Below are 56,460 nucleotides of genomic sequence, written 5' to 3' on the forward strand. Positions count from 1 at the left end.
GGCGTGCGCTGGACAGGGGGATCTTGTGAATTGCCCGCAATACCTTGAGCTTTGCAGCGTAGATGGGGTTGCGGTCAATCTCATCAGGGCTGTGATTGAGCTGGTGGAAAGAGTTCGCTAGCGCACGGGCTTCATCGGCCTCGTCCTTGTCCAGGTACCCGAACTCGTCGATAAGCTCTGGGCGCGCGTACAGCGGATTGACATAGCGGCGCGTGGTGGGCAGGTACGGCGAGTCTTCTACCGGAGGCAGTGGCTCTGCGGCGTGCAACGGATTGATGAGGACGAAATCAGAGCCCGCGTGCTCTGCACTGACCTGTGCCAAGTCGCCGAGGGTAGCGAAATCGCCAATACCCCAGCTGCGGCTGGAGCGTACCGAGTACAGCTGTGCCATGACACCATGCGCAGGATTCTGCACGTACTTGTCGGCAGTGGCGAGACGGTTGGGGGTTACGGCCACATCGCACTCAGCGACGTTGTCATCGTTGACTGCGCGCAAGCGATGCCAACCAAGTGGCAGATCCTCTGGAATTGCGAAGGCGGCTTCACCCATCAACACATCGCCGACCTGGCGTGGCGGTACCAAGTGGTGCACCTGAGCGCAGGGCCATTCTGCGCCGTCCTCCAGTTTCACAGTCACGCTGACATTGCTGCCGTGCGGTACGTGAACCAGAACTCGGTGGAAGATGCCCTGGCGGGTAACTACCACGGGCGGGAGAAGGCGAGACCACTGCGTGTCTGCCCACTCACGACGGGCGTCGTTGATGTCGGCATCGCTGGGATCTGGGCCCAGATCGATGTCGAGAGCAGCGAGAGTTTTTAGCACTGTCTCACGAGAGACGTGCACGAGTTGGCCCTCGGTGGAGTAGTAGGAAACCCCAACTCCGACATCTTTAGCGAGGTCGGCGAGTGGAGAGGAAAGGGGAGGATTGGAAGCTGCCTGTGTCACTCTTTCCATCATGCCAGTTTAGAAAAACTTTGCCAGCAGTAAGGCAAATCACTTCGTTATCGAAATATTTACTGAAATCACAACGGCGCAGGGTTTGATGTTCTAAGTTGATTCCTAACGAAACCAACGACGGACAGAACTACCGAAAGTAGGGGTTTGTAACTCGATGCGTGAATATACTACCGAGGCGAAATACGTCATCGGCGAGGACGAAACGATTATTACCTCGCTGCAGGAGCTGGTGCAGAAGCGCCCGAAGCTGGTGCTTTTCACTCGCCCCAAGAACTTTGAGTGGGTAAATGTCACTGCTCAGGAGTTCTATGACGAGGCAAAGGGCGTCGCTAAGGGGCTAATTGCCAACGGTGTTCAGCCGGGCGACCGCGTAGCGCTGCTCAGTGAGACTCGCTACGAGTGGAACCTGATCAATACCGCTATCTGGATGGCAGGCGCTGCTGTTGTCCCGATTTACGGCTCTTCTTCGTCTGGCCAGATTCGTTGGATTATTGAAAACTCCGGTGCTGTTTTCGCATTTACCGAGTCGCGTGAGCACACCGACCGCATGAAGCCTCTGCTGGTCGAAAAGGGCACCGAGAACCCGGAGGGCGAGTCTCAGCTGCGTCGTGTACTGGAGATTAACGCTTCCGCTACTGACACCATTAGCTACGAAGGCCGTGACATTGACGGCGACGAGGTCGAGCGCCGCATCAAGGACACCAAGGCCGACGACCTGGCAACCGTGATTTACACCTCCGGTACCACTGGTCGTCCGAAGGGCTGCGTGCTCCTGCACAGCAACTGGCTGGCGGAGGCCCGCGCCATCCTCACCAACGAGATTGGCCTGATTGCCCGTCCGGGGAACCGCATTCTGACCTTCCTGCCGTTGGCGCACGTGTTGGCTCACGCAGTGTCCCTGGCTTCGATGATTTCCGGTGCTACCCAGTCTCACTGGGCTGATACCAAGACCGTCACCCTGGAGTTCCAGCGTTCCCGTCCGCACATGATTCTCGGTGTGCCGCGCGTGTTCGAGAAGGTTCGTGACTCCGCCTACGCCTCCGCTAAGGAGAAGGGCGCATTCGGCCTGGCCATGTTCGAGCGTGCTGAGGCCACCGCCATCGAGTACTCCAAGGCACTGGATACTCCGGCAGGTCCGTCGCGTGTCTTGAAGCTGCGTCGCCAGCTCTACGATCGCCTGCTGTTCTCGAAAATTCGCGCAGCTATGGGTGAGGCCGTGCAGTACACCATTTCCGGTGGTTCGGCTCTGTCCTCTGACCTCGGGCACTTCTTCCGTGGTCTCGGTGTGCCTGTCTACGAAGGCTACGGTCTGACTGAGTCCACGGCTGCCGTCACCGTGAACAACCCGAGCGAGCAGATTATTGGTACCGTTGGTCGTCCGGTCGGTGGTTGCTCCGCCGCTATCGCTGATGACGGCGAAGTTCTGCTCCGTGGTCCGGTTGTGTTCGACCGCTACTGGAAGAACGAAGAGGCAACCAAGGAAGCCTTCATCGACGGCGAATGGTTTAAGACTGGTGACCTCGGTGAGCTGACCGAAGAAGGCCACCTGAAGATCACCGGCCGCAAGAAGGACCTCATTGTCACCGCAGGTGGTAAGAATGTCGCGCCGGGTCCGATGGAAGACCGCATGCGTGCGCACCCGCTGGTGTCCCAGGCAGTCGTCATCGGCGATGGTCGTCCGTTCGTCTCCGTGTTGGTCACTCTCGATGAGGAGGCACTGGAGAAGTGGAAGATTGAGCACTCCGTCCCCGAGCACACCTCGATCCGTGAACTCGCTGCCTCCAGCGCAGTTTTGCGCGCCGAGATTCAGGACGCCGTCAACTCCGCTAACGAGCTGGTTTCTCACGCAGAGGCTATTAAGAAGTTCCATATTCTGGACAGTGACTTCACCGAGGAAAGCGGTGAGCTGACCCCGACCATGAAGGTCAAGCGCAACATTGTCATGGACAACTACTCGCGTGACATTGAGGCTCTCTACCAGCGTTAATTCACGGTCTGCCCGCTGTCGATAGAAAACGGCAGCGTGTTGTTACCGCGCTAGCGCCCCTCACCCCATTAAGGTGAGGGGCGCTAGAAATTTTTAAGGAGTTTTCAGTTTTCGAAAGTCGGCAATCGTCAACATTCGTCGGTATTCGAAAGCAGAAAACTGCAATGATGTCACCGACACCGAAGATGTCGTGGGAGGGCGGGCAATGATTAACCACTTCGATGCTCGGCTACGCCTGCGCGAAGTGACCCAAGAGCTCTACGACATTGGTGACGAAGTTGCCGAACACATCGAGCACCTCGCTCAGGCGGTTGCTGATGTAGATCGTGAGCTGGTGGACGAATGTGTCCTCGAGCTCGCTGACATCGTCGACGAGGCCGTTGAGGACTGCCGCCCTCTGATTGGTGAGCTTGATGGCCTACGCCAAGCGTTTACCTCCGGCATTCGCTCGGGGCGCATCGGTACTCTTTCCTCCGCTTCGACACCGCGTCGACACCCGCATCCGGCACCGAAGTCACCGGATGTGCAGTCGCTGTCGCTCATCCCGGCGCCATTGAAGCATCCGGTTGCAGTCCCTACGGTCACGCAGGCAATGATTGCTCGCTCCGATGCCGTGGCCTCCTACCTGGAGGAACTCGCCGACTGGGTTTCCGCCGAAAACATCCGAGGCGTGGAAAAGCTCGGTAGTGTGGTGCTTCCGCAGCTTTACGCACAGTCTGGCCGCCGAGCACTGTCCGCTGCCGCCGCTTGGTGTGTTGCTGTTCCCGAGACTCATCCGGCAGTTGCCAATGCGCTGCGCGGCCGTAGGCCTCCAGAGTTCCTGATGGAACGTGCCCGCATCGATGAAATTGTCCGCCGCGTCAAGCAACGTCGAGCCAAGGAGCATGCGTGAGCGAAGCCTCCGCACACACCGATTCCTTCGGTGTCTACTTACACGTCCCTTTCTGCGCCACCCGTTGTGGCTACTGTGACTTCAACACCTATACGCCAGGTCAGCTGGGCAGTGGTGCAACGCAGGGAGATTACCTCGATGCCATCGTGGCCGAGCTTGGGATGGCCGTCGTAAAGCACCCCGAACTCGCGCGTGGCGCCGATACCGTGTTTATCGGCGGTGGTACGCCGTCGATGTTGGGGGCGAGTGGTCTTCGTCGTCTGCTCGACGGTGTGCGCAACAGCTTTGGGCTTGCCGACGATGCCGAGGTCACCACCGAGTCGAATCCCGAGTCGACCTCCCCGGAGTTTTTCGAAGGCCTGGCCGAGGCAGGGTTTACCCGTGTGAGCTTGGGCATGCAGTCGGCCGTGCCGCATGTGCTTACCACTCTGGATCGTACGCACACGCCGGGGCGTCCCGCGGCGGCAGTGGCGGAGGCACGCGCTGCCGGTTTTGAGCACATCAACCTCGACGTTATTTATGGCACGCCAGGGGAGTCGATGTCGGACCTCGATACGACGCTGGAGGCGGTACTGGCCACCGATGTCGACCATGTTTCGGCGTACTCGCTGATCGTCGAACCGGGTACTGCGATGGCGCGAAAGGTGCGTCGCGGTGAACTGCCCATGCCTGACGACGACGATCTCGCCGACCGCTACGAGCGCATCGATGCCGCACTGAGTCAAGCCGGTTTCTCCTGGTACGAGGTGTCCAACTGGGCGAAGCCGGGCGGCCAGTGTCGCCACAATATGCTCTACTGGCGCGATGGAAATTGGTGGGGTGCGGGCCCCGGTGCACATTCGCACCTGGATGGCACGAGGTTTTACAACGTCAAGCATCCGGCTCGCTACGCGGCGACCATTTCCGGCGGAGAGTTGCCGATTAAGGATTCAGAAAGGCTTACGGCCGAGGATCGGCACACTGAGAAGATTATGCTGGGCCTCCGTCTGGCCGAGGGCATCGATGCCAATCTGCTCGGTGAGAATGAGCTGGGTAAGGCACGTCGGCAAGCGGAAGCGGGCATGGTGGAGTTTGTTTCCGTCGATGGCGGCCAGCGGATTCAGCTGACCAATCGCGGTCGTTTGCTGGCCGACGCAATAATTGTTGACATCCTTAGTTAAACTATCCGCATGTCATCTCAGACGGATAAGCGCAGGCAGGAAGTTCTTCGGGCAATTGTCTCGGATTACGTAGCTTCCCAGGAGCCCGTTGGCTCGAAGGCTCTGGTGGAGCGCCACAATCTGGGTGTGTCCTCGGCGACCATTAGAAATGACATGGCGGTGCTGGAGGCTGAAGGTTATATCCAGCAGGAACATGCATCGTCCGGGCGTATCCCGACTGAGAAGGGCTACCGCCTTTTTGTGGACAATCTTTCGCAGATTAAGCCGCTGTCCCGGGCCGAGCGCCGAGCTATCCTCGAGTTCCTCGAAGGCGGCGTCGATCTGGAGGACGTGCTGCGCCGCAGTGTGCAGCTGCTGGCCCAGCTAACTCGTCAGGTCGCAGTGGTGCAGGTGCCGACGCTGGAGGTCTCCCGCGTCCGGCACTGCGAGGTCGTACAGCTCGCCGACGCGCGATTGTTGCTGGTAGTCATCACTGACACCGGGCGCGTGGAGCAGCGCAATGTTGAGCTGCCAGCACCGATGGATCCCGATCTCGTGCCGCTCTTGCGTGAGCATTTCAACCGCGCAATGTCGGGGCACACGCTTGCCGACGCGTCGATTGCGATCTCCGATCTTGCGGCTAACGCCCCGCGTGATTTGCGGGATGTGCTTATTCGCTGCTCGACGGTGCTGGTGGAGTCGTTGATTGAGAAGCCGAATGACAGACTCATCCTGGCCGGGGCATCGAATTTGACCCGTGGTAATATGGCCGGTCGCTTACCTTCTACGTTGCCCATGGTTCTTGAAGCTCTCGAAGAACAGGTGGTCGTGCTGAAACTGCTGTCGGCCGCGCAGGATTTGCACCACGTTCGCGTTTCCATCGGTGAGGAAAACGAGGACGAGGAGCTGCGCGCTACCTCAGTTGTTTCAACTGGCTATGGCACCGGCACCGAAATTTTGGGTGGCATGGGCGTAGTTGGCCCCACATTTATGGATTATCCGGGAACAATTTCCTCGGTTGCTGCTGTTGCACAGTACGTTGGCCGGGTATTGAAAGGAAGTAGCTAAAGTTGGCACGCGACTATTACGGCATCCTCGGAGTGGAGAAGGACGCTACGGACGCTGAGATTAAGAAGGCGTACCGAAAGCTGGCGCTCAAGTACCACCCAGACCGTAATCCGGGTGATGAAGAAGCTGCGGAGAAGTTCCGTGAGGCATCTGAGGCGAACGAGGTCCTGCTGGATCCTGAAAAGCGCCGGATTGTGGATATGGGAGGAGATCCTCTCAATCCGCAGGGCGGTATGCCAGGCGGTGGCTTCGGCGGTTTCGGCGGCGGCGGAGTCGGCGATATCTTCGAAGCATTCTTCGGCGGTGCGGGCGGTACCCGCCAGCGCCGCTCGCGTGTACAGCCAGGTGCAGATGCGCTGCTGCGTATTTCGCTGGGCCTCGATGAGGCATTCACCGGTGTCCGCAAGCCCATCACGGTGGACACCGCGGTGCTGTGTGAGCAGTGCGAGGGAACTGGCTCGAAGTCCAAATCCAAGCCGAAGATGTGTACCAGCTGTGATGGCACTGGCGAGATTCAGCAGGTCCAGCGTTCCTTCCTGGGCAATGTGATGACCTCGCGGCCGTGCCCGACTTGTGAGGGCACCGGCGAGATCATCCCCGATCCGTGTAACAACTGTGGCGGTGACGGTCGCGTGCGCGCTCGCCGTGACCTGACCGTGAATGTCCCAGCAGGTATCTCTGATGGGATGCGTATTCGTATGGCCGGTCAGGGCGAGGTCGGTCCGGGCGGTGGCCCGGCGGGTGATCTCTACGTGGAAGTTGCCATGGACCCACACCCGGTATTCGAGCGCGAGGGTGATGACCTGCACTTTAACGTTCAGGTTCCAATGGCCGATGCTGCACTTGGCACCGAGTTTGAGGTCGACGACCTGCTCGGCGAGCCAATGACCATCAAGGTTGATTCGGGCACCCAGCCGGCAGAGCAGATTCGTCTGTCGGGCAAGGGCATGCCGCATCTGCGCGGCGAGGGCAACGGTGACGTGGTTGCCCACGTCGATGTCACGGTGCCGACGAAGCTGGACCGCAAGTCCCGTGAACTGTTGGAGAAGCTCCGCGACCACCGCGATGATGATGCCAAGGTGGCTAATTCCAGCGAGCGACACGGATTCTTCTCCCGTTTCCGTCGCCGTTGAACACGCCATCCCCCCATAGCCCCACAGTGAGTGTGAAGCACGCATGAGTTTGCCCGTATTCCTCGGTGATTTCGCCGAGCTGCCGCACCCGGAGGAAATCATTCGGATCCTCGGGCCTGAGGCAAAGCACATCAGCGTTCGCAGGTTGAAGGAAGGCTCGGAGATTCTCCTGGCCAATGGCGCGGACATGGTGGTGCGGGCACAGCTTATGCATGTTGACCCGCGCGAGGTTCACGTCCGCGTAATCGCTGCCGAGAAGCGTGCACGTCCAACGCCGCACGTCACGGTAGTGCAGGCGTTGCCGAAGTCGGATCGTGCCGAGCTCGCTGTTGACTTGATGACCGAGGCTGGGGTTGACGAGATTATCCCGTGGGCGGCAGTGAACTGTGTGGCCCGTTGGCAGGGTGCAGCAAAGGTCACCAAGGCGCGCGCAAAGTGGCAGTCGGCTGCGCGCGAGGCAGCCAAGCAGGCTCGTCGTGCATGGATTCCGCCGGTCGCTGACCTGCATAGCTCCGCCGATATTGAGCAACTCATCCAGGAAACCACGTCAGCAGGTGGTGTGGCAGCAGTTTTGCACGAGGAGGAAACAGCTCCGTTCGTGGACTTCGCCGCGCAGGCAGCAAACGCTGACAAGGTTCTTTTCATCGTCGGCCCAGAAGGGGGAGTCAGCCCTGGGGAACTCGAGGCCTTCCGCGCCGCAGGTGCTAGCTCGGTAGTACTCGGCCCGACAGTTCTCCGCAGCGCCCTCGCGGGAGCTGCTGCTCTTTGCGCACTGGGCCCGTTGACAAAGCGCTGGGGCGGCGCACCCACGCCTGGTCAGTAGGATAGACGCATAATGACAAAGTATTCAGTAACTGCTCGTACCACTGCCGTCGTCGAGCTCGATGACAATCTCGCGCCGATTGTGGTCGGTCATGCGGATCAGAACCTACGTCTGCTGGAATCTCTGCTGGCAGCGGATATTCATGTCCGCGGCGGAGTTGTGACAATCAAGGGTGCTCCGGCGGATGTTTCGTTGGCTGTCCGCGCGTTCAAGGAGCTAGAGGCAATGGCCCGTCGTGGGCACGAGCTCTCCCCGGAGTCGGTGCGGCACGCGGTGGGCATTGTGGATCGCGGGGAGAAGTCCGCCAGCGAGGTGCTCGGTGGCGGCATCGTGACACATCGTGGCAAGACCGTGCGTCCCAAGACCGAGGGACAAAAGAACTACGTCGATGCCATCGACCGCTATAACGTTGTTTTCGGTATCGGCCCAGCCGGTACGGGCAAGACCTTCTTGGCCATGGCCAAGGCGGTTGCTGCACTGAAGAATAAGCAGGTAGAACGCATTATTCTGACTCGCCCCGCAGTGGAGGCGGGTGAGAACCTGGGCTTCCTGCCGGGTACTCTGCACGAGAAGATTGACCCCTACCTGCGCCCATTGCACGATGCGATGCGCGAAATGCTTGAGCCAGAGCTGATTCCAAAGCTGATGGAAACTGGGGTAGTGGAGGTCGCACCGCTGGCGTACATGCGCGGTCGTACCTTGAACAATGCGTTCATCATTCTCGACGAAGCACAGAACACTACTCCGGCGCAGATGAAAATGTTCCTCACCCGCCTGGGCTTCGGTTCGAAGATGGTCATCACCGGTGACGCCAGCCAGGTCGACCTGCCTCGAGGGCAGAAGTCCGGTCTAGCTGTCGCCCGTGAGGTGCTGCGCAGTGTGCCGGGAATCGCTTTTCCGGCGCTGGCGGCTGCGGATGTGGTGCGCAACCCGCTGGTAACCGCAATTGTCGAGGCCTACGATGACTACGATGCCTATAACGAAGGTATTGAACAGGGCGCCGAGTCCCCACAAAAGCGACAGTCCGCCACAAAGCGATAAAGGACGCTGAAATTACATGAGCATTGAAGTTTTCAACGAGTCCGGTCAGGGCGTCAATGAAGAGTCGCTTATCGACGTTGCCCGTTATGCGCTGGGCCGCCTGGACGTGCATCCGGCAGCTGAGCTGAGCATTCACATTGTCGACTTGAAGACGATTGAAGATCTCCACGTGCGCTGGCTGGACCTGCCGGGGCCGACGGATGTGATGAGCTTCCCGATGGATGAGCTCACTCCCGGCTCTGGTCGCCCCGATGCTGCCAGCCCAGGACCTGCCATGCTTGGCGACATCGTGTTGTGCCCCGAGTTCGCTGCGGGCCAGGCTGAGCGCGCAGGCCACCCTCTGAGCCACGAGCTGGTGCTGCTCACCGTGCATGGTGTGCTGCACCTGTTGGGCTATGACCACGTCACTGCTGAGGAAGAGCGCCAGATGTTCTCCCTGCAGAATGGTCTGTTGGCGGACTGGTACGACGACATCGATCGTCGTGGTGTCAGTTTTTCCGAAAAACCGATTAACCCCAATGCGTTCCCGGAACGTTCTAACGAGCGATGATCACTTTGATAATTGTCGCCGTTGTGGCGATGATCTGCGCTGGCGGACTTAACACAGTCGAAACTGCGGTCGCAGGCATTTCCCGTGCACGCGTGGCTGAGCTGCAGCGTGACGAGGTCGCGGGTGCTAATGCGCTTCTCAAGGTCGTAGAAAATCGCGCTCGGCACGTCAATGTGCTGGTGATTTTGCGGACGCTGTGCGAGTCAATCGGTGCAGTGACGCTGGCGGCGGTCTGTCTCAAGCTTTTCGAGCCGGAACGCTGGGCCATTGTGGCTGCAGTGGTGTTGTTGGCTCTGTTCACCTTCCTGGTCCTCGGGGTGTTTTCCCGCACGATGGGTCGGAAGAATCCGTACTCGATTTCCCTCGCCACCGCGGTCGTTCTGAGTTTTATGGCCAAGGTGTTGGGGCCACTGGAAAAGTTGCTGATTTGGTTCGGCAACATCATCACCCCTGGTGGTGGCTTCCGCGATGGCCCGTTCGCCACTGAAGTCGAGTTGCGCGAGATGGTCGATATCGCCCAGGAGCGCGGCATTGTGGAGCACGATGAGCGCCGCATGATTCAGTCTGTGTTCGATCTCGCGGAAACGTCGGCACGCGTTGTTATGGTTCCGCGCCCAGAGATGGTGTGGATTGAGGCGGATAAGCACTGTGGTCAGGCAGTGGCCCTATGCGTGAAGTCGGGTCACTCGCGACTGCCGGTGATTGGCGAGAGCGTTGAGGACATCGTCGGCGTCATTTACTTGAAGGACATTGTCCAGCAGACGTACTCGCGTACTGATGGTGGCCGCGGTGTTCGCGTCTCCGAAGTCATGCGCGACTGCGTTTTTGTGCCCGATTCCAAGCCACTGGATGACCTGCTCGATGAAATGCAGCGCACCCGCAATCACATCGCCATTCTCATCGACGAATACGGATCGGTCGCCGGTCTTATCTCTATTGAGGACATCCTCGAGGAGATTGTCGGTGAGATTGCCGACGAATACGACGAGGCCGAGCAGGCCCCCATCGAACCACTGGGGGATGCCTCCTACCGCGTGCAGGCGCGCCTCAGCTTGGGCGAGCTCATAGAGCTTTACGACGAAGCCCACGGGCGCCAACTCGTCTTCGATGACGAGGTCACCGATGAGGTGGATACGGTCTCCGGTCTGTTGGCATATGAGCTTGGACGTGTGCCACTGCCCGGTTCGTACGTAGAATATGCAGGACTGAAGTTTACCGCCGAGGGCTCGCGTGACCGTCGTGGTCGTATGCGGGTACGCACTGTGGTGGTGGAGCCGACTGCGGAGTTTTACTCCGAGGAAGAAGATACTGATGGGCAATCTTGATGACATGCTGGCCAATGCTGGACTTGGCGGAGATGCTGATGATTACAGTGCGCCGGAGGGCTTTCGCTCTGGGTTCGTTTCCATTGTGGGGCGTCCGAATACCGGTAAGTCCACGCTGACCAATTCCCTGGTGGGCGAGAAGATCGCTATTACCGCTAACCAGCCGGAAACCACGCGTCATCCAGTCCGAGGTGTAGTCCACCGCGAGAACTGTCAGATCGTTGTCGTGGATACGCCAGGTCTGCACAAGCCACGCACGCTGCTCGGTGAGCGCCTGAATGACATGGTTCAGGAGACCTACTCCGATGTGGACTTGGTCGCGATGGTCGTGCCTGCCGACGAGAAAATTGGCCCCGGTGACCGCTGGATTTACGAGAACGTCTCCAAAGGTTGCAAGAACATCATGGGCATTGTGTCCAAGGTGGATAAGGTCTCGCGCGACACCATTATTGAGCGCCTTATCGAGCTGCAGGAGTTGCTCGGTCCGGATGCCGAGCTGGTGCCACTGTCGTCGAAGTCCGGCGAGAACATCAACACGCTGATTGATGTCATGGCTTCCCAGTTGCCGGAGGGACCGCGCCTGTACCCGAAGGGGCACATCACCGATGAGGATCTGCACACCCGGATGGCAGAGCTCATCCGCGAGGCGGCCCTCGGCGGTCTGCGCGATGAGTTGCCGCATTCCGTGGCAGTCCAGATCGATGAGGTGCTGCCAAACCAGGATCGCGAAAGCGTCCTGGATGTCCACGCCGTTATCTATGTCGAGCGTTCGGGGCAGAAGTCCATCCTCATGGGGCGCGACGGTCGACGCATGGGCACCACCATTCACAAAGCTCGTAAGGAACTCATTGCGCTGCTCGGTCAGAATGTTTACCTTGACCTGCGCGTGAAGGTGCTGAAGGACTGGCAGTCGGACCCGAAGCAGCTGGGCAAGTTGGGATTCTAAAAAGTTGGTCGAGCCGTATCGCGACCGTGCGCTGGTCGTACGCCGCTACGACCTCGGCGAAGCCGACCGCATCATCGTCCTTTTCACCCGCGACCACGGCCTAGTCCGCGGTGTCGCCAAAGGCGTGCGCCGCGCGAAGAGCCGCTTCGGCTCCCGCCTCTCACCATTCGTCGACGTGGATGTCAACATCTACCCACGCCGAGGACTGTCCACTATCGCAGGCGCAGATACCGTGCGCACGTGGGCAGCACCGCTTGTCGACGACTATGCGCGCTACACCTGTGCGTGTGCAGTCCTGGACGTCGCCGAACGCATTGTCGGCGAGGAGCAAGTGCCGGCTCCCGAATTGTGGGATCTCACCACCCAATCGCTCGACGACGTTGCGGCCGGTCGCCATCGCCCCGATTTGTTGCTGACCTCCTACATCCTGCGAGCAATGGCGCAGGCAGGTTGGCAGCCAAGCCTCTTTGAATGCGCAGGCTGCGGCAAAGCCGGCCCTCACCACGCGTTTTCTCCCGCACTGGGCGGAGCAGTGTGCACCAACTGCAGGCCACCGGGTGCAGATACTCCGCCGACCGAGGTTCTGCATCTGATGTGGCAGCTTGCTCATGAGCAATGGGCGGGCATCGATACGTCGTCAAGCGAATTCGAGGGACGAATGGCGACGGCGCGTACCCTAACGGCGAAGTACCTGCAGTACTACCTGGGCCGCCGGGTGCCGGCGCTGGAACATGTGGATGCTTTTTGGCAGTAAACGTCAGCGGTGGGGCACAATAGGAAGCGTGTTGAATCCTCCTGTACCGCAGCAATTCGTGCCCAATCACATCGCGCTCGTGATGGACGGCAATGGTAGATGGGCCGAACAGCGTGGGCTCAAACGCACCGAGGGGCACAAGCGTGGTGAGGCCGTGCTGATGGAGTGCGTCGATGCTTGTTTGGAGATGGGCGTCAAGCACCTGTCGGCTTACGCATTTTCCACTGAGAATTGGCGTCGTTCGGTCGATGAGGTCCGATTCCTCATGGGCTTTAATCGCGATGTGCTGCGTCGACGTCGTGATGAGCTGGATTCGAAGAACGTTCGCGTGCGTTGGGCAGGGCGTCGTCCGCGACTGTGGCGCTCGGTGATTAAGGAACTTGAGATTGCCGAGGAACAGACGAAGGACAATGACGCGCTAACTCTGTATATGTGCGTCAACTACGGTGGTCGCGCTGAAATTGTTGATGCTGCTAGAGAGATTGCTCGTCAGGCAGCAGCGGGGGAGCTCAGCGAATATGACTTGACCGAGAAGTCTTTCGCACAGTTCCTGGATGAGCCGACTATGCCGGATGTTGATCTGTTCTTGCGTCCGTCGGGCGAGCAGCGCACGTCCAACTTCTTGATCTGGCAGTCCGCCTATGCGGAGATGGTCTATCAAGACAAGCTTTTCCCGGATTTCGGTCGGGATGACATGCGCGCCGCAGTGGTGGAGTACGCAAAGCGCGACCGTAGGTTCGGCAAGGCCTAGAGCCGATATTTTTTTAGGGGGGGGGAGGGAGCCCGGGCTACTTCTTCTGGCAGTCCCTGCACAGGCCGAAGACCTCAGCAGTGTGCCCGGTCAGATTAAAACCGTGCTCCTCCGCAAGGCTGTGCGCCCACTGCTCGACAGGGCCGCCGGCGACTTCAACGGTGCTGCCGCAATCGGTGCAGACCAGGTGATGATGGTGGTGGTCACCGCACAGCCGGTACAGAGCCTCTCCGGAGGCATTGTGCAGAACATCGACAATGTCCATTTCTGCAAGGGACTGGAGCGTCCGATAGACCGTCGTCAAGCCGACCTTGTCCCCACGTTCCGTCAGCGACTTATGAATGTCAGCAGCGGAGCGAAAATTAGGGGCCTCACTCATAATCGACACGACGGCGCGGCGTTGGCGAGTACTGCGCTGGCCGATGCGGGTTGCGGCCGGCCGCGCGGAGGCTTGTGTTCCGGTGCTAGCGGGGGAGCCCGTACCACGTGGGTTTTCGCCAGAACTAACTTCGTGCATATCTTCGCCAGCCATGTAACCGACACTACCCGGTATCGGTTGGACAAGATGCGCTAGAGTATAGGGGAACTTTTAACTGGCCTGTTGGGGTCAGTACATTTTGCTTTTCATTATGTCGTTCGCCGCACGGAACGGGCTGAATTGTGTGCCCGGAAAAGGCGTGTGGTGTGCGATGCGAAGCCATTTATAAGGAGTGGTCTAGACCGTGGCACCTAAGTCAGTTGTCGATACCGTCGCCAACCTGTGTAAGCGCAGGGGGTTCGTTTACCCGTGTGGTGAAATTTACGGCGGTACCCGCTCGGCATGGGATTACGGTCCCCTGGGTGTGGAGCTGAAGGAAAACATCAAGCGCCAGTGGTGGAAGACCTTCGTCACCGGTCGTAAGGATGTCGTCGGCCTGGATTCCTCCATTATCCTGCCGCGCCAGGTCTGGGAAGCTTCCGGCCACGTCGCTACCTTTACCGACCCGCTGGTGGAGTCCCTGCACACCCACAAGCGTTACCGCGCCGACCACCTGCTGGAGGCCTACGAGGCCAAGCACGGTCACCCGCCGGCCAATGGTTTGGCAGACGTTCCGGACCCGGAGACCGGTCAGCCGGGCAACTGGACCGAGCCGCAGATGTTCTCCGGTCTGATGAAGACCTTCCTCGGCCCGGTCGACAATGAGCAGGGCCTGCACTACATGCGCCCGGAGACCGCTCAGGGTATCTTCGTAAACTTCAAGAACGTTATGACCACGGCTCGTATGAAGCCACCGTTCGGTATCGGCCAGACCGGTAAGGCATTCCGTAACGAGATCACCCCGGGCAACTTCATCTTCCGTACCCGCGAGTTCGAGCAGATGGAGATCGAGTACTTCGTCGCACCGAACGAGGCGGAAGAGAAGTTCGATGAGTGGGTCGACGCCTGCTGGAACTGGTTCATTGACCTGGGCGTTAACCCGGAGAACATGCGTCAGTTCGACGTTCCGAAGGACGAGCGCGCTCACTACTCTGCACGCACAATCGACTTCGAGTACCGTTTCCACTTCCAGGGCAACGAGTGGGGCGAGCTGATGGGTGTCGCCAACCGTACGGACTACGACCTCGGCTGCCACATCGAGCACTCCAAGGAAGACCTGCGTTACCACGACCAGGTCACCGGCGAAAAGTACGTTCCGTACGTCATTGAGCCGTCCTTCGGTCTGACCCGCGCCCTGATGGCCTTCCTGTGTGATGCCTACACCGAGGAAGAGGTGCCGAACGCAAAGGGCGGCACCGACACCCGTACTGTGCTGAAGCTGGACCCGCGTCTGTCGCCGGTTAAGGTTGCTGTTTTGCCGCTGTCGAAGAAGGACACCCTGACTCCGACTGCTGAGGCTGTCGCCGACAAGCTGCGCCAGTACTGGGCCGTCGATTACGACACCTCCGGTGCTATCGGCCGTCGTTACCGTCGCCAGGATGAGATCGGTACTCCGTTCTGTGTCACCGTTGACTTCGATACTCTCGAGGACAACGCTGTGACCGTCCGTGACCGCGACACCATGGAGCAGGAGCGCGTCAAGATTGACGAGCTGGAAGGCTACCTCGCAGCTCGCCTGGTGGGCTGCTAATGGCCGAAGAAGTTTTTTGGGAATCCTATAGTCTCGGCGACGGTTCTCGGGAAAAATCCGAGCAAACCTGGCCGATTCTGAAGGAAAGCACCGAAGTCGGCACGTACATCCGTGATGAGCAGGGCGATCGCCTCAACACCCCGGAAGGGGAGTGGGTCATTGATGCCTCTGCTAATCACCGTGTTTCCGCCACGCTTCCCGACGGCCGCGTGTTCTCGACCGTTGCTGCTGACCGTGACAAGATTTCGCGAGCCAAGCAGCTTTCAGTGACCTTTGGGCCGGAGCGTCCTGAAGGCAAGCTGGTGTGCGAGGGATCGACGAACTACGTCATCGAGAATGCGAAGACCGGCGAGAAGTGGGGCCAGTTTACCGGTGCGTCCCGTGGCGTGCGCCACGCAGAGGTGCAGTTCGACACCGATGAGGGCCGTGCGCTGCCGGAAGAGGAGAAGATCTTCCTGGTCTACAGTGCTCGTCGAGTGCTGGAGTCCCGCATGGTTTCCTCTACCTGGATTCTCACTGTCTGCTTGCTCTTGCTGATTGCCTATATGATTTGGGTGTGGATCGTGTAGCAACTATTGCAGACGGCGTCGTTTACGACGAGTACAAAAAGACCCTGTCCGACGGCTGGAGCTGTCAGGTCGGGGTCTTTCGTGCTTTCTGGATCACCTCGCCACAAGGGCGTGGCTGGCAGGTGAAAGCCCGCTTTTTTAGCACGAACGCGCTAGTGATGACGAATCCGGATGAGGGGGATTCTTTCGTCCTAAACAGAGAAGGACGGGGAATTCGCACGGTCTTCGACATCGAACGGCCAGGCTATGAGCTCGCCCGAATCGTCAGAGAGGACAGCCTAGGCCGAGGGGTATTTGGTGTCTATGCCCAGAAAGGAGACTTCCGGGGGAGTTTCGAAGACTGGCTGATTGCCGCCGCTCTGGCGACGTGGTCTGTGGATGGACCACGCCAGATGCGAATTTAGGCGGGAATCTAGAAGCCCATTGTGCTGCCGGAGCCGCCTGGTCGGCTCGAACCTCCGCCGAAACCGCCGAATCCGCCGATACTGCCACCAAAGCCGCTGTTGTTGCTGAGCATGCTGCCTAGCACCATGCCGGCGACCATCGAACCGTTGCTGCCGCCACCGCGGCGCTGATCCTGGTAGCGGCGGATGTCACGGCGGGCCAAGTCAGCGGCCTCAGCCGCGAGCTTGCGCGCACGACGTGCGTAGGCCAAAGCCTTTCGCGGATCGTCGTTGGCGAAGCCCTGAGCAGAGCCGTAAGCACGCTGCGCCTCTGCGAGGCGAGTGCGAGCCTCAGCGCCAACCACACGGCGGCGGGTAGCAATTAAGTCAGCCGCGGCGCGAATGTGATTGTCGGCATCCTGCATGCTGTGCTGCAAAGTAGCGGTAGCGCGGGCGAACGACGCGGCCTTATCTCGAGCGGAGTCGAGGGCTTCGTCGAGCAGCTCATCGGCATCGGTCAGTGCGGTCCAGGAACTCAGTGGATCCACTTCGGACTTATTGGCTGCCACACCGAGTGCTTCGCGGCCTGCTTCGATGGCTGCATTGAGACGCTCGCGGTTGATGTTGGCGCCTTGCGGTGCCGACATCAGGTGCGAGGCCTCATCGATTTCACCCCGGACCTCGGCGATAAGGGAAGCCAGCCCCGCGACTGCAGCGTGAATATCGCTATCGGCGTGTTCAATGGCCTCCAGAAGACTCTCTGCCTGTGTGAGCGCAAAGTCGGTGGCCGACAGTGCATCAATCAGACCACCTTGCTCACCGGCGGGTAGGTCCGCGATGCGGCGGGCCTCAGTCATTGACTGGTCAGCCTGATTCAGGTGCTCCGTGGCCATGTCGATATTGTCGGTCACAGAGCTGAGCATCTGCTCTTCGTAACGTGCGCGCAGACCGTCGAGAATTTCGCCGGCACGCGGCATACGTGAGCGCAGCTCGACGCTTCGCTGAGTGAGCTTTGAAATGGTCGCTTCAGCATTCATTAACTCCTGGCGGAGTTTCTGGAAGTTTGCGGCCTCGCCGTCGAGCTGGTCATCCGCAACACCACAGGTGGAGATAATCTCCAGCAGGACACTGCGGCGCTCGATTTCGTCGGACACGGAGCCGTCGTCAAGCTGTTGGCGAAGTGCAAACGCACGCTCGAGCGTGGACTGAGAGTGCTTCAGTGCGTTGTCGAAGCTGCGGATGCGTTCGGTGCCGAACTCAGCGCGGGCGAGGTCGAGCTCGGTGCGGGCTTTGCGAATGGACTCATCGGTACTGACAATCTCATCGTGCGCAAGAACATCGAGTGAGCTGGTGCTCAGCGAGTCCAGCGAAGAGACATCCTTGGGGTCGATGTTGCGGCCACGAGCGATCTCCTCCTCATCGCGCTTCTTCTTATTGCGGCGGCCCACGGCCCAGGTGGCGCCACCGACAACGGCGGCACCACCGAGGCCGGCGCCGAGTGCCCACCCACCGGCGGAGCCGCTGCCACCGCCTGCCTCGGCGATGGCAGCTTCACCCGCAGCTGCCCAGTTGTCATCCTCTAACAACTGCCCTTGAGCTGCTCTGTTGATGGCCTCCGCGTTGCGGGGGAAGGAGTCTCCGACGAAAGCGCCGAGGTTTCGGTCTTCCACGGCGACGACCAGGACACCGCGGTTGTCGGCAGCTCCGAGGTGCTCCCAGGCCTGCTGCGCCCACTGTTCGCCCTGAATGCCGTCGAAGCTCTTGATGTAAAACACCGAGAACAGGAGTCGCTTCTCTGTCTTGAGCTGCTGAATCTGCTCCTTCAGACGAGCTTCATCGCCGCCGCTCAGCACACCTGCGAGATCAGCCACCTCGCCCGACACATCCGCCGGTGCCTCGGCGTGCGCCAGGGATGCTGACGGTGCGAGTGCCAGCAGCGAAGCAGGTGCGTGAACCGGTGGCTGTGCCGGTAGTGCGGCAGTAATTAGCGGCATGCTCAGGCCGAGAAAAGCACCCGATGCGGCAAGGTAAAGGGGGCGAAACACGCGATTCCTGTCAGACATATCTACAAGGATACGTAACAATAATTACGTGGCCGGTAAATTTTCGTATTCATCTTTTGAACTCGCTCGTATTGTCGAGGAGTCTCCGAAGCAGTCATTGCTGCCCGGGGTGCAGTCCTTGGAATCTCACCGGGCGGCGTTTGCGCGAGATCGCGCCCGCGTTTTGCACTCCGCAGCGCTGCGCAGACTGGCTGACAAAACCCAGGTCGTGGGGCCAGGAGAGGGTGATACTCCGCGCACGCGCCTGACTCACTCGCTGGAGGTCGCGCAGATTTCCCGTGGAATCGCCAGCGAGTTGGGTGCAGATGAGGATCTCGCAGAGCTGGCCGGCCTGACCCATGACATCGGGCATCCGCCGTATGGCCACAACGGCGAGCGCGCCCTCAACGAGATTGCCGCTGGTTGCGGCGGGTTCGAGGGCAACGCGCAGACGCTGCGTATTCTCACTCGCCTCGAGCCGAAGGTGCTCGATGGTACAGGTGAGCCCTGTGGACTCAATCTCACTCGGGCGGCGCTCGATGCGGCTTGTAAGTACCCGTGGACACCAATCGGTCCCGATGGTCAGCTCCGCCACAAGTACGGGGCCTACCAGGAAGATGCTGCGATCCTGCAGTGGATTCGCCAGGGCGTTCCGCACGGCAAGCAGTGTCTTGAGGCGCAGATCATGGACTGGTCTGACGATGTCGCCTATTCCGTCCACGATGTCGAGGATGGCATCGTCTCTGGCCGCGTTGACCTGGGTGTTCTGTGGGACACGGTGGAACTGGCCGCGCTCGCTGACAAGGGCGCTGCCGCATTTGGTGGCGATCCAGCGGAGCTCGTCGAGGCTGCCGGGCGTCTTGCCAGCTTGCCGGTGGTATCAGCTGCGGCGTCCTATGATGGTTCGCTGCGCTCGCTGGTCGCGCTGAAACGGATGACCTCGGAGCTGGTCGGCCGTTTCGTCACGGCTTCCGTCGCGGGTACGCGTGCTGCCTCCGGGTCGACGCTTCCGCTCGGGCGTTACGACGCGGACCTCGCCGTGCCCAGCTCGATTCTGGCGGAGGTCACCATGCTGAAGACCATCGCCGTGCTGTATGTGATGGATCTTCCGCGTCATATTCGCCGTCAGGAGCGTGAACGCGATCGTCTTTTCCGGGTGGCCGAGTATCTGCAGGAAGGTGCTCCAGGGACGCTTGATCCGATGTTCCAGTGGCTCTATTCCCGGGCGGAGAGTGACCAAGCGCGGCTGCGGGTTATCGTTGATCAGCTAGCGTCGATGACGGAATCGCGTGTAGAGCGGCTTGATCGCCAGATTGCTGGTGTGGCTGCGGCGTGGGGGTAGTTGTCTACTCCTCCGCGTCAGGAATTTCGCAGAAGCTCTCGTAGTGGTCGTCGGTGTAGTACCAGACATCCGGATCGTTTTCGGAACCGCCGCCGACAACGATGCGGCGTGCACCGCGGCTGGAATTGCCCGGGGTGGTCACGGTGTATTCGCGGTAGTAGTCACCGCGCTCCTTCGGCAGGCGTCCCTCGTAGTTGCCGAAGTGCTTGCCGTCGTGCTGCGAATAGATGTGGTCCTGGTCGGTCAGGATGCGGTCGATAACATCGTCGGCCTCCTGCGGCAGGGTATCTACTGCGCAGGTGGCACCCTTTGTGCCGGCCTTGTTGCTGCCCAAGTTGGGGCCAGGTTTAGGGCCTGGTTTCGCGCTGGAGGCAGTGGAATCCTGCGACCCCTGTGAGTTCTCGGATGCCGTAGAGTTCTGGTCTCCGCCATCGAGCCCGAAATAACTACCAGCCAGCACCAGGGCGGCAGCGCCTACACCGCTCGCAATCTTCTTCCACTCAGCCATGGCTAGTATCTTTCCATATCTGTCGCCGCCGGCACGCTTTTGGGTTGAGCGCGGGCGGCTCGTCGGCAAGCGAAACCTCTACGGCGGAGTCGATTGGACGGGTTGGGTAAGGTTATTTTCATGGCTAGGGGAAGAATTCCGGACTCCGACATCGCGGCAATCCGCGAACGGACTCCGATTGAGGAGATCGTTGCAGAATACGTGAACCTCAAACCGGCTGGCGCGGATTCTCTGAAAGGGCTATCGCCTTTTAAAGACGAGCGCACGCCGTCGTTCCACGTACGCCCCAATCATGGCTACTACCACTGCTTTTCCACCGGCAAGGGCGGTGATGTATTCAGCTTCCTCATGGAGATGGAACACCTGTCTTTCCCGGAGGCTGTCGAAGCCTGTGCGGAGAAAATTGGCTTCCACATTAACTATGAGGGCGGCGGCACGGGCCGTCGCGAGGAACCGGGAACTCGCCAGCGTCTCATCGCCGCAAACCGCGAGGCACAGAAGTTCTACCGCGAACAGTTCTCCACTCCAGCGGCAGCGCCCGCGCGCGAGTTTCTGGAAAACCGCGGCTTCACCGCCGAGCACGCGGCCCAGTTCGGCTGTGGCTACTCGCCGGCCGGCTGGGACACTCTAACCAAGCACCTGCAGCGCCTGGGCTTTAGCTTCGAGGAGTTGGACAAGGCGGGTCTTTCCAAGATGGGGCGCATGGGGCCGATCGATCGTTTTCACCGTCGTCTCATGTGGCCGATCCGCAATATGTCCGGCGATGTCATCGGTTTTGGTGCCCGCAAGCTTTTCGACGATGACAATCTGGGCAAGTACATGAACACGCCCGAGACCATGCTGTACAAGAAGTCCAAGGTCCTTTTCGGCTTGGATCTGGCAAAGAAGGACATTGCCACTGGTCATCAGGCTGTAATCGTGGAGGGCTACACTGACGTCATGGCCATGCACGCCTCAGGCGTGACCACGGCCGTCGCGTCCTGCGGTACCGCTTTCGGCGAGGAACACCTCCAGCTGCTGCGCCGTCTCATGCTCGACGACAACTTCTTCCGCGGCGAACTCATCTACACCTTCGACGGCGACGAGGCAGGACAGAAGGCCGCCATGCGCGCCTTCGAGGGGGAGCAGAACTTCACCGGCCAGTCCTACGTCGCGGTCGCGCCGGACGGCATGGATCCGTGCGATCTGCGCCAGAAGAAGGGCGAGGCCGCAGTGCGCGATCTCGTTGCTTCACGACGGCCATTGATCGAATTTGTCCTCCGCACACTTCTGGCCGACTATGACCTGACCACCGCTAATGGCAGGGTCTCCGGGCTGCGCCGAGTGGTGCCTGTCCTGGCCCAGCTCAAGGACGCGGCGCTGCGCGATGAGTATGCCCGCGAAGTTGCCGGCTGGATTGGCTGGAATGATGAAGCCGAGCTTGTGCAGCGCGTCCGCGAGGAGGCCAGTCGGCCACAGAATGAAAAGCGCACTCCCTACCAGCGTCGCCAAGAAGAGGCCCGGGCCCGTGAAGAGGCGGAGGAAGCGCGGCGCCGGCGCAACCCGGCACTGCCGTATCCAAACCCGCGGGACCCTGTGCTTTATGCGCAGCGTGAGGCCCTCAAGCTGGCAATTCAAGAGCCCGCTACCACCGGCCCGGTATTCGATGCGCTCGCACCTGAGACCTTTGGGCATCCGACATACCGAGCGGTATTCGACGCCATCATGGCTGCCGGGGGCGCCTGTGGGGAGGCGGCCACACAGCCACATAGCTGGGCGACCGCAATTATGGATCAGGCGCGGGAGGACGTCGTCAAGCATCTCGTGACTGAGCTGGGCGTGGAGCAAATCGCCGTCGATGCAGAGACGCTGCGCCCGTATGCGCAGGCGATTCTGGCGCGGTTGCAGGAGGTGTGGGTCGGTGACCAAATTGCACAGCTGAAGGCGATGCTCTCGCGAATGCGGCCCTCAGATGACGAAACCGCCTACAACTCGCTGTTCGCGGACCTGCTCGCGATGGAGCAGTACCGCCGCGAACTGCAAGCAGAGGCGGTCAAGGTCGTGTTTGAGTAGCTAGCGACTAGTAGGGCGGCTAGTAGCCGCGGCGAATCCACTCTTCCAAGTGCGGAGCCTCGCGGCCAATCGTCGTGTGATCGCCATGACCCGTGCGGACAGTCGTTTCCGCAGGCAGAGTCAGCAGGTTGTCGCGGATGGAGTTAATAATCGTGTCGAAATCCGAGTAGGATCGACCGGTCGCTCCAGGACCGCCGGAAAACAGCGTGTCACCCGAGAACAGCTCCGCGGCCTCCGGCACGTACAGACAGCACGAGCCAGGGGAGTGGCCCGGAGTGTTAATAATGACAACCTCCATGCCCGCAATCTCCAGGCGCTGACCGTGTGCGAGGTCCTCGTGCGCCAGGTTCGGCCAGGACTGCTCCCACAGCATCTGGTCGCCCGGGTGGACCAGCAGGGGAGCGTCGAGCTTTTCCTGCAGCTCAGGTGCCACAGTGATGTGGTCGTTGTGTGCGTGGGTGCACACGATGGCCTTTACCTTGCGGCCATCCACCGCATCAATAATCGGCTGCGCCTCATGCGCCGCATCGATGACAATGACCTCACGGTCATCGCCGAGCACCCATACGTTGTTGTCTACGTCCCACGTGCCACCGTCGAGCGAGAACGTGCCCGACGTGAGAACGTGGTCGACCCTCAAATCCTTGTTCACAGCGTCACCACCGATCGCAGTACCTTACCGGCCTTCATAGTTTCGAAAGCCTCATCAACATCCTCAATGCCAATGCGCTCCGTTACGAAGCCCTCCAACGGCAGGCGGTTTTGCAACGACAGATCTACCAGCATCGGGAAGTCCCGCTCCGGCAGGCAGTCGCCGTACCAGGACGACTTCAGCGCACCACCGCGGCTAAACACATCCGCCAGCGGGATGTCCAGCTCCATCGTCGGCGCCGGAACACCGACCAGCACAACACGTCCAGCCAGGTCACGGGCGTAGAACGCCTGCTTGTAAGTTTCCGGACGGCCGACCGCATCAATCACGACGTCAGCACCGAAACCGTCGGTCAGCTCACGCACTCGCTTAACGACGGGATCCTCTTCCCCGGTGCCCTTATCGCTCTTAGCCAGCTCCGCAGAGTTAATGGTCTCGGTCGCGCCGAATTCGCGGGCGGTATCCAACTTCTCGTCCGAGATGTCGATGGCAATAATCTTGCTAGCGCCGGCCAGCTTGGCACCGGCGATAGCGGCCGTACCAACGCCACCGCAGCCGATGACGGCTACCGATTCACCGCGCTTGACCTCGCCGGTGTTAATAGCCGCACCGATGCCGGCCATGACACCGCAGCCCAGCAGGCCCGCAACGGCCGGATCGGCTGCCGAATCGACCTTGGTGCACTGGCCCTCGTGGACGAGGGTGGCATCCGCAAAAGCGCCGATTCCCAGTGCTGGGGTGAGGACGGTGCCGTCGGCAAGCGTCATGGGCTTGGAGGCGTTGAAAGTGCTAAAGCAGTACTGTGGCTCACCGCGCTTGCAGGCGCGGCACTCGCCACAGACGGCGCGCCAATTGAGGACAACGAAATCGCCGACGGCAACATGCGTGACCTCTTCGCCAATCTCGGAGACCACGCCTGCGGCCTCGTGGCCGAGGAAGAACGGGTACTCGTCGGTGATATCGCCGTCGCGGTAAGCCAGGTCTGTATGGCAGACGCCGCAGGCCTGGATGTCGACAATGACATCGTTCGGGCCCGGGGACGGGATGTGGATATCAGTAAGTTCTACAGGTGCGCCTTTTTCGCGGGCGATAACGCCGCGCACAACGCGTGCGGTTTGCTCGGTGTTTTCGGTTCCGTTGGTTTGTTCAGACATAAGCCCCATCATATGAACGCGGTATGAAAAGTGCATGATGGAAAGCGTTTTCAGTACTGGTAGGAGCTTTGTGGGCGCTGTGTGAGGTTGCGTGGATTGTGTGGATTGCACGGATTGTGTGGATTGCGTGGATCATGTGGATTGCACGGATTGTGTGGTTTCAAGAACTCACAACAATGTCATGGCCGATGGGTATGAGATGCCTAAATTAACCTTTGACCTGGCGATTTGTGAGTTTCAGGGGGTCTGGGTAAAGTATCTATCCGTCGCAAGGAACGGCGTGGCCGAAGTATGGGTTAGCTGGTTCTTGGCGGTGAGTATTCCTCCATAGCTCAATGGCAGAGCATTCGACTGTTAATCGAAGGGTTGCTGGTTCGAGTCCAGCTGGAGGAGCCATTAAGCCAGGTCAGAGGGTTTTTCTCTGGCCTGGTTTTTCGTTTAAGAAGACGAAGAAGACAAAAAACAGACAGAAAATAATCCAAGCCCTAGGAAAGTCGGAAAAGTGTAACGCTGTCTCGGCGTGCTCTAATCCATATGCTCGATTATTCTAAAGATGTCTCAAAGGTTGTTCTTGCTAGCCGAACAATATTGGGCAAAGACCTCACTGGCTACCGGTGACGCTTACCTCCCTCGCGTCACGGCAGTGAGGTTTTACTTTTATCCAATACAGGATGTTGAGAGAAATTTTCCTAGCGGATGGACTTCGTGCACTCGTGGGGCTTACCCTCGTTGACCTGCGCAAAACCCCTGTTCGCAAATCGATTCTAAGCGGTTAAATGACAGGAGCACGTACCCTAACACCCCTTAATCGCTTACAAGGCGTTCTAGCGCATCGCCCAAAATGGCCAATAGTTAGTCAGCTGGATCTACAGCACGTAAACCCACATACCGGCCACTTGCGCCATACCGAGCACGTTCCCGCTTCTCGTCCGCTTCGTCAGCTGCAGCGTACTGGATACGCAAACGGGCACGGTCTTCAGCCGTCGAACCAAACTTCGCAGTGCGAAGTCTAAGTTCTCCAGCAAGCTTTATCTCACCAGACCAGAACGCTCCGTGAATCGCGGCGGTGTCCATAAGTTCCGACCAGTCCGACGCGCGGAAACCTGCCGCTAATGGATCGCGTGACCAACGGCGCCACCACTCCAGGGTAATTTCCGGCCACGGCTCACCACCTGGCATCGCGTCCGGTAACGCGGGCTGGGGAACTGGATTGGCTTCAATCACGCGGGTTGGAAAAGGGTCTTTGTTTCGTCGTGCTCGTAAGTGAGCTGGCTTAGGAGGTCGACCACGGCCACCCATAAGAAATCACCTGTCCTTCATTGTGAAGCTGTCAAAAGTTGTTCTGATAAATCTCTGGCGCGTGTAACGCTCAATGCCAGCGCGTCGAGTACCGGCAGACTCGGCCACGGGGCGGAAAAAGACATGAAGACCACGGCCACTAACCGACCGTTCAACGAACAGAATCGGCTCCGTCATAGCGTTGACGTAATCGCTTGCCCACGGCGCCACGACGTCCCCGTCGAAGCAATTGTCAATGTCGATACATCCGAGACCGCTACCAAGCATGACTCCAAAGCCGTCTCCAGCCGTTGACGCCTGAACTTCAGCAAACGTCGACCAGGTTCCGGGATTAGTGGAAGACGCGGGAGATCCACACGGCATGATTGGTCGCTTGCCCTCAGCCCGAACCCAGCGGCGCTCACTGCGAAACTCACTCAATGGTTGCCGAGCTTTCCTAGCTCGATGAGCTCGCTGCCTACAGGTAGCCGAGCAGAACCTCGGCGTGATGCCACGGCGATTAGTGGCATCAAACTCCTGTCCACACTGCTCGCATATCACCTTCATGCCTCTAATCTTACCCTAAAATGTCACGACTTAATAGTGTGACCAGCAGAAATAGAGGGTAAAGAAAGAACGGTCACCACAGACAAGACAAACTCCCCAACCCACCAAAACACCCCAACCAACCCCCAAACACCCACCACAACACCACACAAACACCCAAAACCACCACAACAACCCGAAACGTGGAATTCGTACCCAGCCCTAGCGCCTACGCCTTGGGGGGCTTCGGCTGGCCGTGGGGTGGGGGATAGCTCCCAGGGTCTGCTTTGTCGGATGTTTGTCCGTGGATGCTGTTCCATGCTGGGTTGGTTTGTCCTGGCGCGGGTCTTGTGGTGGTGCCCCAGCGGGTTAGTGGTGCTGGGGCTTCAGGGGGGGGGGGCTTAGTTGTCTTCGAGTCGCTTCTTGATTTCCCACATGGTGAATGGCTTCAGGTTGCCGACTCGGATTAGTGGAGGGTTTTCTGAAGGTCGTGTGATATCGCGGGTGATTTGGGTTTTCAGGACATTCCAGTCGGCGGGGATGCCTAGGCGGTCTAGTAGGCCGTTGTGGGTCTCGAGGTGGGTCTTGTCTAGGGGTAGGCCGTCTCGGTCGAAGTCGGTGGTGTCCTTGTGGGCGGTGGCGATCAGGTAGGTGGGCTTGTACTTGAGTCGGCCATGATTGAAGACTAGGCCGTCAATGAACTTGTGGGCTTCACGGGCTGCTCGGATCTGGTTCAGCGTGCGTCGTGCGTGCTGTGTGTCTCCAAGTTCTCCGTCTTCACGCCAAAAGAAGTCCGTTCGCTTGTTCGTTTTTCCGTCTTGTCGTTCTTGGTCTTCGTTGTTGATTGTTCCAATCACTGTGAAGAAGTCCATTCCGAAGATGCCTTGCTTTGGTGTGATCTCTCCTAGGAATAGGTCAATCGTCTTCTTCAGTTCTTTGCCTTCGACGAACTCTTGGTAAGTCTTCAGCTCCTTTGGTGTTGCTACTGCTGCGACTGTTGAAGGATCAGGGTCGGCGGTGCCCCACTTGTCGGCCACCTGCTGCGCTACGTTGTTGTAGTGGTGCCAGTGGGCTTGCACGTCAGCGAGTGCTTGGTCGACGCCACCGTCGTTCTTCCATTCGGTTGCGACCTGGTAGACGGCTTGCTCGGTCTGTCGCAGGCCGTCTTCCATGTAGCTGATGACGCCTTGGTGCTTGTTGTAGGCTTCAGCTTCTTTGGTGAGTGTCTGGAGGTCGAGGGCACGGTTAGAGGTAAGAAGGTCAGTGGCGGCCGTGGGGAGGTTGTAGGTCTCGGCCAGGGTGCTCTTCAGTGCCTGGATGCGGTCAAGGAGCCGGGTTAGCGGCTCGAGGGTGGTGTCGGTGGCTCCGGCGTTGTGGGCGGCGGTAACGAATCGCCTTATCTCCATTGGCTGCATTAGTGCTTCCTTTCCATGTAGTTGAGAAGTTGTTGCTTGCTCCAGACCCACACCCCGGCTCGCTTGATAGCCCCGGTATCCTTGGCTAGGCGTCGTGCTTGCCGTGTTGATACTCCGAGTAGTTGGGCTGCTTGCCGGGTGCTGATTGGGTCTGTGACTACTCGTGGGTAGTGTCGCAAAGGTGCTTGTGGTCGGACGTCCGTGTGTCCGGCTAAGGCCAGGGCTCCGATGTCGGAGATGATCTGGTCATGGGTGGGGGTTAGTCGGTATCCGTTGCGGCGCATCGTGTGCTTGCCGTGCTGCAGGAGTTCGTAGGCGGCTCTGAGTTCGGCGGGGTCAGAGAGAATGACACCACTGGTTAGTTTCATGCTGCCGTCCCCTTGTGGCGTGTAGGTTCGTCAATCCACATTCCTGCCCAGATTCCTTGCCGGTGGTCTTTGGGGAGTGTTCCTGCCGTGGTTGTGCATTCTGTGAGGACAGGGCATTGACGGCAGATTGAGCGGGCTTGGTGGTGGCGGGCTTCGCGCTGCTCCTTCGATTCGCCGTTGACGTCGCTGTCGAACAATGGTGAGTATCCAGCGCATGCGGCTCCGGCTAGTGATGCGTCACGGATAGGCAGGAGTCTTTTGGGGAGCTGTTTGGCGGACGGGAACTTATTCACAGTTGGTATCTCCCCGCTCTTCGAGAATGTCCGCGATCCCGTTCGTGAGTTTCACGGCATTGGCCGGGGGGGGGACTGATATGGCGGTCTTGGCTCCCAGGAACTGAATGAAAATGTTGCCGGGGCGCTTAAGGTCTGGCTTGACGAGCACCTGCAGACGCTCGCCATTGACGCGGTGAGCGGTGACTCGGAATTGGCTCATTGTTAGAAGATTCCTATCTTTAGCGTGTGAATATCTGTGGCGAGTTAAAGTGCTCAGGAACCGGTTCCCGTAGTTCGCGCTGGTCATAAGGTTTTTGGTCGGTTCCGTACCGGTTCACAAATGGTTCGCGGTTCCCGAAAAGCACTGTTTTTCAGTTTCTAGGCGGCCGTCTTCACGAACTGCCGAAAATCATTGATAGGTTTAACCCCAACGAGGTAGCGGCGGCGTGGAGCGTCCTTGTCGTAATTCCCGTTCTCATCCAGATTGGTGTTCTTGTATTGAATTTCCGGGTAGGCGGCGGTGAGATCTTGCGCCAGGGACTCACGGTTCTTGCTTGCGCGGCCTTCAGCTTCAGCCCACGTATGGTAGTGCTTCAGAACCTTCGACATCTCCATGAAGTCGGACGCCTTGCCGGTGACCTCAAAGCAATTGCCCTCGTCGACGAACACCTGCAGCGGGTTCGACAGCTCGCTGAAGGTGGTCTCAAAGTCGGCGCCACTTGCCGGTTCGGTGAACGTGCCCTGTTTCTGAAGCTGCTCGTAACCGGCCAGAGCCCAGTTGAAGATTCCCGGCAGCTCGGCCGTGAGCTTGTCCTTTAGATGCGGATCTTGCTCGTCCGGCTTGAAGGTGCGAATCATCTTGATAGTCAGGAACCTGGTTTGAATGGCGCCACTGGAGTCCGGCAGACGTGGCACCTCATTGGAGACCAGCACAAGACGAGTGTTTAGTCGGCCGGTCCAGTAGTCCCGGTTTTTCCGGTTGACCGAAACAGTGTCGTTTGCGACTAGGTTCAGGAGTCGCTCGGTGGCCATGCTGTTAACCTTCGCGTTCCCGCGCGCGTCCTCCAGCACGGTGACGGACTTGCCGATGAGTGAGGACAGCCCAAAATCGCTTGCCAGGTCGCGCAGCGTCGTGGTGGCAACATTGTCTGTTCCGACGAGCTGCTGGAGCATGTAGGAGATCGTGCCCTTGCCGCCGCGCTTAGCGCCGATGAGCGCAAGGAGCTTGTGGCGCGTCGTGTCACCTGTGACCAGGACACCGGCGTACTGCTGAAGTGCTTCGATGCCTGCAGGGTCGTGACCAAGAACTTCGTTTAGGAACTTCGTCCAGCGGGGACATTCTGCGTTCTTGTCGTAGGCGAATGGCAGTGACCATGTGGTGAACAGGCTCGGGTCGTGGTCTTCGAGCTGTTTGGTCTCGAGATTCAGCAACCCGTTTTCCGTAGCGATCATGGAGGTTTCTGGAGTGTTCCTGGTTCCTTCCATGCGGAACGGTGGGGTAGCAGTATCGTCTCGCTCGGTCAGAATTGCCAGCGGTTCGAGAACATCTGTGACCTTCGCGCGGTTTGGTGACCAGTGAGCCGGTAGTCCCTTGCCGTTGATGTAGATGCACTGCTCCAGTCGTTCATAGACCGGTCGGCGGACTCCTAGTTTGTTGGTGTACTCCTGCCAGCAGGTGCCGGTGTAGCGCCAGAATGCGCCACGCCAGTACACAAGAAGCGGCTGTTCTCCTGGTGCCGTGAAGCAATCAAAGATAAGGCTTCGTGCCACGCTCATAGGCTGCGTTGGTGCCGGGTAGACATTCCAGTTCTCCGGCTCTTCGAGCAGTCCTTCCTTGATTCGTTCCACAACATTCATGGAGTTGAAAGTGTTGGTCATGCTGCGACCTCCCCGGCAGCTCGGCGGGCGCTATTAATCGTCCGCATGATCTCCGGCTCCGGCAGGCCAGCGCACGCGGCGGCCGAAGCTAATTCTTCGTCAATGTTCAAACCGCGCCGGAATGCAATAAATGCGGATCTGTTCAGTGCATCATTGCGGGTTCCTGGCGCGGCGTTTGCTACGTCCTGGATTAGTTCAGCTGCTCGTCCTTCCTTGTCGATTAATGGTGTTGGTATGCGTGCCGGTCGTGCCGGTGGCCGGAAAACTGCGCGGTGTAGATGCGCCGGCAGTACCGGAAGATTCTCTGGAAGTTGGAACTCTTGCACCACGTATTCGCGGCCAGTTTTCGGGTGGATACTGCCTGGCATAACCAGGTAGCCCCTCCTGGTTTTTATGTCGATGCCTTCTCCGGCGGTTTTGTTCACGGCGGACTTATGTGGCAGTTGGAACCACACGTGCAGGCCACCCGATCCGGTGCGTGTGATAAAAGTCTTCGGCAGGCTCTTACCTCGGTTGAGGTTGCGCCATGTTGTATCACCACCGTGGCGGGGGTCGATGTCGAGCACGACAACGTTTGCGGCGGGTCGGGCTCCAATGTTGGCGCTTGGCCAGCGTGTCCACCATGATTCAATCTGTGATTGGTCGGCGGTGGCGTCCTTGTGTCCGTGGCGGGTTAGTGGTGCTTTTCCTTTGAGGGGAAATACTTCAAATCCCCAACTAGCCCACGTCGCGGCATCTGCGTATTGCTGTGACAAAACGCAATCCTCCTAGTATCGAAAATCTCCAATTGCGTCACACTGTTTCCTTGCTTTCTCCAAGCGAGCTCGGGTATTAAATTGTTCAGCCAGCCATAGTTGGAAAACTCCTTGTGGGGTTTCCGCTCCCGGTCGGAGAATCGAACTCCGTCAATGAACCGTTCCGGGATGCCGTGATGTTTCGTCACGGACTTTTGTCACACCTGCGTTTTAGGCCGCTATTGGGGTAGGGCGGTGGTGTGGAAAATCGCTGCAATCTAGGCGCTCCAGGAGGTCTGTCATGTCGAAGACGAGTTCCTTGTCGGCCTGCTCGAGCAGCTGGTCGCAAATAATGGAGGTCACTTTTTGACCTCCCAACGGTCGGCCATGTCGAGCGCCATATCTGCCGGAATGAGGAACTTCGGCCAGTGGCCTTTCATCTCTTTTTCGAGTTGCTTCATGTCCCGGCAAGCTGGGCAAGGGTAGTACTCGACGGACAGCGGTACGCCGTTGCTATCAACCTTCACGGGAGTTACCCACTGGCGGGCAATGAAGTGGCCACATGCGGCGTGGTCGCCTGCCTCGGTCCGGCGGACGATGCTGTGAGCAGCTCGGCGGCGTGGCCTTTTCGATTTAACATCCGCGCGTTGCTCGGAATTGTGTTCGAATTTTGTGGTATTCTGGTTTTGCATCGGTTAAGACTCCTAGTTCTGATGCGTCCTGGCTTCGGAATGAGAACGGCGCCTTGCAGATCCGGTACTGTAGGGCGCTTTTCTTATGCCTACCCTTCCAAGGCGGCTTCGGCCTGCTGAATGAAAAACTCCAGATCCTCCCACACTGGATCTACAGCGCTAATTGCGCTAAGAACTCGGCTACGCAGCGGATAGTCCTGATTGAAGCTAGAAGCGTTAACCACGTCCCAATGTTCCGGGTACGCGTAGGTGCTTGCCCCAAAACTTGTCATGGCTTCGGCAACCTCCTTCAGTGCCTGGATATCGTCACGTGAGAGCGGCGCCTTTGGAAGGGTGGTGTTGTAGTCATTTAGCCACTCTGCAATGTCCTTTTTGGCGAACTCTTCAGCCGTGAGGTTCTTGCAGCGCATGAAATGAACAAAGTCTTCAGCCATGGCGCGGTCAGTGAACCCGCAGGCTTGCCCCTCGATGTTTACCTCGTATCGGTAAACGGCGAAGTCGTACTCGGTGAAGTGCGAGAACTGATGGGTCAGGGAAATGTCCACAAGCTTCTTCATTGTGTTGGCTCCTTAGTTGTCGCGCTGCTCGGCTGCAGCTAGGAATTCGGCATAGGCGACACGGAAATCAAGAAGGGCTCCGGCCACCTTTTCGTCAGAGTTGGGGTTTAGACCAGCTTCGGCGGCCTTCAGAACCGCAAGCCCAAGGGTGTATCCACAATCACGCTGAAACTGTGCAAGTTCCTGTAAATCGGGCTGATGTGACATGGCTTCTCCTTAAGCTGCCTTGGGAAAACGTGGTGTGGCGATCAAGGTCAAGGTTGTTTCCAGAGGTTCGGAACCGTAGGGAGTTATCTCGGAAACGGTTCCCTGGATAATCACCCGAACCTCTCCAGTCGGGTCGGTGTCCACACTTTCGACCGTGAAGTCACGACGTGATCCATTGGCGTGATTCCAGAAATTCACGGTTCCGTCGACGAGTTCCTGCAATGTCCGGTTTGAGCCGGTTTCGACCACAAGCGGCTTCGAGTGCTTAACCGAGTGTGTTCCGGTAATTCGGTGTGAAGACGTGTTGACGGTCGACAGGATGCTGTCGGGCTGCGGGGCACTGTCCTTGTCGGGAATTTCCCCGTTAATCATTCGCAGGTCTATGACGTCGACCAGGGAACTACGGATGTTGTAGTAGTCATCCCGGCTGATGTTGGTGGGGTTGATTGGCTGGCCGTCGACTTCGGAGTCTTTGCGGCTGATTGCCAGGTGGGTGAGGTGGCGGACTGGTTCTAGTGCGGCGCCGGTTGCGTCCGCAATGTCCTTGGCAAGTCCTTCGTATGTTAGTGGCATCGGTTTTCTCCTGTTTATGCGGCGTCGGCCGGTAGTTCGTCCAGTCCGAGGAAGTCCAGGAGTGGGCGGGCGGGGATGATGTAGCGGCCGCCAATCTGATGCGCTGGTGTTGGGAAGTTTCCGTCTCGGATTGCGCGGTAGACACTTGACTGCGACATGCCGAGTAACGCGGCGGCGGTAGGAACTGTGACTGTAGAGGTCATAACTTGGCTCTCCTAGGTGGTAGTCTTGTTAGCAATTAACAGAAACAAACGAACAGTGGTGTTCATTGCTAACAAGTCAATATTGACATGATGACGATAGAAGTGACAAGTCAATATTGACAAACTAGGGTGTGGTGTTTGTCACATGTCTTCAAACTCGGTTGATAGGACTCTTGCTAGAAACCTTCTCTATCTGCGCGAATCGCGTGGAATGAGTCGAAAAGAACTAGCAGAAAGGGCGGCTATTCACGGTGCAGAATTTTCCGAAACGGCAATCAGACGCGCGGAAGATGCAAAACGGCCAATAAGGGCATCGGAGCTTTTTGCCCTAAGCCAGGTGTTTGACGTCGAGGTGAGTAACCTAATGCTCGTCGATATGACCGGACAACACCCGATAGTCCAAGCAGCTGCGCGCCTAAAAGAAACCGAGCAGCACCTTGAGGAGAATCTTCATACGCTAAGTTCAACCATCCCGCAGCTGGCGGAGGCTGTGCATGATCTTGAAGAAGCTGTAGTCGCTTTTGCAGAAGCGAATCACCTAATCGCAGAAGCCCCTCCAGCGGGGATGACCGGGCTCAAGCTTCCGAATGGAAGAATTTCTCTGCCTAATAACCATGTTGAGCGGGTGCTAGATCTGCTGGAAACCGTTCAGCCAATCGAGGAAGCGGCAATGGACCTCTATACGGACAATAACGCTGTCTTTGTGCATTATTCCTGGCACTCTTTTTCGGCTGAAGCTCTAAAACTCATGGGCGGCGGCTCGAATTAGGCCATGGGCGTCAGCGTCGACAGCAACGGTTCCGCTGGTTCCTTGGTTCATATGAACCGTACAAAAACCTATCGTGACCTCTAGGAACCACAAGAACCGGTTCTTACTAACTTTAATCTCTAGGGGAGATAACACTCATGGGGAGAGGTAGACCAGCTACCCCACCTGGCACACACGGCAAGGTCGACATCTGGCAAGAATCACCTGGCAAGTGGAAAGCCTTCACTCGGCTACGCCTTCACAGCGGACGGACAGTAACCGTTCGCGCAACGTCAACCGGCAAAGGTAAGGTCAGCAACCTCCTGGAAGAACGATGCAAGGAGCGGCTGGGAACATTCACGGCGGGAACACTCCGGCCGGAATCAAAGCTGAAAGACCTCCTTACAACATGGTTGGAACAGCACGATGTTTCCGAACGGTCGAAACGAATCTACGCGACCACCATGGATAACCACATCATTCCGGCCATTGGCGAGCTCCGGCTGAATGAGCTCAACCCCCAGGTTCTGCAGGTGTTCATTAACGAGAAGGCGCCAGGCATCGCTCCGACCTGCCGGGCGGTGCTATCGAGCGCGCTGGACTACGCGGTGCGAATTGGCGTCCTGGAAATAACTCCGTGGCGGGCTATCGTCCTGCCGAAAGGTGAGGTCACGGAAGTTGAAGTTCTCACAGGGGATGAACAGAAGGCCTATATCGCTGCTGTGAAGCGGTGGTGTGCTGGCTTCAATGTTGACCAGCCGAAAGATGCCAAGAAACCAGCTGGCAGGAGAGGGCGCGGTGGCGGGGCGGATAAGGTCATTCGGATTATCGCCGGTTCTGGACTGCGAACATCTGAAGCGCTAGGTCTACGTATCCAGGATGTTGATCCGAAGAATCGCAGAATAACGGTGTGTGGACAATCAACGTCAGACGGCAGTCGAACCAAAGTTTTGAAGAATGAGACTAGCCGTTTTTCGCATAGGGTTATCAGCATCACTCAAGATGCTGCCGATGCGATTCAGGAGCAGTTGGATCATGAGCTGGTGCAGTTTTGGGGAGAGCCATTGTTTCCGTCTCGGAGTGGAACTTATCGGACGGCCAATAATCTCAACCGTGATCTGCGTGATGCCACAGTGCGCTTACGTGAGGAACTGAAGCGTGACATTGTGCCAAAGAATTTCCGTTCGACTATTGGCTCGTACATCCGTGACCGGCATGGCGTCGACGCGGCACAGTTGCATCTTGGTCACTCAACTAACCAGGTAACCCAGCAGTATTACCTAGGTGCTCCAGAGGTTGTTGATGATTATCTGGGTGGCTCGAAGTGATATTCGTGGCGGTGTCTTGCGTCCTTGATGAGGTGTAACGCTGGATTACGGAGACAAAAAACAGACAGAAAATAATCAAAATCAATGATTTTTAAGACGCTGGCTAAAAGTAGTTGAACGTTCTACCTGCAGTTTTGACGATGATTGATGTTAAACATAACTGAAAATAGGGACGTTTAGCATCGAAGGGTTGCTGGTTCGAGTCCAGCTGGAGGAGCAATTAGGCCAGGTCAGGGAGTTTTTCTCTGGCCTGGTTTTTTATTCGCAGTGTTAATCCACTAAAACAATCATTAAATATTCGGGCCAAAGGACAAAATTCGTGTCTTTCCCCGACGCGCCCCGGCTGGTTATTGAGGGGTTGGGCCGTGGGAGTGAGCGGTCTATTTTCTATTCCGCCACTTATGGCCAAGTTTCGGGGTCTTGTCGATGGTGTCGGTGACTTGTCGATGGTTTTTCGGCACTTATGCGCACGGTATTGGCTGGGTCTCTCACATGTCGATGAGGTATTCACTTATGGCCACGCTCCAGCGCATCGATAGGTGAATACCTTGGCCACAAGTCGCTGGAGTCTTGGGCCAGAGCGCTGGAGCCGAAAGCTTGCCACTTACTCGCCACTTATGCGGGGGTTCTAGAATCCCAATAGCGCAATGACAAGTGAAGAGGAGCCATCACGGCATCGCGGCAGCACGCCACGTATGGCTCGAAGATGACGTATGGCTCGACAGTAACGTTTGGCTCTGTATACGCGACCATATGTACACATTGGCGCAACAGGTCACTTTTGGGCCATAGGCGGACAGTTAAGCCATAAATGGACAGGCGCATAGGAGGCGATGGAGCACTTTTTTTGGGGGGCACAAAGCTGCCCGAGCTAGCCAGTACCTGAGTACATAGAGACGTGGGCGCTATGAGTTCCCCAGCCGAAGCCGCAGGTGGCGCGGTTGGGCTGGGGCGCGGGGACCGTCGTAAAGCTAAAGGTTAGACCTGATCTAGGAGGTCCCAGAGTGTCGAACTGTGGATAATCTGCAGGTCGTGGGCTTCGGGCGCGACGTTGACGTGGCCAGGCATGAGCGTCACGGACGAATGCGTGTGACCGTGAACGATGCCGGTCCAACGATTAGCGTGCGGAGCCCAGCGGACGGCATTCTTGGACGCGGTCCGATCCATCAGCGCGGGGTAGTGGTTGACGAGATAGGCCTTCTTGCCCTGTTTAATCTGGAGATTCAGGCTGATGAGGTCAAAGACGTTCTGGTAGGCGCCCATCCATTCCATCTGCACCGCAGGCTGGAACTTGGGGTGAATCTGATCGTGGTTACCAGGAGTCAGAATCATGGTGAGGTTGCACGCTGACTTGACCTCGGCCAGCTTCTCCAGCGCGTAGGTATCTTCGTGAACCGAAATATGGGGGTAAGTAAAGAAAAGCGTGTCTGGTCGGTGTGTCGTCGGTGGGCACCTTTTCCATTTAGTCCCAATGCGAGTTACTGACCACGTTTATGACTGGTGACGTTGGGTCGATCTGAGTTACTGACTGCGTTTATGACAAAAATGGCCCGAAAAATGGCTTGAAAGTGTCATAAGCTCGCACAGTTTCACATTTGCAGCCCGTAAATTTTCGGGTTGTCAGTTTTGCTACTTAACCCACTCTATGCTCGGAGGGTTTTGCGCCTGTGAGCGTAACTCGATTCTCCGTTGGAGGGGGAGAGAGTCGGTCACGCTGCAGGTTCTCTCACGTAACCTGGGACGCATGAGGCTCGACAATATAACCCGCCCCTTGCTGGCGTCCTTTTTCGCCGCGGTCGCGTGGAGCGTTTTAGGTGGGCTCATCTTGCCGGAGCCCAACCTCGCCTACGACGAAGGAATTGCGTCGTGGATTGTGTCCATGCTGGTCTCAGTAATGCTGGTCGGAGCAATAGCCGTTTTCGCCGGTGATGGGTCGTTGGCTCGGGGGATGGCCAGCGCGCGGAGCATTGTCGCAGCAGCTACCGGCGCAGGAATTGCCGCGCTTGGCGATCTGGCATTCCTATTTCTCACCACGCCGCCCGATGGCCAGGACGGCCTAGCCGTCGCCTATGTCGTGTTCTTCTACATCCCGCTACTATTTCTTGGCGGATGGGCCGCCAGTGCCGCGATTAATCGGATGCGTAGGTGGCGCCGGAAAGCGAAGAAAGAAAGAGAGACCTAGCTGGCGGCCGTGAGCTAGGCCTCTAAATTTGGAGTCGCCAGCGCCTGGTGCGTCCGGTTAAGGCCGACCATTGCAACCTGCCGGGTGCGGAGGGCGTTTTTTCGGGGGGCAGAGGCAGTTGTCGACACCTTCATCGGACGTGAATCGGAATCGACAAACCGCCTAGCCCCAAGTGGGCGGATTCTTAGAACAGGCCAGTCGGGTTCTCGTCGTAAGAGACGAGCATGCACTTGGTCTCCTGGTAGTGCTCGAGCATCATCAAGTGATTCTCGCGGCCGATACCGGACTGCTTGTAACCGCCGAAGGCTGCGTGAGCAGGGTAGCTGTGGTAGTTATTCACCCACACACGGCCAGCCTGGATGCCGCGGGCAGCGCGGTAGGCGTTATTCTGGTTGCGGCTCCACACGCCGGCGCCAAGACCGTAGATAGTGTCGTTGGCAATCTCGAGAGCCTCATCCAGAGTCTTGAAGGTTGTCACGGCCAGGACCGGGCCGAAAATCTCCTCGCGGAAGAAACGCATCGAGTTGTTGCCCCTAAAGATTGTCGGCTCGACGTAGTAGCCTCCCTCCAGCCCTTCGAGCTTGGCGACGTTGCCGCCGGTGAGAACCTCCGCGCCCTCCTTCGGCCCGGACTCCAAGTAGCCGGAGATTTTGTCCAGCTGCTCCTGGGAGGCCTGGGCGCCCATCTGTACCGACGTATCCAGCGGGTTGCCGGTCTTAATCTGCTTAACGCGCTCGACCGCGAGCTTCAGGAACTCATCAGCGATGTCTTCGTGGACCAGGGCTCGCGACGGGCAGGTGCAGACCTCGCCCTGGTTCAACGCGAACATGGCCAGGCCCTCAATGCACTTCTCGCGGAACGCATCGTCGGCGTCCATGACGTCGGGGAAGAAGATGGACGGGGACTTGCCGCCGAGCTCCAGCGTGATCGGAATAATCTTGTCGGACACTGCCTTGTTGATTAGCTGGCCCACGGCAGTCGATCCGGTGAACGCAATTTTGGAGATCCGGTCGCTTGCGGTCAGCGCAGCACCGGCCTCGGTGCCGAGGCCATTGACGATGTTGAGAACGCCGTCCGGAAGCAAATCGGCGATAATCTCGGTGAGCATGAGAATCGACGCGGGGGTCTGCTCTGCTGGCTTGAGCACGATGCAGTTGCCGGCGGCGAGGGCCGGGGCGATCTTCCATGCGGCCATCAGGAGGGGGAAGTTCCACGGGATAATCTGGCCGACGACGCCGAGTGGCTCGTGGAAGTGGTAGGCGACCGTGTTGTCGTCAATCTGTGAGATGCGCCCCTCCTGCGTGCGGGTGGCCCCGGCGAAGTAGCGGAAGTGGTCGATTGCGAGCGGGATGTCAGCGGCGAGGGTCTCGCGAATGGCCTTGCCGTTCTCCCAGGTCTCGGCGACGGCAATCTTCTCAAGGTTTTCCTCCAGACGGTCCGCGATGCGGTGGAGGATCAGCGCCCGCTCGGCCGCAGGAACCGAGGCCCAGGAGTCCTTCGCCTTGTGCGCGGCGTCGAGAGCGAGCTCAATGTCTTTCTCGTTAGACCGCGGAACCCGGCAGAAAACCTCGCCCGTAACCGGGGTGGAGTTGTCCATGTATTGCCCGTCTACTGGAGGTGTCCACTTACCATCGATGAAATTTTCGTACTGCTCCTTGTACGTGAAGATTGCATCGGGGGTGCCGGGGTTGGCGTAAACAGTCATGTAGACACGTCCTTTCTATAGGGAAACAACAAACGTATGAGCCAACTTTAAATTGTGACTCGTGTCATAATCAACACTTATTTTTTCATCGCTTTTGCGAGAGATGCGATTGCTGCCGACCCTAAATCTGCCCCGACGTCGCCGTGAGAAATTCCAAAATTGCCCGCACACGGCGGTTTTCCTCGCCGGGCTCCAGATGCAGCTTCATAAAGATGTTGGACACGTGTTTCGCCACCGCCGCCCCGGAAAGCACGAGGTCATCGGCAATCTGCTTATTGGACTTGCCGCGTGCCATCAGCTCGAGCACTTCGCGTTCGCGCGCCGTTAAACTGGCTAGCCCCGATTTGCCGGACTGCATCAATGCCGTCGCCACATCAGGGTCAATCACCACGCCACCACCGGCGACGACTTCGAGCGAGCCCAAGAAGTCCAACACCTGGCCAACGCGGTCTTTGAGCAGATACCCGGTCCCGCCACTCGAGCTGCTGCCACTCGAGCCAACCCCAGCACTACCTCCAGCACCGCTCGACGAGAACAACTCGCGCGCATACGCCGGCGCCACATACTGCGACAGCACCATCACATTCAGCTGCGGATAACGCTCGCGCAACTCGACCGCCGCCCGCAGGCCGTCATCGCTCATCTTTGGAGGCATGCGCACATCGGTTATCACTAAATCTGGCAGCTCGCCCGTGTCATCAAAACGGTCATCGATGTCCGCCACCAGGCCGTGGGCAGTGTCGACCATCGCAATCACTTCATGTCCACGCTTTTCGACGAGCCCCGCGACCCCCTCCCGCAGGAGTGCCGAGTCATCCGCAATGACAATTTTCATTTCTTCTCCGCACCTTTCATTTCCACGTTTTCCATTTCTCCAATACCTGATTCCCAGCGGTTCAACATCAAAGGAATTCTGGCTATTACCTGCGTTGGCCCACCTTCGGGAGAGTGCATGGTCATCGCACCGTCGAAAGTGGCTAGACGCTCTTTCATACCCCGCAAACCGCGCCCCAATTTTGCGCCGCCAGGGCCTTGGTCCGTAATTGAAATATTCAGTGTTTGATCCGAGGTGAGCAGCACAGAAACAGGAGCGTTCGGTGCATATTTCGCCGCATTAGTCAGCACTTCTGCACAGAAAAAATACGCCGCGGCGAGCACACTTTCTTCCAATTCAGGCAGGGGATAGGGAGTGTGCACAACAACGTGAGGGCCGTATCCTTCAGCAATCTCTTCAACAGCCGCTTGCAGACCGCGATCGCGCAACACCTGCGGGTGAATTCCGTGGACTGTTCGCCGCAAAGCACGTAATCCATCATCCAAATGGCCGCGAGTTTCCGCGAGAAGCTGCATTAGTTCCTCATTGTCAGTATTGGATGCTTCCAATTCTGCAAGTCCCAATTTCATTGAAGCCGCAACAATGTATTGCTGAGCTCCGTCGTGGAGGTCATTTTCAATGCGGCGACGTTCAATCTCGAAGGCTTCGGCAATTGTTCGTCGTGAAGCGGTAAGTTCGGCGATGCGAGCGGCGGCGGATTCCTCGTAGCTGCGTTTATGCGCTTTTTCGCGGCGGTTCGCGCCGATATATTTGCGGAAATAATCCTTCAGCTCCATAGTTTCCTATGGTACGAAAGCTCTGTCTGCGGAGGAATTAATTTCCGGCATAGTAGACCTAGCACTACCGCAAAAGGAAAGTGGGCACGGTGTTGAAATCGCCTCCGTGCGAGTGAAATGAGTGCCATGACAGACAACAACAGCCCAAGAAACGCACGACTTTGTATTCGTGACATCACTAAGTCCTACAATTCCGCTCCCGTTCTCACCGGCATTTCGCTGACCATTGAGCCCGGCGAAACCGTTGCAGTCATGGGACCGTCAGGTTCTGGTAAGTCCACGCTGCTGCACTGCATGTCCGGCGTGTTGCTGCCGGACGACGGCGACGTCATCTTCGGTGACACAAAGATCAATTCGCTTTCTGACGCCGACCGCTCCGCCCTCCGCCTGCACGACTTCGGCTTCGTTTTCCAAGATGGCCAGCTCCTTCCCGAGCTGACTGCCAGGGAAAACGTTGCTCTGCCAATGATTCTGCAGGGCAAGAAGCGCTCGAAGTCACTCGCGCTTGCCGACGATGTCCTCAACCGCCTGGGGCTCAAGGACCTCACGCGCCGTCGCCCAGGACAGATGTCCGGCGGTCAAGCACAACGTGTGGCAATTGCCCGCGCGATGGCCGGCGAGCCAGGTGTCATCTTCGCCGATGAGCCGACTGGCGCGCTGGACCAGTCCACAGGCCATGAGGTCATGCAGCAGCTCACCGCGTTGGTGGAGCAGACTGGCACGACATTGGTGATGGTCACGCACGATGTGAAGGTGGCCGACTGGTGTCGTCGACGTGTGGAGATCCGCGATGGCCTGATTCACGACGACCGCATGCTGGCAGGAGCGGAGGTTACAAAGTGAGCACCGTAACTGAAGCAACAAAACCCCAGAGAATTCCTACCGGCGCACTAGCGGACTTGAGCACGCGGCTGCAGCGCGCCGGGCGTGAATCCCATTCGGGAAACGGCTGGCTGTCCGCATTGTCCGTGGTGGCCATGACCGTGAGTACCTGGTTGGCGTTGGTCGTCGTCGGTGGCACGGCGATGTTTTACCGCCGTTGGCAGGCTGAGCCAAAGCTGCCGCCGAACCCAACACCCGAGGATTACATGAATCAAGGTCAGGGCGAGATGTACCTGCAGCTGGCACTCGTGGCCTGTGTTTTTGTGATTCCGGCAATGGTTTCGCTCGTGGCACAGTCGGCGGTGCTTGGCGCTGCAGGACGTGAGCAGCGATTGGCAACTCTGCGCTTGATTGGTCTGTCTAACGGGGCAGTTACGCGCATGGTGATTATCGAAACCCTCGTATTGGCAGCTGTAGGGCTTGTCGTGGGCACGTTGTTGTCGGTGGCCACTGCGCCATTCTGGGCGATAATCAAGTTCGACAATGACTACCTGGATACCTGGGACATGTTGCTGCCCTGGTGGGGCTACCCGCTGGTCTGGGTTGCCGTGGTGCTCCTCGCACTCTTTGCCGCTGTGGTCGGTTTGCGAAGGGTGATGATTTCACCACTCGGCGTTAGCCGCAAGGAAGTGCCCAAGTCGATGAAGGCTTGGCGCATGATTGTGGCCGTTGTTATCGGTGCGATCGTCCTATACGTGATTGCCAACTCCAATATCGCGGGTGGAACCGTCACTGCCACGCTTGGTGTCGCAGCGATGATGTACCTGATGGTCTGGGCAATTGGCCTGGTGGCGCCTTTCTTTATCCAGCTTGTTGCCCGCATCTCCAGCTTCTTCGGTACTTCAAGTGATTTTGTGGCGACGCGACGAGTCGCGACTAACGCTAAGGAATCGTGGCGTCGAGTAAGTTCCATGGCCTTCCTGTCTCTGCTGCTTGGCTACACAATGATGGTGCCTGGCGAAGACAAGATTGAAGAGGTTGCAGATGTCACATTCGCGCACGATATTGCAACCGGTGTGACTATCACTTTCGTAATCGGTTTCATTCTGTTGCTGGTGTCAACGCTTTTGACTCAGGCCTCAGCCGTCTATGAAGAGGCATCGCTGACAAAGGCGCTGGACTTCATCGGGACGCCAATCAGCTTCCACCGCACGGTCACTTTCAAGCAGACATTCTTTCCCATGCTTGCGACCAGCATCTTCGGCTTTGTTATGGGTGCGCTGTTGGGAGCCACCATGTTCGGCCCGATTGCGAACGAAATCACGTTTGGTCAACGCTCACTTGTTGTTGCGCTGGCGTACCTCGTGGGAGTTGTATCAGTTGGCGCTGTGACCTTGGCGGTTGATCCGCTTCGCCACAAGTTGCTGGGTCGACAGATTCGCCATAACGACTAGTCGCCATTAAAAGGGCAGTGGAGTGGCCGGGCAGTGGTGCTCGGTGCTCGGCCAGTTCCTTAGGGTTCAACTTGAGGATTAGAGCCTGTAACCAACTGTGGTTCATCTGATAACCAAGCATTCATCTCACAACCACGTAATTTCTACCTCTGACTTTTAGCCTGAGGGCATGCGTACCTACGTGCTTGATACCTCGGTCCTGCTGTCCGATCCCCACGCCACCAAGAAGTTCGATGAGCACCAAGTTGTGCTTCCGCTGGTCGTGGTGAGTGAGTTGGAGGCCAAGCGCCACCACCCAGAGCTGGGGTGGTTCGCCCGAGAAGCGCTCCGTTTCCTCGAAGAGCTGCGTTACCGCTACGGCCACCTGGACCGGCCTGTGCCCGCCAATGATCTTGGCGGGTTTATGCATATTGAGCTCAACCACTCCGATCCCTCCATCCTTCCCGCAGGCTTCCGCACCGCCGAAAACGATCACCGCATTCTCGCTTGCGCCCTTAATCTTCAGCACGATGGACATGATGTCGTGCTGGTCACCAAGGACATTCCGCTTCGCGTCAAGGCTGGTGCGGTCGGCTTGCCTGCCGACGATTACCGCGCCCAGGACGTCGTTCTGACTGGGTACTCGGGAATGGTGGAAGTAGACGTCGACCCGGAGGAAATTGATCGTCTCTTCGCCAATGGGTTCCTTGAGCTCGAGCAGATCCAGGATCAGCCGCTGCACTGCGGCGTGCAGCTCAGCGCTGGTAGCCAGTCTGCGCTGGCACGGGTGAGCGCCCCGGGCGTCGTCAAGCTTGTGCGGGGCGATACGGAGGCGTTTGGCCTGAAGGGGCGGTCGGCGGAGCAGCGTGTGGCGCTTGACCTGCTGTTGGATGACTCGGTGGGGATTGTGTCCCTCGGCGGCCGAGCCGGTACGGGTAAGTCGGCGCTTGCGCTGTGCGCGGGACTGGAGTCGGTGCTGGAGCGCGGACTGCATCGCCGGATTGTGGTGTTCCGTCCGCTCTACGCGGTAGGTGGTCAGAACCTTGGCTACCTGCCAGGTAGTGAGGACGAAAAGATGAACCCGTGGGCGCAGGCTGTTTACGACACCCTGGAGGGATTGGTTTCAGACAACGTGATGGATGAGATTGCCTCGCGCGACATGCTGGAGGTACTGCCACTGACACACATTCGCGGTCGTAGCCTGCATGACAGCTTCGTGATTGTCGATGAGGCACAGTCGCTGGAGCGCAACGTACTGCTGACGGTGCTGTCGCGTCTTGGTAGCAATTCCCGAGTCATCCTTACGCACGATGTGGCGCAGCGTGACAACCTGCGCGTCGGCCGCCATGACGGCGTGCAGGCGGTGATTGAAAAACTCAAGGGCAACGAGCTTTTTGCACACATCACGCTGAAGCGCTCGGAGCGCTCGAAGATTGCGGAGCTCGTTACGGGACTACTCGATTAAGAGTAAGCTTGTGAGGCAGATACGTAGGAGCTGTTCCTGCGGTTACTTTCACTCGGATCGTTCGGCACGTACCTGCCGATGAAAGGTTTGTATTCACATGGCTACTGTGACTTTTGTTGATGCCACTCGCATTTACCCTGGTGCGACGAAGCCTTCTGTGGACAAGTTCAACTTGGAAATTGCCGATGGCGAGTTCCTGGTTCTGGTGGGCCCCTCCGGTTGTGGTAAGTCCACAACACTGCGCATGCTTGCCGGTCTGGAAGAGGTCAATGAGGGCAAGATTTTCATTGGAGATCGTGATGTGACCAATGTCTCGCCCAAGGATCGCGATATTGCGATGGTCTTCCAGAACTACGCCCTGTACCCGCATATGACGGTGCGCGAGAACATGGGCTTCGCGCTCAAGATTGCTGGTGTGGACAAGGACGAGATTGACCGTCGTGTCGAAGAAGCTGCGAAGACCCTGGATCTAACTCAGTTCCTGGATCGTAAGCCTAAGGCTCTATCCGGTGGTCAGCGTCAGCGTGTGGCAATGGGGCGTGCGATTGTGCGCAAGCCGCAGGTGTTCCTGATGGACGAGCCGTTGTCGAACCTGGACGCGAAGCTGCGTGTTCAAACCCGTACTCAGATTGCGGCCATGCAGCGTCGGATGGGTGTGACCACCATGTATGTCACCCACGACCAGACTGAGGCGCTGACCATGGGCGACCGCATCGCGGTCATTAACTTCGGTGTTCTGCAGCAGGTCGGTACCCCGCGGGAACTCTACGAAACCCCGGCAAACGAATTCGTCGCGGGCTTCATTGGCTCGCCTGCGATGAACCTGGGCACGTTCAACGTCTCTAATGGTTACGCCACGTTGGGTGAGGCCAAGATTAAGCTGCCGGAAGCCACACTTGCTGCAATCGTGCCGGAGGATCAGAACCAGATTATCGTGGGCTTCCGTCCGGAGGCATTCGACCTGGTCGAGGGGCCGGGCGATGACGTCATTCCGGTGCAGGTTAACTTGGTCGAGGAATTGGGCTCCGATGCATTCATGTATGGAGACCTCGTCGGTGGCGGAGCACTGAGCTCCGGATCTTCCTCTAACCCGGACGAAGAGGAACACGGTCAGGTGGTTATTCGTACCGCCCCGCGCACCGCGCCGAAGTTGGGCTCGGTAGTTTACGGCAAGATTCGTCCGGGCATGCTGCACCTGTTCTCGAAGTCGACTGGTATGCGCCTTCCGGCCTAAACTCTTTCGTTTAGATGAAATGAGTAGCTGGTAGGGCAGTGGGACAGTAAGACAGTTTTAGGAGCCACCGTGTCGGAAACTATGAAAATAGCCGCGACAACGGTGGCTTCAAAGCTTTTGCGCCTTCCTTGGCATATACCTCTGGAACAGTGGCCAGACGATTTGTTGGCCGCCCTACCTCAGGGAATTTCGCGGCACATTGTTCGATTCGTCAACTTGGATGACCGCGTCATTGCAGTGAAAGAAATTGGTGAGTTCACTGCTCATCATGAGTATCGAATGCTGCGTGACCTGGTCAGGCTCGGTGCTCCATCGGTTCGCCCGCTCGCGGTCATTACTGGCCGCAAGGATCCAGATGGCGAACCGTTAACTGCGGCACTCGTCACAGAACATCTCGAGTATTCGCTGCCGTATCGTGCAGTTTTTTCTCAACAGGTCACCCGCGAAACTGTGGTCCGCCTGATTGACTCGCTGGTAGTCCTGCTAGTTCGGTTACATCTCCTTGGTTTTTACTGGGGCGACGTGTCGCTGTCGAACACGTTGTTTCGTCGTGACGCAGACGCTTTCTCCGCCTACCTTGTCGACGCGGAAACGGGAGATTTGCAAGGCACACTCTCAGATTCCCGCAGGCTTTACGACGTTGACGTTGCCCATACCAACATCATCGGAGAGCTCATGGATCTGCAGGCCGGCGGATTCCTCGATCCTGAGTTGGACGTAATTGCGGTGGGTAGGCGCATTATTGAGCGTTATGAGGACCTGTGGCAAGAGCTGACGGGGGAAGAATCTATTGGTGTTGAGGAGCCTTGGCTTGTCGATGAGCGGATTCGCAGGCTCAACGACCTCGGTTTCGATGTTGGCGAGCTGAAAGTCACCAGTGATGGTGGCCGCGTTGTGTTCCGACCACGAGTGGTTGACGCAGGGCATCACCATAGGCAGTTAATGCGACTGACGGGGTTGGATGTTCAAGAACGGCAAGCGAGGCGGATGCTCAATAGTATGCAGACCTTTCGGTTGGCGGAAGGTCTTGAAGGGGTTCCGCTAGAGCAGGTTGCGCACCGATGGCTGCGTGAAGTTTTCGAGGCCACAATCCTGGCTGTGCCCGAGGGGCTGCGTGGAAGGCTGCAGGATGCGCAGGTTTTCCACGAGGTCTTGGAGCATCGCTGGTACATGGCAGAAAAACGCCGTGCGGATGTGCCGCTTCAAGAAGCGGTGCAGAGCTACGTAGACCGAGTGTTGCCCGGGCATCGCGACGAGTCCGTATATCTTCCGGCGAGCGATGAGGTCGAGTAGCTCTCTAGAAGCAGACTGTCGAGCGTACGATTATTTCAAAAGTGACAAGTAAACGACTCGCCAGGATATTATAAAAATATACATTCACGCCAAACAGGGGTGCTTTTGGTGGTCGGGTGGTTGTCGGGTCTGCGTGTGATTGTCGCGGCCAGGTGCTTACTTTGGTGCCGGTAGGCGGCTCTGTTCAGCGAAAACAGCTCGAAAACAGCTCAAATTCTAGGTGTGCTTTCGAGAGCTTTTGCTATTTTTCTCCTTTGCATTTGTTCACAGCTGGCTGAAGGCCAACCTAAATTGGTTTTGGTCAAGTAAGATTTTGGTGAGACCGAATACCCGCGTGGGTGGCGTCGAAGTTCGCATGAAAGGCTACTTCTAGCCGCAGGGCGGGATAATCCAATTAGGCCACGGCTGCTGGCAAATATTCGTCCGAATTGCTCGGAGGATGCCATTGAAGTGGCCTTTCTTCTCAAGGGAGAAAATATAGTGAAGAACTTCAAGCGCCTTTCAGCTCTGTGTGCAGCAGGCCTGATGGCAACCGCTGGTTTGGTTGCGTGCTCGAGTGATGATGCGGTTGCAGATGGTGGTGTCTACTTCCTTAACTTCAAGCCGGAGCAGGATGCCGCATATCAGAAGATTGCGAAGGCATACACTGACAAGACTGGTGTCCAGGTCAAGGTCGTTACTGCTGCTTCGAATTCCTATGAGCAAACTCTGAAGGCCGAGATTGGTAAAAAGGACGCGCCAACACTGTTCCAAGTCAATGGTCCGGCGGGCCTGCGTACTTGGCAGGAATACATGGCAGACATGTCTGACACTGAGATCGCACAAAACCTCAACGAGGGCATCGAGCCGCTGAAGGGCGAGGACGGCAAGGTATACGGCGTCCCGTTTGCAGTCGAGGGGTTTGGCCTGATCTATAACGAAGAGATCATGGACAAGTACTTCGCGCTGCCCGATGCCAAGGCCAAGAGCATCGACGAGATTAAGGCCTTCGGAAAGCTGAAGGAAGTTGCTGAGGACATGCAGGCCAAGAAGGACAAGCTGGGGATTTCCGGCACCTTCGCTTCCACCTCGCTCGCATCCGGTGAGGATTGGCGCTGGCAGACACACTTGGCCAACGGACCGGTTCATTATGAATTCGAGGACCTTGGCACCAAGGAAACCGCTGATGTGAAGTTCAAGTACAACAAGGAGTTCAAGAACCTCTTTGATCTGTACCTGAATAACTCCACTGTCGAAAAGACTCTGGCCCCGTCGAAGGCTGTGTCCGACTCGATGGCGGAATTCGCCCAGGGCAAGGCCGCTATGGTTCAGAATGGCAACTGGGCATGGTCCCAGATCAACGATGTCTCCGGCAACGTGGTCAAGCAGGACAAGATTAAGTTCATGCCTATGTACATGGGCCTGAAGGACGAGGATAAGACCGGCATCTCGGTTGGTACTGAGAACTACCTGACGGTCAACTCCAAGGCTTCGGAGGCTTCCCAAAAGGCAACGAAGGACTTCGTCAATTGGCTGTTCAACACCGATGAGGGCAAGAAGTACGTCGTCGAGGATCTCGGATTCATCGCTCCGTTCCAGAACTTCACTGAAGCCGACACTCCGAATGACCCGCTAGCCAAGGAAGTGGCCGCAGCAATTGAGAACGAGGACCTGACCACCATCCCGTGGGACTTCCAGTACTTCCCGTCGCAGCAGTTCAAGGATGATTTTGGCGCAGCGCTGGCGCAGTACGCTTCCGGAAAGATGCCGTGGGACAAGGTTGTCGAGACTTTCGCCGACAGCTGGAATGCGGAATCTCCGAACAATTAAATACCAGCAAATCAATGGTGATCCATTCCATCGGTGAGTGTGAAGCGAAAGCTTCTCGCGCATGAACAACCGACGGAATGAGTTCATCCAATGGCAAGGCGGAGCTCGGGGCTCGGTGACCTGTTAAACCGGTCTCGAGGCACCAGGCTCCGCCTTTAGCTTTAGGAGCGGTGTTGTAGATGCAAGCAACATTGAAAAAGTATTTCCCAATTTTCGTGCTACCCACGCTGATTGCCTTTGCAATCGCGTTCTTGGTGCCGTTCGTTATCGGTTTCTTCCTATCATTTACTGACTTCACAACCATCACTAATGCGCAGTGGGTTGGTATCGAGAACTACCAGAAGGCCTTTAGTGAGCGCGAGGGCTTCGTCGCTTCCTTCGGATTCACTCTCATGGTGGTTGTTGTTTCCATCATTACTGTGAACTTGTTCGCGTTCTGGATCGCATGGATTCTGACGCGCAAGCTGAAGGGCACGAACTTCTTCCGCACAGTCTTCTTCATGCCGAACCTTATCGGTGGCATCGTGCTCGGTTATACCTGGCAGTCGATGATTAACGCCGTGCTGGCATCGTACGGTACGACGATTGTGTCCGACTGGAAGTTCGGTTACGCCGGTCTGATCATCCTCATCAACTGGCAGCTGGTCGGTTACATGATGATTATCTATATTGCCGGTCTGCAGAATGTCCCACCGGAGCTCATCGAAGCTGCGGAGATTGATGGCGCCGGACGCTGGGAGATTCTGCGGCACGTTACTATCCCGATGGTCATGCCATCGATTACCATTTGCCTCTTCTTGACTCTGTCGAACACTTTCAAACTCTTCGATCAAAACTTGGCCCTGACCAATGGTGCGCCGGGTTCAGAGACAGAAATGGTTGCTCTGAACATCGTCAACACCATGTTCAACCGAATTGGTGTGGAGGGCGTTGGTCAAGCCAAGGCAGTAATATTCGTCGTCGTGGTCGTAGCGATCGCGATGCTGCAGCTGCGTGCTACTCGCAGCAAGGAAGTGGAGGCATAAATGTCTGTCGACGCTGCAATGACCACTGAAACGGCCACCAAGCTCCCCAAGGCCAAGCCCGCTAAGCAGGACGAGTCCAAGGTGGGAGGCGTATCTAAGGTCATCATCTACGCGATTCTGGTGTTTTTGACCGTCGTGTTCTTGGGGCCAATCGCGTTCATTATCTTCAACTCGTTCAAGTCCAAGTTCGCAATTTCAGATAACCCCTTCCAGCTGCCACTAGGTGACATGTGGGTCGGGTTCGAAAACTACGCCGTCGGCCTGATGAAGGAGGGCTTCGGCTGGGCGATCGTGTGGTCCTTTGTCATCACGATCCTCTCGGTTATTGCGATTGTGTTCTTCTCTGCGATGACGGCTTACTACATCACGCGAGTGAAGACGTGGTGGACCTCGCTGCTGTATTACCTGTTTGTGTTCTCGATGGTCATCCCGTTCCAGATGGTGATGTTCCCGACCGTCAAGATCGCCGACATGCTGCATTTGAACAACCCAATCGGCATCGTGGTTCTCTACTTGGGCTTTGGCTCCGGCTTGTCGGTCTTCATGTTTGCCGGCTTCATCAAGTCCATCCCGATTGACATCGAGGAAGCCGCGATGATTGATGGCGCATCTCCGATGCAGAACTACTTCCGCATCGTTTTGCCCATGCTCAAGCCGACTGCAGTGACTGTCGCCATTCTGAACGCTATGTGGGTATGGAACGACTACCTGCTGCCGTACCTGGTCATTGGCCTGTCTACTAAGTACAAGACCATCCCGGTTGTCGTGCAGAGCTTCGTTGGCTCCAACGGTAACCGTGACCTTGGCGCGATGATGGCAATGCTGGTGCTCGCAATCATTCCGATTGTGATTTTCTACGTCGCCACCCAGAAGCACATTATCGAGGGTGTTGCTGCGGGTGCCGTTAAGGGATAGCTGCCTAAGCGTTAGCGCATAGGACGCCAAGCACCGCGTTTTACGAAAGCGAAAGCCTCAACCGCGTAGGTTGAGGCTTTCGTCTGTTAATCAGCCTTTATTAGGATATGAACCCGTGGATAGATTTTTCAGCACCGATACAAAGTTCTACGCAGCCTGGTCGCTGTTAGCAGACCTTGTAATCATCAACCTGCTGATGATCGTCGCATCCATCCCGATAGTCACTGCAGGCGCCGCAACTCGCGCTGGAGTAGTAGTCGCTCGCGACATGGTCCGTGACGAAGGCTCAAGGCCCGTACGGCGCTTCTTGCGCGCACTGTTGGACAATTGGCGCACACCAACCGTGTGGTGGCTATTCACCTTGGTTCTCGCCAGTGGCATTGGCTATGAGTTTTACGTTATCTCCCGCGCGGACCTCGGCACTGTCGGCCTGATCTTCGCCGCAGGAGTTACCTCCGGGGCGCTAATACTGCTGGGAATTACCGCGTGGGTCTACTCGCTGTGCTCGCTTTCCGACGGTCACTCGTCGCTCCGCCGAACCCTGGCAACGGCCACCAGCATGACCGTCAAAAACCTGCCGCGGACTGCGCTCGCAGTATTGGCGCTTCTCATCGTGCCCGCGGCCATATTCTTTTTCCCGGCGAAAATCTACGCGATTGCTACCTATGTCTTCCTCATCGGGTACGCGTTGAGTTGGTACTTGGTGATGCTGGCGCTTGAGCCCGTTCTGCCAGACAATGCTGGGTAGGTTCTCCCGCTGGCCCCACTGGCCCGGCTGGCACTGACTTAATCGGTGCCAGCTCGCACACCAGGCTGTTGACAATTCTTAGCCCGCGTACTCTTTCACAGGGGGAAAATCCTCCGCCTCGACCATCTCCAGCAGTTTTTCGCGACGTGCAAAAGCGGAGCATGCGCCGACCGCCTGTACAGCTGCTGCGCCTGCTGCGGTGGCCAGGGGGACGGCGTCGTAAAGCGAGGTGCCCTTAGCCAGTTCCGCGGTGAGCGTGCCGACGAACGCATCACCGGAGCCAGTGCCGTCGACAATCTTCTCCTCTGGCAGCTTGAGCGCGGGGTGCTCGTAGATTGTCGGCTCGTCGTCGAGACCGTCGGAGTGCTGTGCGAAGAGACAGCCGTGGTCGCCCCGGAGCATGACGACACTGGGGCAGTACTGCAGAAGCGCCTCGAGCTGTGCGCGGTAGTCGGTAGCGCGGATTCCTTCGGCGATGTCCAGGCGACGGATTGTTTCCCAGGCGCCCTTCATGTTGACGATCAGCGGATCTGCATGGTCAATCAGGGCAGGTGTAACGGTTACGACCGGATTGAGGTTCAGCACCAGTCGCGCGCTGTACATGGATGCGACGGACGCGATGGCCTCAGTTGCTTCCGGAAGGAGCTCGCCCTGCGCGAGCACGACATCCGCTGATGCGAACTCGTCGACGAAATCGGTGGGGTCGGTTAGCGCATCGGCACCGCGCTGGACAAAAATCACCGGGCGACCCTTGCGGTTCGTTGCGACGAAAGCGCTGCCGGTCGGCAAATCCCAGGACGTCTGAATGGAGTGGACATCTACGCCGTGTGCGTTGAGTTCCTCGACCACGAAATCCGCTGCGCGGTCCTCACCAACCGTACCGGCCATGATCGCACGGACACCGTTATAAGCGATAGCAACGGCCTGGTTGGCGCCCTTGCCGCCCAGCATATTCGTGCCGTCATCAACGATGAGCGTGCCACCTTCTGCGGGTACGCTATCGACCTGTACCAGGGTATCTAGGTGGATAGATCCACATACAACAACTGTTGGATTCTCATTCAGGTCAGGAATCGGCTGCATAAAAATATAGGATAGTCGGGAATTCAAATCCGTGTTGGCGGCCCGAGTTTACAGCCGTCAGAGCCCGCGAATCGATGCCCTACAATCGATGGCTATGGCAAAACTGTACTTCCGCTACGGAACCATGAACAGCGGAAAATCCATCGAGGTCCTCCGCGTCGCCCACAACTACCGCGAGCGCGACATGCGACCGTTGATCGCCAAGCCGGCCGTGGATACTTTGGCTGATGGTGACGTGCACTCCCGCATCGGAATCGCGGAACGCGCGCACCTCATCCACGACGGCGATGACCTCTCCTCGCTTGCCGACGGCCACGATTGCCTTATCATCGATGAAGCACAGTTTCTTACCCCTGACCAGGTCGATCAGTTGCTGGGCATTACCCTTCGCGGTACCCCGGTGCTCTGCTACGGCCTGCGTACCGACTTTCGCACCCATGCCTTTCCAGGCTCCCAGCGATTGCTCGAAGTTGCCCACACCATTGAGGAAATTAAGACAATCTGCACTTGTGGGCAGAAGGCCATCTTTACTGCACGGTTGAATCCGGACGGCAGCATTATCCTCGACGGCGAAACCGTGGAAATTGAGGCACTCGAAGCGCCGAAGTACATCTCCCTGTGCGCCAGCTGTTACAACCGGATGTCGGGGAAGTGGGCGTGAGCTGCCTAGGGTAGTCCCGGGAGCTAGGAGTGGGACAAGAAAACGGGCGAAGAGGAAAAGGGACAAAAAGGGAATAGCCCCGGCAGTCGATGAACTAGCCCCCTTAACCTCCAACCCTGCCCAAAGACCGAACGCTTCGGGTGTTACTCGAAACTCACCATGGTGTCGTCAAATACGTGCTCTAAACACAAAGCGCCTACACGGGGCTTGACCTCTACGGACACCTGAGCTTCTTCAGTCACACCGCGATGTCCTCGGCGGTACCGGCTGTCCACCGCTCATGGCTGTGGGTGCCTCGGAATCACCGACGTACTTACAGACGCGTTACTAGTTAGGTTAGGATAGCCTTATATAAAACAAGAGTGGTTGTCTACTGAGGAGGTAACGCAGTGTCGGACGCGACTGACGAACCCACCACGGCGCCCAAGGGGCCGACAAGTCAGCCGACGGAGGATAGTGCGAACACGGGGAAACCCGCCTGGCGCATTCTCCGCCCGGTGTCCGCCCCCATCGCCGTCGCCCTTTTGCTGCAGGTGCTCGGGAGCTTGGCCAGTGCCATTCCACTGCTGGCGTTGGTCCGGATCGTCAATGAACTACTCCTAGGCACTGACAAGGTGTGGCCAGCAGTATGGTGGTTCATCGGTGGACTCGGTGGCGCACTCGCCCTGGGGTCGCTGGCGCTGCTCATCACCCATCTGGTCGACCTGCGGCTACAGGCCGAGTTGCGCGTGCAACTGGCCGACAAGCTGAGCCGACTCCCACTGGGATGGTTCGATCAGAGCTCCTCCGGACGCGTCCGCCGCATAATCCAAGACGATGTCGCGAGCCTCCACCACCTTGTCGCCCACGCGCTGGTCGAGATCACCGCGGCGGTTCTGACACCGGTGGTCGGCGTCATCGTCGCACTGACCATCGACTGGCGACTCGGGCTGTGCTGCGTGATCAGTCCGGTGGCCTACATGGTCCTGTTCTCCGTGCTCGCGCCCGGAGACATGCGCTCTGTCATGGCCCGGATTGCCGAGTCGCTCTCCGAGGTCTCCGCCGCGGTAATCGAGTTCGTCGATGGGATCGCAGTGCTGCGCGTGTTCGGGGCTGAGGAGACTGGCTCGGCGCGCTTCACCAGGGCGTCAGACGACTTCACCTCGGAGTTCCGCACGCTTGTCACACCCCAGATGCGTGCCCACGCCATCGCTCTCACGGCCCTGGGGTTGCCGGTCGTCGCGCTGACTGTCGTCGTTCCCGGTGCTGCCATGGTCGCCGCCGGGTGGAGCGATGTCGCCGACGTCGTCGTGGTCACCATGATCGCTCTGTCGCTGCCCGCCACGCTGCTCACGGTCGGGGCCGGGCAACAACACATCAACGACGGGCTAGAAGCCGCCGGACGACTCATCACCCTTCTCGACGAGCCCGAACTCCTCGTGGCTGAACATCCCCTCGAGCCCGCCGGGACCGATGTCTCGATCGAGAACGTGACCTTCGGGTACGCGCCAGATGAGCCGGTGCTGCATGGGGTGTCGCTCACCGCACGAGAAGGATCGGTCACCGCGTTGGTCGGGGCCTCTGGCTCGGGCAAATCGACCCTCGCATCTCTCATCGCCCGCTTCCGTGACGTTGACGCCGGTGCGATCCGGATCGGCAACGTCGACGTGCGCGACATCGACCCGCACGTGCTCCATCAACACGTCGGCATCCTGCTGCAAAGCCCGAGCCTGCCTTCCATGAGCATCCGCGACAACATCGCGCTCGGGCGTCCGGGCGCGACCGACGAGGACATCCAGCACGCCGCCTCCCTAGCGGCGATCGACGCGCGGATCCGCGAACTACCCCGCGGATACGGCAGCGTTGTCGGAGAAGACGCTCGGCTCTCCGGCGGTGAGACCCAGCGCGTGGCCATCGCGCGGGCCATCCTCGCCGACCCTCACGTGCTCATACTCGACGAGGCCACCTCCGCGATCGACCCCGAGAATGAGGCCGCGATCGGGCAGGCCCTCGCCGAACTGACCCGGGGACGCACGGTCATCATGATCGCCCACCGCCTTGGCACGATCACCCACGCAGACCAGATCGTCGTCCTCGACCAAGGGCGAATCGTCGAACAAGGCGAACACGAATCCCTGCTCGCCGCCGATGGGCAGTACGCCGCGCTATGGCGCAACCAGGCCGCCGTCACGGGAGGTGCTCGATGATCACGCAGATTGAACGGATCGCTGGACAAGAAGGACGCTCAACACTCCAGCGATTCACAGCAGTGGCTGTGGCGGCCGGAGTCGCACAGGGACTGTCACTGGCATGTCTGGTCCCAGTACTGGCCCACCTGGCCCAGGAGACTTTCAGCTCGACGCTCTGGTGGTTGATCGCAATGGTGGTTTGCGCCGGCGTCCATGCCCTACTCACGGTGTGGGTCACGCGCGGGAGCGTCGATTTGACCATGTCTCTGATGTCGTCGATGCATCGCCAACTGGCGCGGCAGCTCATGCGTCTGCCGATGGGGTGGTTCGATGGCGGGTCCGCAGCCAACGCCTCACGGCTCTCGGTCCGCGGCACAATGTTCGTCGCCACCGCGATCGGCGACGTGCTTGCTCCGCTCATCGGTTACGTGGCGACTCCGTTGACTCTAGTGCTCGTGACCTTCTTCCTTGACTGGCGGCTGGGACTCTCGCTCGCCGTCGGGGTCCCGCTCGTGTACGCCTCGACTGTGCTGGCTCGCTCCTGGAGTGCCCGGGCCGACGCCCGACTCACCACCGCGGAACACCGCACGGATGCCGCGCTGCTCGACCTGGCCAAGCACCAGACGGCGCTGCGCGGGGCGCGAGTGGCAGGTTCTGGCTATGCACCCCTGGCATCTTCACTTGACCGACAACGTCGCCTCGGTATGTCGGCCCAGCTGGCCTCCGCCGCATCGATGATTGTCCAGAGTGTCGTGGTACAGACGGTCTTTGGCGCTGTGGTCACCGTGGCCGTATGGCGCAGTCTCGGCGGTGTGGACCCGCTCGTGATGATCGGTCTTATCCTGATCGTCACCCAGGTAATGGGCCCCCTCCGCACACTTTCTGAACTCGGCACGGCGCTGCGCCGCATGGATCGTGAACTCGACCAGGTGGTCAATTTGCTAGACGAGCCGGGGCTACCGGAACCCGAGCAGCCAGTCCCAGCACCGACGCATCCGCCGGAGATTGCGATTGACGCAGTGCGCTTCGGCTACGGAGACGCGATGGTGTTTGATGATCTCAATCTGACTGTTGCGCCGGGATCAGTTACTGCCATCGTCGGGCCATCCGGGTCGGGCAAGACCACGCTCACTCGCTTGATCGCCCGCTTCCATGACGTGGACGCAGGGGCCGTGCGGCTCGACGGCGTGGATGTTCGCGACATGGCCAGTGCCGATGTCCTCGGGGCAACGTCGTTGGTGTTCCAGGACGTCTATCTCCTTGACGACACCCTGCGCGCGAACGTGTTGCTCGGTCGTCCAGAAGCCACGGACGCCGAGGTGAACGC

57 protein-coding genes and 1 tRNA gene (2 of these 58 running past the window's edge) are annotated in these 56,460 nt (G+C 58.2%); 33 read left to right on the forward strand and 25 right to left on the reverse strand.

The features are described 5' to 3' along the window. On the reverse strand, positions 1-958 hold the 5' end (the start) of the coding sequence (malQ, locus tag QP995_RS06560; protein ID WP_049189616.1) for a 4-alpha-glucanotransferase. It extends 1,262 nt beyond the left edge of the window; the window shows 958 of its 2,220 coding nt (coding positions 1-958); its start codon is at positions 956-958; its stop codon lies off the left edge, out of view. 154 nt (positions 959-1,112) lie between these two features. Here malQ and QP995_RS06565 point away from each other — a divergent pair, with 154 nt between their 5' ends. The 12 genes from QP995_RS06565 (at position 1,113) to QP995_RS06620 (ending at position 13,367) form a co-directional block, all read left to right on the forward strand. After that, positions 1,113-2,945: an AMP-dependent synthetase/ligase gene (locus tag QP995_RS06565; protein WP_016423122.1), complete on the forward strand. Its 1,833-nt coding sequence runs from the start codon at positions 1,113-1,115 to the stop codon at positions 2,943-2,945. A 205-nt stretch (positions 2,946-3,150) separates the two neighbouring features. Continuing rightward, complete coding sequence (locus tag QP995_RS06570; protein ID WP_016423121.1) at positions 3,151-3,837, forward strand: hypothetical protein; 687 nt, start codon at positions 3,151-3,153, stop codon at positions 3,835-3,837. Beyond that, the gene (gene hemW, locus QP995_RS06575) at positions 3,834-4,997 is read left to right on the forward strand and encodes a radical SAM family heme chaperone HemW (RefSeq protein ID WP_070438700.1); all 1,164 of its coding nucleotides are present in this window, start codon (positions 3,834-3,836) and stop codon (positions 4,995-4,997) included. The genes QP995_RS06570 and hemW overlap by 4 nt, the downstream gene beginning before the upstream one ends. Positions 4,998-5,006: 9 nt before the next feature. Then, positions 5,007-6,044, forward strand: a complete 1,038-nt coding sequence (gene hrcA, locus QP995_RS06580) for a heat-inducible transcriptional repressor HrcA (RefSeq protein ID WP_016423119.1) — start codon at positions 5,007-5,009, stop codon at positions 6,042-6,044. Between the two features lie 2 nt (positions 6,045-6,046). Next, entirely contained in the window at positions 6,047-7,177 is a 1,131-nt protein-coding gene (dnaJ, locus tag QP995_RS06585) for a molecular chaperone DnaJ (RefSeq protein ID WP_049189613.1), read from the forward strand. Between the two features lie 43 nt (positions 7,178-7,220). Then, positions 7,221-8,000, forward strand: a complete 780-nt coding sequence (locus QP995_RS06590) for a 16S rRNA (uracil(1498)-N(3))-methyltransferase (protein ID WP_070607079.1) — start codon at positions 7,221-7,223, stop codon at positions 7,998-8,000. A 12-nt stretch (positions 8,001-8,012) separates the two neighbouring features. Further along, the gene (locus QP995_RS06595) at positions 8,013-9,041 is read left to right on the forward strand and encodes a PhoH family protein (RefSeq protein ID WP_070549896.1); all 1,029 of its coding nucleotides are present in this window, start codon (positions 8,013-8,015) and stop codon (positions 9,039-9,041) included. Positions 9,042-9,057: 16 nt separating this feature from the next. After that, complete coding sequence (gene ybeY, locus QP995_RS06600; protein ID WP_005511056.1) at positions 9,058-9,591, forward strand: rRNA maturation RNase YbeY; 534 nt, start codon at positions 9,058-9,060, stop codon at positions 9,589-9,591. Continuing rightward, positions 9,588-10,916 (forward strand): hemolysin family protein, encoded by a 1,329-nt coding sequence (locus tag QP995_RS06605; RefSeq protein WP_016423115.1) that lies wholly within the window; start codon positions 9,588-9,590, stop codon positions 10,914-10,916. The genes ybeY and QP995_RS06605 overlap by 4 nt, the downstream gene beginning before the upstream one ends. A gap of 4 nt (positions 10,917-10,920) precedes the next feature. Beyond that, positions 10,921-11,862, forward strand: a complete 942-nt coding sequence (gene era, locus QP995_RS06610) for a GTPase Era (protein WP_070607128.1) — start codon at positions 10,921-10,923, stop codon at positions 11,860-11,862. Between the two features lie 4 nt (positions 11,863-11,866). After that, positions 11,867-12,616 carry a DNA repair protein RecO gene (gene recO / locus QP995_RS06615; RefSeq protein WP_016423113.1) on the forward strand — a complete coding sequence of 250 codons (750 nt, stop codon included), beginning with the start codon at positions 11,867-11,869 and terminating at the stop codon, positions 12,614-12,616. Next, entirely contained in the window at positions 12,600-13,367 is a 768-nt protein-coding gene (locus QP995_RS06620; protein ID WP_049170724.1) for an isoprenyl transferase, read from the forward strand. The genes recO and QP995_RS06620 overlap by 17 nt, the downstream gene beginning before the upstream one ends. A gap of 37 nt (positions 13,368-13,404) precedes the next feature. Here the strand turns inward: QP995_RS06620 and QP995_RS06625 are convergent, their stop codons facing one another. Continuing rightward, positions 13,405-13,899 (reverse strand): Fur family transcriptional regulator, encoded by a 495-nt coding sequence (locus QP995_RS06625; RefSeq protein WP_070607075.1) that lies wholly within the window; start codon positions 13,897-13,899, stop codon positions 13,405-13,407. 190 nt (positions 13,900-14,089) lie between these two features. On the opposite strand from QP995_RS06625, the gene QP995_RS06630 reads away from it, so the two are divergent. Genes QP995_RS06630 through QP995_RS06640 form a run of 3 tightly spaced genes read left to right on the forward strand, consistent with a single transcriptional unit; the run spans position 14,090 to position 16,448 of the window. Beyond that, the gene (locus QP995_RS06630) at positions 14,090-15,475 is read left to right on the forward strand and encodes a glycine--tRNA ligase (protein WP_049189626.1); all 1,386 of its coding nucleotides are present in this window, start codon (positions 14,090-14,092) and stop codon (positions 15,473-15,475) included. Then, complete coding sequence (locus QP995_RS06635) at positions 15,475-16,044, forward strand: hypothetical protein (RefSeq protein ID WP_049170730.1); 570 nt, start codon at positions 15,475-15,477, stop codon at positions 16,042-16,044. The genes QP995_RS06630 and QP995_RS06635 overlap by 1 nt, the downstream gene beginning before the upstream one ends. Further along, the gene (locus QP995_RS06640) at positions 16,032-16,448 is read left to right on the forward strand and encodes a hypothetical protein (protein ID WP_284853042.1); all 417 of its coding nucleotides are present in this window, start codon (positions 16,032-16,034) and stop codon (positions 16,446-16,448) included. The genes QP995_RS06635 and QP995_RS06640 overlap by 13 nt, the downstream gene beginning before the upstream one ends. An 8-nt stretch (positions 16,449-16,456) precedes the next feature. On the opposite strand, the gene QP995_RS06645 is transcribed toward QP995_RS06640, so the two are convergent. Next, positions 16,457-18,490, reverse strand: a complete 2,034-nt coding sequence (locus tag QP995_RS06645) for a TPM domain-containing protein (RefSeq protein ID WP_284853043.1) — start codon at positions 18,488-18,490, stop codon at positions 16,457-16,459. Between the two features lie 28 nt (positions 18,491-18,518). Here QP995_RS06645 and QP995_RS06650 point away from each other — a divergent pair, with 28 nt between their 5' ends. Next, positions 18,519-19,811, forward strand: a complete 1,293-nt coding sequence (locus QP995_RS06650; protein WP_016423106.1) for a deoxyguanosinetriphosphate triphosphohydrolase — start codon at positions 18,519-18,521, stop codon at positions 19,809-19,811. 4 nt (positions 19,812-19,815) lie between these two features. Here the strand turns inward: QP995_RS06650 and QP995_RS06655 are convergent, their stop codons facing one another. Then, positions 19,816-20,319, reverse strand: a complete 504-nt coding sequence (locus QP995_RS06655; RefSeq protein WP_070438686.1) for a guanyl-specific ribonuclease — start codon at positions 20,317-20,319, stop codon at positions 19,816-19,818. Positions 20,320-20,439: 120 nt separating this feature from the next. Here QP995_RS06655 and dnaG point away from each other — a divergent pair, with 120 nt between their 5' ends. Next, positions 20,440-22,371, forward strand: coding sequence for a DNA primase (dnaG, locus tag QP995_RS06660; RefSeq protein WP_080971472.1), 1,932 nt, complete (start codon positions 20,440-20,442; stop codon positions 22,369-22,371). Positions 22,372-22,390: 19 nt separating this feature from the next. Here dnaG and QP995_RS06665 read toward each other — a convergent pair whose 3' ends face one another. Continuing rightward, positions 22,391-23,023 (reverse strand): MBL fold metallo-hydrolase, encoded by a 633-nt coding sequence (locus tag QP995_RS06665; protein ID WP_049192878.1) that lies wholly within the window; start codon positions 23,021-23,023, stop codon positions 22,391-22,393. After that, positions 23,020-24,177 carry an S-(hydroxymethyl)mycothiol dehydrogenase gene (locus QP995_RS06670; RefSeq protein WP_049170748.1) on the reverse strand — a complete coding sequence of 386 codons (1,158 nt, stop codon included), beginning with the start codon at positions 24,175-24,177 and terminating at the stop codon, positions 23,020-23,022. The genes QP995_RS06665 and QP995_RS06670 overlap by 4 nt, the downstream gene beginning before the upstream one ends. Positions 24,178-24,498: 321 nt before the next feature. Here QP995_RS06670 and QP995_RS06675 point away from each other — a divergent pair. Next, a tRNA-Asn gene (locus QP995_RS06675) sits at positions 24,499-24,573 on the forward strand. Positions 24,574-25,029: 456 nt separating this feature from the next. Here the strand turns inward: QP995_RS06675 and QP995_RS06680 are convergent. The 14 genes from QP995_RS06680 to QP995_RS06740 all read right to left on the reverse strand — a co-directional run bounded on the left by QP995_RS06680 (position 25,030) and on the right by QP995_RS06740 (position 32,903). Further along, positions 25,030-25,476, reverse strand: a complete 447-nt coding sequence (locus QP995_RS06680; protein ID WP_070827313.1) for a phage terminase small subunit — start codon at positions 25,474-25,476, stop codon at positions 25,030-25,032. A gap of 6 nt (positions 25,477-25,482) precedes the next feature. Then, positions 25,483-25,896, reverse strand: a complete 414-nt coding sequence (locus QP995_RS06685) for a hypothetical protein (RefSeq protein ID WP_083324582.1) — start codon at positions 25,894-25,896, stop codon at positions 25,483-25,485. Positions 25,897-26,402: 506 nt separating this feature from the next. Then, the gene (locus QP995_RS06690; RefSeq protein ID WP_070827310.1) at positions 26,403-27,416 is read right to left on the reverse strand and encodes a hypothetical protein; all 1,014 of its coding nucleotides are present in this window, start codon (positions 27,414-27,416) and stop codon (positions 26,403-26,405) included. Continuing rightward, positions 27,416-27,784, reverse strand: a complete 369-nt coding sequence (locus tag QP995_RS06695; protein WP_070827308.1) for a helix-turn-helix domain-containing protein — start codon at positions 27,782-27,784, stop codon at positions 27,416-27,418. Before QP995_RS06695 ends, QP995_RS06690 begins: the two co-directional genes overlap by 1 nt. Then, complete coding sequence (locus tag QP995_RS10870) at positions 27,781-28,077, reverse strand: WhiB family transcriptional regulator (protein ID WP_168168148.1); 297 nt, start codon at positions 28,075-28,077, stop codon at positions 27,781-27,783. Before QP995_RS10870 ends, QP995_RS06695 begins: the two co-directional genes overlap by 4 nt. Continuing rightward, entirely contained in the window at positions 28,070-28,279 is a 210-nt protein-coding gene (locus tag QP995_RS06700; protein ID WP_284853044.1) for a hypothetical protein, read from the reverse strand. Before QP995_RS06700 ends, QP995_RS10870 begins: the two co-directional genes overlap by 8 nt. A gap of 158 nt (positions 28,280-28,437) precedes the next feature. Then, positions 28,438-29,937: a DNA primase family protein gene (locus tag QP995_RS06705; RefSeq protein WP_070827304.1), complete on the reverse strand. Its 1,500-nt coding sequence runs from the start codon at positions 29,935-29,937 to the stop codon at positions 28,438-28,440. Continuing rightward, entirely contained in the window at positions 29,934-30,692 is a 759-nt protein-coding gene (locus QP995_RS06710) for a bifunctional DNA primase/polymerase (RefSeq protein WP_070841111.1), read from the reverse strand. Before QP995_RS06710 ends, QP995_RS06705 begins: the two co-directional genes overlap by 4 nt. Positions 30,693-30,902: 210 nt before the next feature. Further along, the gene (locus QP995_RS06715; protein WP_256380924.1) at positions 30,903-31,034 is read right to left on the reverse strand and encodes a hypothetical protein; all 132 of its coding nucleotides are present in this window, start codon (positions 31,032-31,034) and stop codon (positions 30,903-30,905) included. Continuing rightward, on the reverse strand, positions 31,031-31,363 hold the full coding sequence (locus tag QP995_RS06720; RefSeq protein WP_070827300.1) for a hypothetical protein: 333 nt from the start codon (positions 31,361-31,363) through the stop codon (positions 31,031-31,033). Before QP995_RS06720 ends, QP995_RS06715 begins: the two co-directional genes overlap by 4 nt. 89 nt (positions 31,364-31,452) lie before the next feature. Further along, on the reverse strand, positions 31,453-31,920 hold the full coding sequence (locus QP995_RS06725) for a hypothetical protein (RefSeq protein ID WP_070827298.1): 468 nt from the start codon (positions 31,918-31,920) through the stop codon (positions 31,453-31,455). Between the two features lie 12 nt (positions 31,921-31,932). Beyond that, positions 31,933-32,127 carry a hypothetical protein gene (locus QP995_RS06730; protein ID WP_070827296.1) on the reverse strand — a complete coding sequence of 65 codons (195 nt, stop codon included), beginning with the start codon at positions 32,125-32,127 and terminating at the stop codon, positions 31,933-31,935. Between the two features lie 9 nt (positions 32,128-32,136). Continuing rightward, positions 32,137-32,700: a hypothetical protein gene (locus QP995_RS06735; RefSeq protein ID WP_070827295.1), complete on the reverse strand. Its 564-nt coding sequence runs from the start codon at positions 32,698-32,700 to the stop codon at positions 32,137-32,139. Positions 32,701-32,714: 14 nt separating this feature from the next. Continuing rightward, positions 32,715-32,903, reverse strand: a complete 189-nt coding sequence (locus QP995_RS06740) for a helix-turn-helix transcriptional regulator (protein ID WP_070827293.1) — start codon at positions 32,901-32,903, stop codon at positions 32,715-32,717. Between the two features lie 145 nt (positions 32,904-33,048). Here QP995_RS06740 and QP995_RS06745 point away from each other — a divergent pair, with 145 nt between their 5' ends. Further along, positions 33,049-33,672 (forward strand): helix-turn-helix domain-containing protein, encoded by a 624-nt coding sequence (locus tag QP995_RS06745; protein WP_115598788.1) that lies wholly within the window; start codon positions 33,049-33,051, stop codon positions 33,670-33,672. 137 nt (positions 33,673-33,809) lie between these two features. Next, on the forward strand, positions 33,810-34,979 hold the full coding sequence (locus QP995_RS06750) for a tyrosine-type recombinase/integrase (protein ID WP_083324580.1): 1,170 nt from the start codon (positions 33,810-33,812) through the stop codon (positions 34,977-34,979). A gap of 978 nt (positions 34,980-35,957) precedes the next feature. Here the strand turns inward: QP995_RS06750 and QP995_RS06755 are convergent. Next, entirely contained in the window at positions 35,958-36,311 is a 354-nt protein-coding gene (locus QP995_RS06755; protein ID WP_049189619.1) for a hypothetical protein, read from the reverse strand. A 412-nt stretch (positions 36,312-36,723) separates the two neighbouring features. Here QP995_RS06755 and QP995_RS06760 point away from each other — a divergent pair, with 412 nt between their 5' ends. Continuing rightward, positions 36,724-37,161: a hypothetical protein gene (locus QP995_RS06760; protein WP_284853045.1), complete on the forward strand. Its 438-nt coding sequence runs from the start codon at positions 36,724-36,726 to the stop codon at positions 37,159-37,161. Positions 37,162-37,345: 184 nt separating this feature from the next. Here the strand turns inward: QP995_RS06760 and exaC are convergent, their stop codons facing one another. From exaC to QP995_RS06775, 3 genes are all read right to left on the reverse strand, one after another. Continuing rightward, the gene (gene exaC, locus QP995_RS06765; protein WP_049170136.1) at positions 37,346-38,866 is read right to left on the reverse strand and encodes an acetaldehyde dehydrogenase ExaC; all 1,521 of its coding nucleotides are present in this window, start codon (positions 38,864-38,866) and stop codon (positions 37,346-37,348) included. A 121-nt stretch (positions 38,867-38,987) separates the two neighbouring features. Then, positions 38,988-39,701 carry a LuxR C-terminal-related transcriptional regulator gene (locus QP995_RS06770; protein WP_284853046.1) on the reverse strand — a complete coding sequence of 238 codons (714 nt, stop codon included), beginning with the start codon at positions 39,699-39,701 and terminating at the stop codon, positions 38,988-38,990. Further along, entirely contained in the window at positions 39,698-40,477 is a 780-nt protein-coding gene (locus QP995_RS06775; protein ID WP_080985577.1) for a sensor histidine kinase, read from the reverse strand. Before QP995_RS06775 ends, QP995_RS06770 begins: the two co-directional genes overlap by 4 nt. A gap of 126 nt (positions 40,478-40,603) precedes the next feature. On the opposite strand from QP995_RS06775, the gene QP995_RS06780 reads away from it, so the two are divergent. The 9 genes from QP995_RS06780 (at position 40,604) to QP995_RS06820 (ending at position 51,221) form a co-directional block, all read left to right on the forward strand. Beyond that, on the forward strand, positions 40,604-41,320 hold the full coding sequence (locus QP995_RS06780; RefSeq protein WP_049192880.1) for an ABC transporter ATP-binding protein: 717 nt from the start codon (positions 40,604-40,606) through the stop codon (positions 41,318-41,320). Continuing rightward, entirely contained in the window at positions 41,317-42,753 is a 1,437-nt protein-coding gene (locus QP995_RS06785) for an FtsX-like permease family protein (RefSeq protein ID WP_070566909.1), read from the forward strand. The genes QP995_RS06780 and QP995_RS06785 overlap by 4 nt, the downstream gene beginning before the upstream one ends. 169 nt (positions 42,754-42,922) lie before the next feature. Continuing rightward, positions 42,923-44,197: an RNA 5'-3' helicase PhoH2 gene (gene phoH2 / locus QP995_RS06790; RefSeq protein WP_042388806.1), complete on the forward strand. Its 1,275-nt coding sequence runs from the start codon at positions 42,923-42,925 to the stop codon at positions 44,195-44,197. Positions 44,198-44,294: 97 nt separating this feature from the next. Further along, positions 44,295-45,431: an ABC transporter ATP-binding protein gene (locus tag QP995_RS06795; protein WP_284853047.1), complete on the forward strand. Its 1,137-nt coding sequence runs from the start codon at positions 44,295-44,297 to the stop codon at positions 45,429-45,431. A gap of 81 nt (positions 45,432-45,512) precedes the next feature. Further along, complete coding sequence (locus QP995_RS06800; RefSeq protein WP_172620277.1) at positions 45,513-46,724, forward strand: DUF4032 domain-containing protein; 1,212 nt, start codon at positions 45,513-45,515, stop codon at positions 46,722-46,724. Positions 46,725-47,249: 525 nt separating this feature from the next. Then, the gene (locus tag QP995_RS06805) at positions 47,250-48,533 is read left to right on the forward strand and encodes an ABC transporter substrate-binding protein (protein ID WP_088611979.1); all 1,284 of its coding nucleotides are present in this window, start codon (positions 47,250-47,252) and stop codon (positions 48,531-48,533) included. A gap of 179 nt (positions 48,534-48,712) precedes the next feature. Then, positions 48,713-49,558, forward strand: a complete 846-nt coding sequence (locus QP995_RS06810) for a carbohydrate ABC transporter permease (protein WP_016423090.1) — start codon at positions 48,713-48,715, stop codon at positions 49,556-49,558. An 18-nt stretch (positions 49,559-49,576) separates the two neighbouring features. Next, entirely contained in the window at positions 49,577-50,473 is an 897-nt protein-coding gene (locus QP995_RS06815) for a carbohydrate ABC transporter permease (RefSeq protein WP_284853049.1), read from the forward strand. A 115-nt stretch (positions 50,474-50,588) separates the two neighbouring features. Continuing rightward, on the forward strand, positions 50,589-51,221 hold the full coding sequence (locus QP995_RS06820) for a MusI family membrane protein (protein ID WP_070546210.1): 633 nt from the start codon (positions 50,589-50,591) through the stop codon (positions 51,219-51,221). Positions 51,222-51,299: 78 nt separating this feature from the next. Here QP995_RS06820 and QP995_RS06825 read toward each other — a convergent pair whose 3' ends face one another. Continuing rightward, on the reverse strand, positions 51,300-52,304 hold the full coding sequence (locus QP995_RS06825) for a PfkB family carbohydrate kinase (RefSeq protein ID WP_048732662.1): 1,005 nt from the start codon (positions 52,302-52,304) through the stop codon (positions 51,300-51,302). A 94-nt stretch (positions 52,305-52,398) separates the two neighbouring features. On the opposite strand from QP995_RS06825, the gene QP995_RS06830 reads away from it, so the two are divergent. The 3 genes from QP995_RS06830 to QP995_RS06840 all read left to right on the forward strand — a co-directional run. Further along, entirely contained in the window at positions 52,399-52,965 is a 567-nt protein-coding gene (locus tag QP995_RS06830; protein ID WP_038625984.1) for a thymidine kinase, read from the forward strand. A 497-nt stretch (positions 52,966-53,462) separates the two neighbouring features. After that, on the forward strand, positions 53,463-55,151 hold the full coding sequence (locus QP995_RS06835; RefSeq protein ID WP_160310019.1) for an ABC transporter ATP-binding protein: 1,689 nt from the start codon (positions 53,463-53,465) through the stop codon (positions 55,149-55,151). Then, positions 55,148-56,460 carry the 5' portion of an ABC transporter ATP-binding protein gene (locus QP995_RS06840; RefSeq protein ID WP_049189604.1) on the forward strand. The gene runs 382 nt beyond the window's last position, so only the first 1,313 of its 1,695 coding nucleotides appear in the window; it begins with the start codon at positions 55,148-55,150; its stop codon lies beyond the right edge, outside the window. Before QP995_RS06835 ends, QP995_RS06840 begins: the two co-directional genes overlap by 4 nt.

This window comes from Corynebacterium sp. MSK032 (assembly GCF_030232065.1).
In the GTDB taxonomy this organism is placed as follows: Bacteria; Actinomycetota; Actinomycetes; order Mycobacteriales; family Mycobacteriaceae; genus Corynebacterium; species Corynebacterium jeikeium_D.

What these genes read in the sequence shown, in the direction of transcription:
- QP995_RS06565 (WP_016423122.1), top strand. Translation starts at nt 1,113, where the DNA reads ATGCGTGAATATACTACCGAGGCGAAATACGTCATCGGCGAGGACGAA.
- QP995_RS06570 (WP_016423121.1), top strand. Translation starts at nt 3,151, where the DNA reads ATGATTAACCACTTCGATGCTCGGCTACGCCTGCGCGAAGTGACCCAA.
- hrcA (WP_016423119.1), top strand. Translation starts at nt 5,007, where the DNA reads ATGTCATCTCAGACGGATAAGCGCAGGCAGGAAGTTCTTCGGGCAATT.
- QP995_RS06590 (WP_070607079.1), top strand. Translation starts at nt 7,221, where the DNA reads ATGAGTTTGCCCGTATTCCTCGGTGATTTCGCCGAGCTGCCGCACCCG.
- QP995_RS06595 (WP_070549896.1), top strand. Translation starts at nt 8,013, where the DNA reads ATGACAAAGTATTCAGTAACTGCTCGTACCACTGCCGTCGTCGAGCTC.
- ybeY (WP_005511056.1), top strand. Translation starts at nt 9,058, where the DNA reads ATGAGCATTGAAGTTTTCAACGAGTCCGGTCAGGGCGTCAATGAAGAG.
- QP995_RS06605 (WP_016423115.1), top strand. Translation starts at nt 9,588, where the DNA reads ATGATCACTTTGATAATTGTCGCCGTTGTGGCGATGATCTGCGCTGGC.
- era (WP_070607128.1), top strand. Translation starts at nt 10,921, where the DNA reads ATGCTGGCCAATGCTGGACTTGGCGGAGATGCTGATGATTACAGTGCG.
- QP995_RS06620 (WP_049170724.1), top strand. Translation starts at nt 12,600, where the DNA reads ATGCTTTTTGGCAGTAAACGTCAGCGGTGGGGCACAATAGGAAGCGTG.
- QP995_RS06625 (WP_070607075.1), bottom strand. Translation starts at nt 13,899, where the DNA reads ATGGCTGGCGAAGATATGCACGAAGTTAGTTCTGGCGAAAACCCACGT.
- QP995_RS06635 (WP_049170730.1), top strand. Translation starts at nt 15,475, where the DNA reads ATGGCCGAAGAAGTTTTTTGGGAATCCTATAGTCTCGGCGACGGTTCT.
- QP995_RS06645 (WP_284853043.1), bottom strand. Translation starts at nt 18,490, where the DNA reads ATGTCTGACAGGAATCGCGTGTTTCGCCCCCTTTACCTTGCCGCATCG.
- QP995_RS06655 (WP_070438686.1), bottom strand. Translation starts at nt 20,319, where the DNA reads ATGGCTGAGTGGAAGAAGATTGCGAGCGGTGTAGGCGCTGCCGCCCTG.
- dnaG (WP_080971472.1), top strand. Translation starts at nt 20,440, where the DNA reads ATGGCTAGGGGAAGAATTCCGGACTCCGACATCGCGGCAATCCGCGAA.
- QP995_RS06670 (WP_049170748.1), bottom strand. Translation starts at nt 24,177, where the DNA reads ATGTCTGAACAAACCAACGGAACCGAAAACACCGAGCAAACCGCACGC.
- QP995_RS06680 (WP_070827313.1), bottom strand. Translation starts at nt 25,476, where the DNA reads ATGGGTGGCCGTGGTCGACCTCCTAAGCCAGCTCACTTACGAGCACGA.
- QP995_RS06690 (WP_070827310.1), bottom strand. Translation starts at nt 27,416, where the DNA reads ATGCAGCCAATGGAGATAAGGCGATTCGTTACCGCCGCCCACAACGCC.
- QP995_RS06695 (WP_070827308.1), bottom strand. Translation starts at nt 27,784, where the DNA reads ATGAAACTAACCAGTGGTGTCATTCTCTCTGACCCCGCCGAACTCAGA.
- QP995_RS06700 (WP_284853044.1), bottom strand. Translation starts at nt 28,279, where the DNA reads ATGAGCCAATTCCGAGTCACCGCTCACCGCGTCAATGGCGAGCGTCTG.
- QP995_RS06705 (WP_070827304.1), bottom strand. Translation starts at nt 29,937, where the DNA reads ATGACCAACACTTTCAACTCCATGAATGTTGTGGAACGAATCAAGGAA.
- QP995_RS06720 (WP_070827300.1), bottom strand. Translation starts at nt 31,363, where the DNA reads ATGCAAAACCAGAATACCACAAAATTCGAACACAATTCCGAGCAACGC.
- QP995_RS06725 (WP_070827298.1), bottom strand. Translation starts at nt 31,920, where the DNA reads ATGAAGAAGCTTGTGGACATTTCCCTGACCCATCAGTTCTCGCACTTC.
- QP995_RS06730 (WP_070827296.1), bottom strand. Translation starts at nt 32,127, where the DNA reads ATGTCACATCAGCCCGATTTACAGGAACTTGCACAGTTTCAGCGTGAT.
- QP995_RS06735 (WP_070827295.1), bottom strand. Translation starts at nt 32,700, where the DNA reads ATGCCACTAACATACGAAGGACTTGCCAAGGACATTGCGGACGCAACC.
- QP995_RS06740 (WP_070827293.1), bottom strand. Translation starts at nt 32,903, where the DNA reads ATGACCTCTACAGTCACAGTTCCTACCGCCGCCGCGTTACTCGGCATG.
- QP995_RS06745 (WP_115598788.1), top strand. Translation starts at nt 33,049, where the DNA reads ATGTCTTCAAACTCGGTTGATAGGACTCTTGCTAGAAACCTTCTCTAT.
- QP995_RS06750 (WP_083324580.1), top strand. Translation starts at nt 33,810, where the DNA reads ATGGGGAGAGGTAGACCAGCTACCCCACCTGGCACACACGGCAAGGTC.
- QP995_RS06755 (WP_049189619.1), bottom strand. Translation starts at nt 36,311, where the DNA reads ATGATTCTGACTCCTGGTAACCACGATCAGATTCACCCCAAGTTCCAG.
- QP995_RS06760 (WP_284853045.1), top strand. Translation starts at nt 36,724, where the DNA reads ATGAGGCTCGACAATATAACCCGCCCCTTGCTGGCGTCCTTTTTCGCC.
- exaC (WP_049170136.1), bottom strand. Translation starts at nt 38,866, where the DNA reads ATGACTGTTTACGCCAACCCCGGCACCCCCGATGCAATCTTCACGTAC.
- QP995_RS06770 (WP_284853046.1), bottom strand. Translation starts at nt 39,701, where the DNA reads ATGAAAATTGTCATTGCGGATGACTCGGCACTCCTGCGGGAGGGGGTC.
- QP995_RS06775 (WP_080985577.1), bottom strand. Translation starts at nt 40,477, where the DNA reads ATGGAGCTGAAGGATTATTTCCGCAAATATATCGGCGCGAACCGCCGC.
- QP995_RS06780 (WP_049192880.1), top strand. Translation starts at nt 40,604, where the DNA reads ATGACAGACAACAACAGCCCAAGAAACGCACGACTTTGTATTCGTGAC.
- phoH2 (WP_042388806.1), top strand. Translation starts at nt 42,923, where the DNA reads ATGCGTACCTACGTGCTTGATACCTCGGTCCTGCTGTCCGATCCCCAC.
- QP995_RS06795 (WP_284853047.1), top strand. Translation starts at nt 44,295, where the DNA reads ATGGCTACTGTGACTTTTGTTGATGCCACTCGCATTTACCCTGGTGCG.
- QP995_RS06800 (WP_172620277.1), top strand. Translation starts at nt 45,513, where the DNA reads ATGAAAATAGCCGCGACAACGGTGGCTTCAAAGCTTTTGCGCCTTCCT.
- QP995_RS06805 (WP_088611979.1), top strand. Translation starts at nt 47,250, where the DNA reads ATGGCAACCGCTGGTTTGGTTGCGTGCTCGAGTGATGATGCGGTTGCA.
- QP995_RS06810 (WP_016423090.1), top strand. Translation starts at nt 48,713, where the DNA reads ATGCAAGCAACATTGAAAAAGTATTTCCCAATTTTCGTGCTACCCACG.
- QP995_RS06815 (WP_284853049.1), top strand. Translation starts at nt 49,577, where the DNA reads ATGACCACTGAAACGGCCACCAAGCTCCCCAAGGCCAAGCCCGCTAAG.
- QP995_RS06825 (WP_048732662.1), bottom strand. Translation starts at nt 52,304, where the DNA reads ATGCAGCCGATTCCTGACCTGAATGAGAATCCAACAGTTGTTGTATGT.
- QP995_RS06830 (WP_038625984.1), top strand. Translation starts at nt 52,399, where the DNA reads ATGGCAAAACTGTACTTCCGCTACGGAACCATGAACAGCGGAAAATCC.